The sequence below is a fragment of the Blastococcus sp. SYSU DS0510 genome, from assembly GCF_054050835.1.
In genome coordinates, this window is the sequence record NZ_JBJHAC010000013.1 from 1 (window position 1) to 55,823 (window position 55,823).

58 protein-coding genes and 1 tRNA gene (1 of these 59 running past the window's edge) are annotated in these 55,823 nt (G+C 75.6%); 43 read left to right on the forward strand and 16 right to left on the reverse strand.

Annotated elements, in window-relative coordinates; all coding sequences use genetic code 11:
• A partial coding sequence (locus tag ACI79P_RS11955) for a hypothetical protein (RefSeq protein WP_456581271.1) occupies positions 1 to 240 on the reverse strand: 240 nt, incomplete at its 3' end.
• A 486-nt stretch (positions 241 to 726) separates the two neighbouring features.
• Between ACI79P_RS11955 and ACI79P_RS11960 the strand changes: the two genes are divergently transcribed.
• Both ACI79P_RS11960 and ACI79P_RS11965 read left to right on the forward strand, forming a co-directional pair.
• Entirely contained in the window at positions 727 to 1,809 is a 1,083-nt protein-coding gene (locus ACI79P_RS11960; protein ID WP_456581272.1) for a hypothetical protein, read from the forward strand.
• 96 nt (positions 1,810 to 1,905) lie between these two features.
• Positions 1,906 to 2,265: a single-stranded DNA-binding protein gene (locus tag ACI79P_RS11965; RefSeq protein ID WP_456581273.1), complete on the forward strand. Its 360-nt coding sequence runs from the start codon at positions 1,906 to 1,908 to the stop codon at positions 2,263 to 2,265.
• A 16-nt stretch (positions 2,266 to 2,281) separates the two neighbouring features.
• Here the strand turns inward: ACI79P_RS11965 and ACI79P_RS11970 are convergent, their stop codons facing one another.
• The gene (locus ACI79P_RS11970) at positions 2,282 to 3,589 is read right to left on the reverse strand and encodes a DUF1015 domain-containing protein (protein WP_456581274.1); all 1,308 of its coding nucleotides are present in this window, start codon (positions 3,587 to 3,589) and stop codon (positions 2,282 to 2,284) included.
• A gap of 99 nt (positions 3,590 to 3,688) precedes the next feature.
• Between ACI79P_RS11970 and ACI79P_RS11975 the strand changes: the two genes are divergently transcribed.
• Positions 3,689 to 4,114 (forward strand): tetratricopeptide repeat protein, encoded by a 426-nt coding sequence (locus tag ACI79P_RS11975; RefSeq protein ID WP_456581275.1) that lies wholly within the window; start codon positions 3,689 to 3,691, stop codon positions 4,112 to 4,114.
• The gene (locus ACI79P_RS11980) at positions 4,111 to 5,220 is read left to right on the forward strand and encodes an HAD-IIA family hydrolase (RefSeq protein WP_456581276.1); all 1,110 of its coding nucleotides are present in this window, start codon (positions 4,111 to 4,113) and stop codon (positions 5,218 to 5,220) included. The genes ACI79P_RS11975 and ACI79P_RS11980 overlap by 4 nt, the downstream gene beginning before the upstream one ends.
• 11 nt (positions 5,221 to 5,231) lie before the next feature.
• Here ACI79P_RS11980 and ACI79P_RS11985 read toward each other — a convergent pair whose 3' ends face one another.
• Positions 5,232 to 5,549 carry a sterol-binding protein gene (locus ACI79P_RS11985; RefSeq protein WP_456581277.1) on the reverse strand — a complete coding sequence of 106 codons (318 nt, stop codon included), beginning with the start codon at positions 5,547 to 5,549 and terminating at the stop codon, positions 5,232 to 5,234.
• Positions 5,550 to 5,740: 191 nt separating this feature from the next.
• Between ACI79P_RS11985 and ACI79P_RS11990 the strand changes: the two genes are divergently transcribed.
• The 5 genes from ACI79P_RS11990 (at position 5,741) to ACI79P_RS12010 (ending at position 10,456) form a co-directional block, all read left to right on the forward strand.
• Complete coding sequence (locus tag ACI79P_RS11990; protein ID WP_456581278.1) at positions 5,741 to 6,022, forward strand: hypothetical protein; 282 nt, start codon at positions 5,741 to 5,743, stop codon at positions 6,020 to 6,022.
• Complete coding sequence (locus tag ACI79P_RS11995; protein WP_456581279.1) at positions 6,022 to 6,819, forward strand: TlyA family RNA methyltransferase; 798 nt, start codon at positions 6,022 to 6,024, stop codon at positions 6,817 to 6,819. The genes ACI79P_RS11990 and ACI79P_RS11995 overlap by 1 nt, the downstream gene beginning before the upstream one ends.
• Positions 6,816 to 7,868, forward strand: coding sequence for an NAD kinase (locus ACI79P_RS12000; protein ID WP_456581280.1), 1,053 nt, complete (start codon positions 6,816 to 6,818; stop codon positions 7,866 to 7,868). The genes ACI79P_RS11995 and ACI79P_RS12000 overlap by 4 nt, the downstream gene beginning before the upstream one ends.
• Positions 7,843 to 9,672, forward strand: a complete 1,830-nt coding sequence (gene recN, locus ACI79P_RS12005) for a DNA repair protein RecN (protein ID WP_456581281.1) — start codon at positions 7,843 to 7,845, stop codon at positions 9,670 to 9,672. Before ACI79P_RS12000 ends, recN begins: the two co-directional genes overlap by 26 nt.
• Positions 9,673 to 9,736: 64 nt before the next feature.
• Positions 9,737 to 10,456 (forward strand): methylase, encoded by a 720-nt coding sequence (locus ACI79P_RS12010; protein WP_456581282.1) that lies wholly within the window; start codon positions 9,737 to 9,739, stop codon positions 10,454 to 10,456.
• Between the two features lie 105 nt (positions 10,457 to 10,561).
• On the opposite strand, the gene ACI79P_RS12015 is transcribed toward ACI79P_RS12010, so the two are convergent.
• Entirely contained in the window at positions 10,562 to 11,392 is an 831-nt protein-coding gene (locus ACI79P_RS12015; protein WP_456581283.1) for a TetR/AcrR family transcriptional regulator, read from the reverse strand.
• Between the two features lie 165 nt (positions 11,393 to 11,557).
• Here ACI79P_RS12015 and steA point away from each other — a divergent pair, with 165 nt between their 5' ends.
• From steA to ACI79P_RS12055, 8 genes are read left to right on the forward strand one after another with little or no spacing between them, the layout of a single operon-like run.
• Positions 11,558 to 12,745, forward strand: coding sequence for a putative cytokinetic ring protein SteA (gene steA / locus ACI79P_RS12020; protein ID WP_456581284.1), 1,188 nt, complete (start codon positions 11,558 to 11,560; stop codon positions 12,743 to 12,745).
• The gene (locus ACI79P_RS12025; protein WP_456581285.1) at positions 12,742 to 13,689 is read left to right on the forward strand and encodes a copper transporter; all 948 of its coding nucleotides are present in this window, start codon (positions 12,742 to 12,744) and stop codon (positions 13,687 to 13,689) included. The genes steA and ACI79P_RS12025 overlap by 4 nt, the downstream gene beginning before the upstream one ends.
• Positions 13,686 to 14,525, forward strand: coding sequence for a hypothetical protein (locus ACI79P_RS12030; RefSeq protein WP_456581286.1), 840 nt, complete (start codon positions 13,686 to 13,688; stop codon positions 14,523 to 14,525). Before ACI79P_RS12025 ends, ACI79P_RS12030 begins: the two co-directional genes overlap by 4 nt.
• A complete protein-coding gene (murJ, locus tag ACI79P_RS12035; RefSeq protein WP_456581287.1) occupies positions 14,522 to 16,147 on the forward strand; it encodes a murein biosynthesis integral membrane protein MurJ in 1,626 nt (541 codons plus the stop codon). The genes ACI79P_RS12030 and murJ overlap by 4 nt, the downstream gene beginning before the upstream one ends.
• On the forward strand, positions 16,140 to 17,288 hold the full coding sequence (locus tag ACI79P_RS12040; RefSeq protein ID WP_456581288.1) for a glycosyltransferase family 4 protein: 1,149 nt from the start codon (positions 16,140 to 16,142) through the stop codon (positions 17,286 to 17,288). The genes murJ and ACI79P_RS12040 overlap by 8 nt, the downstream gene beginning before the upstream one ends.
• A complete protein-coding gene (locus tag ACI79P_RS12045; RefSeq protein ID WP_456581289.1) occupies positions 17,285 to 19,693 on the forward strand; it encodes a hypothetical protein in 2,409 nt (802 codons plus the stop codon). The genes ACI79P_RS12040 and ACI79P_RS12045 overlap by 4 nt, the downstream gene beginning before the upstream one ends.
• Positions 19,668 to 21,404: a CTP synthase gene (locus ACI79P_RS12050; RefSeq protein WP_456581290.1), complete on the forward strand. Its 1,737-nt coding sequence runs from the start codon at positions 19,668 to 19,670 to the stop codon at positions 21,402 to 21,404. Before ACI79P_RS12045 ends, ACI79P_RS12050 begins: the two co-directional genes overlap by 26 nt.
• Complete coding sequence (locus ACI79P_RS12055) at positions 21,404 to 22,006, forward strand: NUDIX domain-containing protein (RefSeq protein WP_456581291.1); 603 nt, start codon at positions 21,404 to 21,406, stop codon at positions 22,004 to 22,006. Before ACI79P_RS12050 ends, ACI79P_RS12055 begins: the two co-directional genes overlap by 1 nt.
• Positions 22,007 to 22,041: 35 nt before the next feature.
• Here the strand turns inward: ACI79P_RS12055 and ACI79P_RS12060 are convergent, their stop codons facing one another.
• Positions 22,042 to 22,683 (reverse strand): hypothetical protein, encoded by a 642-nt coding sequence (locus ACI79P_RS12060; RefSeq protein ID WP_456581292.1) that lies wholly within the window; start codon positions 22,681 to 22,683, stop codon positions 22,042 to 22,044.
• A gap of 240 nt (positions 22,684 to 22,923) precedes the next feature.
• Here ACI79P_RS12060 and ald point away from each other — a divergent pair, with 240 nt between their 5' ends.
• From ald to scpB, 6 genes are all read left to right on the forward strand, one after another.
• Positions 22,924 to 24,039, forward strand: coding sequence for an alanine dehydrogenase (gene ald / locus ACI79P_RS12065; protein ID WP_456581293.1), 1,116 nt, complete (start codon positions 22,924 to 22,926; stop codon positions 24,037 to 24,039).
• A gap of 77 nt (positions 24,040 to 24,116) precedes the next feature.
• Positions 24,117 to 25,070, forward strand: coding sequence for a site-specific tyrosine recombinase XerD (locus ACI79P_RS12070; protein WP_456581294.1), 954 nt, complete (start codon positions 24,117 to 24,119; stop codon positions 25,068 to 25,070).
• A 210-nt stretch (positions 25,071 to 25,280) separates the two neighbouring features.
• Positions 25,281 to 26,186, forward strand: coding sequence for a ParA family protein (locus ACI79P_RS12075; RefSeq protein ID WP_456581295.1), 906 nt, complete (start codon positions 25,281 to 25,283; stop codon positions 26,184 to 26,186).
• Positions 26,183 to 26,695: a hypothetical protein gene (locus ACI79P_RS12080; RefSeq protein WP_456581296.1), complete on the forward strand. Its 513-nt coding sequence runs from the start codon at positions 26,183 to 26,185 to the stop codon at positions 26,693 to 26,695. The genes ACI79P_RS12075 and ACI79P_RS12080 overlap by 4 nt, the downstream gene beginning before the upstream one ends.
• Positions 26,696 to 26,768: 73 nt before the next feature.
• Positions 26,769 to 27,611 (forward strand): segregation and condensation protein A, encoded by an 843-nt coding sequence (locus tag ACI79P_RS12085; RefSeq protein ID WP_456581297.1) that lies wholly within the window; start codon positions 26,769 to 26,771, stop codon positions 27,609 to 27,611.
• Entirely contained in the window at positions 27,608 to 28,426 is an 819-nt protein-coding gene (gene scpB, locus ACI79P_RS12090) for an SMC-Scp complex subunit ScpB (protein WP_456581298.1), read from the forward strand. The genes ACI79P_RS12085 and scpB overlap by 4 nt, the downstream gene beginning before the upstream one ends.
• 26 nt (positions 28,427 to 28,452) lie before the next feature.
• Here scpB and ACI79P_RS12095 read toward each other — a convergent pair whose 3' ends face one another.
• Positions 28,453 to 28,851, reverse strand: coding sequence for a hypothetical protein (locus ACI79P_RS12095; RefSeq protein ID WP_456581299.1), 399 nt, complete (start codon positions 28,849 to 28,851; stop codon positions 28,453 to 28,455).
• A 102-nt stretch (positions 28,852 to 28,953) separates the two neighbouring features.
• Between ACI79P_RS12095 and ACI79P_RS12100 the strand changes: the two genes are divergently transcribed.
• Positions 28,954 to 29,799, forward strand: a complete 846-nt coding sequence (locus ACI79P_RS12100; protein WP_456581300.1) for a pseudouridine synthase — start codon at positions 28,954 to 28,956, stop codon at positions 29,797 to 29,799.
• 12 nt (positions 29,800 to 29,811) lie between these two features.
• On the opposite strand, the gene ACI79P_RS12105 is transcribed toward ACI79P_RS12100, so the two are convergent.
• Positions 29,812 to 30,429 (reverse strand): LysE/ArgO family amino acid transporter, encoded by a 618-nt coding sequence (locus ACI79P_RS12105; RefSeq protein WP_456581301.1) that lies wholly within the window; start codon positions 30,427 to 30,429, stop codon positions 29,812 to 29,814.
• Positions 30,430 to 30,502: 73 nt separating this feature from the next.
• Here ACI79P_RS12105 and ACI79P_RS12110 point away from each other — a divergent pair, with 73 nt between their 5' ends.
• The 6 genes from ACI79P_RS12110 (at position 30,503) to ACI79P_RS12135 (ending at position 35,347) form a co-directional block, all read left to right on the forward strand.
• Positions 30,503 to 31,393 (forward strand): LysR family transcriptional regulator ArgP, encoded by an 891-nt coding sequence (locus tag ACI79P_RS12110; protein WP_456581302.1) that lies wholly within the window; start codon positions 30,503 to 30,505, stop codon positions 31,391 to 31,393.
• Between the two features lie 131 nt (positions 31,394 to 31,524).
• Positions 31,525 to 31,887, forward strand: coding sequence for a chorismate mutase (gene aroH, locus ACI79P_RS12115; protein ID WP_456581303.1), 363 nt, complete (start codon positions 31,525 to 31,527; stop codon positions 31,885 to 31,887).
• A gap of 111 nt (positions 31,888 to 31,998) precedes the next feature.
• The gene (cmk, locus tag ACI79P_RS12120) at positions 31,999 to 32,703 is read left to right on the forward strand and encodes a (d)CMP kinase (RefSeq protein ID WP_456581304.1); all 705 of its coding nucleotides are present in this window, start codon (positions 31,999 to 32,001) and stop codon (positions 32,701 to 32,703) included.
• Positions 32,700 to 34,046 carry a ribosome biogenesis GTPase Der gene (gene der / locus ACI79P_RS12125; RefSeq protein WP_456581305.1) on the forward strand — a complete coding sequence of 449 codons (1,347 nt, stop codon included), beginning with the start codon at positions 32,700 to 32,702 and terminating at the stop codon, positions 34,044 to 34,046. Before cmk ends, der begins: the two co-directional genes overlap by 4 nt.
• An 86-nt stretch (positions 34,047 to 34,132) precedes the next feature.
• Positions 34,133 to 34,206 (forward strand) — tRNA-Pro (locus tag ACI79P_RS12130).
• A gap of 442 nt (positions 34,207 to 34,648) precedes the next feature.
• Positions 34,649 to 35,347, forward strand: a complete 699-nt coding sequence (locus tag ACI79P_RS12135) for an MBL fold metallo-hydrolase (RefSeq protein WP_456581306.1) — start codon at positions 34,649 to 34,651, stop codon at positions 35,345 to 35,347.
• Between the two features lie 75 nt (positions 35,348 to 35,422).
• On the opposite strand, the gene ACI79P_RS12140 is transcribed toward ACI79P_RS12135, so the two are convergent.
• From ACI79P_RS12140 to paaA, 7 genes are all read right to left on the reverse strand, one after another.
• On the reverse strand, positions 35,423 to 36,328 hold the full coding sequence (locus tag ACI79P_RS12140; protein ID WP_456581307.1) for an alpha/beta fold hydrolase: 906 nt from the start codon (positions 36,326 to 36,328) through the stop codon (positions 35,423 to 35,425).
• Between the two features lie 217 nt (positions 36,329 to 36,545).
• Positions 36,546 to 37,571, reverse strand: a complete 1,026-nt coding sequence (locus ACI79P_RS12145) for an FUSC family protein (protein WP_456581308.1) — start codon at positions 37,569 to 37,571, stop codon at positions 36,546 to 36,548.
• A 436-nt stretch (positions 37,572 to 38,007) separates the two neighbouring features.
• A complete protein-coding gene (gene paaE, locus ACI79P_RS12150) occupies positions 38,008 to 39,084 on the reverse strand; it encodes a 1,2-phenylacetyl-CoA epoxidase subunit PaaE (RefSeq protein ID WP_456581309.1) in 1,077 nt (358 codons plus the stop codon).
• Positions 39,085 to 39,164: 80 nt separating this feature from the next.
• Positions 39,165 to 39,668, reverse strand: coding sequence for a 1,2-phenylacetyl-CoA epoxidase subunit PaaD (gene paaD, locus ACI79P_RS12155; RefSeq protein ID WP_456581310.1), 504 nt, complete (start codon positions 39,666 to 39,668; stop codon positions 39,165 to 39,167).
• A complete protein-coding gene (gene paaC / locus ACI79P_RS12160; protein ID WP_456581311.1) occupies positions 39,665 to 40,576 on the reverse strand; it encodes a 1,2-phenylacetyl-CoA epoxidase subunit PaaC in 912 nt (303 codons plus the stop codon). Before paaC ends, paaD begins: the two co-directional genes overlap by 4 nt.
• Positions 40,577 to 40,672: 96 nt before the next feature.
• Positions 40,673 to 41,038: a 1,2-phenylacetyl-CoA epoxidase subunit PaaB gene (gene paaB, locus ACI79P_RS12165; RefSeq protein WP_456581312.1), complete on the reverse strand. Its 366-nt coding sequence runs from the start codon at positions 41,036 to 41,038 to the stop codon at positions 40,673 to 40,675.
• On the reverse strand, positions 41,035 to 42,009 hold the full coding sequence (gene paaA, locus ACI79P_RS12170) for a 1,2-phenylacetyl-CoA epoxidase subunit PaaA (RefSeq protein ID WP_456581313.1): 975 nt from the start codon (positions 42,007 to 42,009) through the stop codon (positions 41,035 to 41,037). The genes paaB and paaA overlap by 4 nt, the downstream gene beginning before the upstream one ends.
• 115 nt (positions 42,010 to 42,124) lie before the next feature.
• Here paaA and paaK point away from each other — a divergent pair, with 115 nt between their 5' ends.
• Entirely contained in the window at positions 42,125 to 43,468 is a 1,344-nt protein-coding gene (gene paaK, locus ACI79P_RS12175) for a phenylacetate--CoA ligase PaaK (RefSeq protein ID WP_456581314.1), read from the forward strand.
• A complete protein-coding gene (locus ACI79P_RS12180) occupies positions 43,465 to 44,085 on the forward strand; it encodes a TetR/AcrR family transcriptional regulator (RefSeq protein WP_456581315.1) in 621 nt (206 codons plus the stop codon). Before paaK ends, ACI79P_RS12180 begins: the two co-directional genes overlap by 4 nt.
• 7 nt (positions 44,086 to 44,092) lie before the next feature.
• Here the strand turns inward: ACI79P_RS12180 and paaI are convergent, their stop codons facing one another.
• Entirely contained in the window at positions 44,093 to 44,524 is a 432-nt protein-coding gene (paaI, locus tag ACI79P_RS12185; protein WP_456581316.1) for a hydroxyphenylacetyl-CoA thioesterase PaaI, read from the reverse strand.
• Entirely contained in the window at positions 44,524 to 44,724 is a 201-nt protein-coding gene (locus tag ACI79P_RS12190; RefSeq protein WP_456581317.1) for a hypothetical protein, read from the reverse strand. Before ACI79P_RS12190 ends, paaI begins: the two co-directional genes overlap by 1 nt.
• Positions 44,725 to 44,893: 169 nt before the next feature.
• Here ACI79P_RS12190 and ACI79P_RS12195 point away from each other — a divergent pair, with 169 nt between their 5' ends.
• The 11 genes from ACI79P_RS12195 to gcvP all read left to right on the forward strand — a co-directional run.
• A complete protein-coding gene (locus tag ACI79P_RS12195; RefSeq protein ID WP_456581318.1) occupies positions 44,894 to 46,975 on the forward strand; it encodes an elongation factor G-like protein EF-G2 in 2,082 nt (693 codons plus the stop codon).
• A 177-nt stretch (positions 46,976 to 47,152) separates the two neighbouring features.
• On the forward strand, positions 47,153 to 47,821 hold the full coding sequence (locus ACI79P_RS12200; protein WP_456581319.1) for a CDP-alcohol phosphatidyltransferase family protein: 669 nt from the start codon (positions 47,153 to 47,155) through the stop codon (positions 47,819 to 47,821).
• The gene (locus ACI79P_RS12205; RefSeq protein ID WP_456581320.1) at positions 47,818 to 48,717 is read left to right on the forward strand and encodes a DUF881 domain-containing protein; all 900 of its coding nucleotides are present in this window, start codon (positions 47,818 to 47,820) and stop codon (positions 48,715 to 48,717) included. The genes ACI79P_RS12200 and ACI79P_RS12205 overlap by 4 nt, the downstream gene beginning before the upstream one ends.
• A gap of 4 nt (positions 48,718 to 48,721) precedes the next feature.
• Positions 48,722 to 49,054 carry a small basic family protein gene (locus ACI79P_RS12210; protein WP_456581321.1) on the forward strand — a complete coding sequence of 111 codons (333 nt, stop codon included), beginning with the start codon at positions 48,722 to 48,724 and terminating at the stop codon, positions 49,052 to 49,054.
• Positions 49,051 to 49,824: a DUF881 domain-containing protein gene (locus tag ACI79P_RS12215; RefSeq protein ID WP_456581322.1), complete on the forward strand. Its 774-nt coding sequence runs from the start codon at positions 49,051 to 49,053 to the stop codon at positions 49,822 to 49,824. Before ACI79P_RS12210 ends, ACI79P_RS12215 begins: the two co-directional genes overlap by 4 nt.
• Positions 49,825 to 49,912: 88 nt before the next feature.
• Positions 49,913 to 50,317 carry a glycine cleavage system protein GcvH gene (gene gcvH / locus ACI79P_RS12220; RefSeq protein WP_456581323.1) on the forward strand — a complete coding sequence of 135 codons (405 nt, stop codon included), beginning with the start codon at positions 49,913 to 49,915 and terminating at the stop codon, positions 50,315 to 50,317.
• Between the two features lie 262 nt (positions 50,318 to 50,579).
• On the forward strand, positions 50,580 to 51,095 hold the full coding sequence (gene odhI / locus ACI79P_RS12225) for an oxoglutarate dehydrogenase inhibitor Odhl (RefSeq protein WP_456581324.1): 516 nt from the start codon (positions 50,580 to 50,582) through the stop codon (positions 51,093 to 51,095).
• Between the two features lie 72 nt (positions 51,096 to 51,167).
• A complete protein-coding gene (gene ftsR, locus ACI79P_RS12230; RefSeq protein WP_456581325.1) occupies positions 51,168 to 51,902 on the forward strand; it encodes a transcriptional regulator FtsR in 735 nt (244 codons plus the stop codon).
• A 113-nt stretch (positions 51,903 to 52,015) separates the two neighbouring features.
• Positions 52,016 to 52,507: a bifunctional nuclease family protein gene (locus tag ACI79P_RS12235; protein ID WP_305999992.1), complete on the forward strand. Its 492-nt coding sequence runs from the start codon at positions 52,016 to 52,018 to the stop codon at positions 52,505 to 52,507.
• Between the two features lie 202 nt (positions 52,508 to 52,709).
• Entirely contained in the window at positions 52,710 to 53,285 is a 576-nt protein-coding gene (locus ACI79P_RS12240; protein WP_456581326.1) for a MerR family transcriptional regulator, read from the forward strand.
• A gap of 53 nt (positions 53,286 to 53,338) precedes the next feature.
• Positions 53,339 to 55,823 carry the 5' portion of an aminomethyl-transferring glycine dehydrogenase gene (gene gcvP / locus ACI79P_RS12245; protein ID WP_456581327.1) on the forward strand. 548 nt of this gene lie beyond the right edge of the window, so the window shows 2,485 of its 3,033 coding nt (coding positions 1–2,485); the start codon lies at positions 53,339 to 53,341; its stop codon lies off the right edge, out of view.

The window sequence follows — 55,823 nt, forward strand, 5'->3', positions numbered from 1 at the left end:
CGGCCGCAGGGTGATCGTCCCCGTGGTGATTGGCAGGACCGGCGCCCGCAGGGTGACCGTCCGCAGCGGCCGCAGGGTGATCGTCCCCGTGGTGATTGGCAGGACCGGCGCCCGCAGGGTGACCGTCCGCAGCGGCCGCAGGGTGATCGTCCCCGTGGTGATTGGCAGGACAGGCGCCCGCAGGGTGACCGTCCGCAGCGTTCGGACCGTCCCTACGGCGACCGTCCCCAGCGGCCTCAAGGTGACCGTCCGCAGCGTTCGAGCCGCCCCCAGGGGGACTGGCAGGACCGCCGTCCCCAGGGTGACCGGCCTCAGCCGACCCAGAAGGATCGTCCCCGTGGTGACTGGCAGGACCGGCGCCCGCAGGCTGACCGTCCCCAGTGGTCGCAGGGCGATCAACCCCGCAATGACTGGCAGGACCGGCGCCCGCAGGGCGATCGTCCCCAGCGTTCGGACCGTCCCTACGGGGACCGTCCCCAGCGGCCTCAAGGTGACCGTCCGCAGCGTTCGAGCCGCCCCCAGGGGGACTGGCAGGACCGCCGTCCCCAGGGTGACCGGCCTCAGCCGACCCAGAAGGATCGTCCCCGTGGTGATTGGCAGGACCGGCGCCCGCAGGGTGACCGTCCTCAGCGGACCCAGGGCAACTGGCGTGAGCGCCGTCCGGAGGGCAGCCGGTCAGCTGCGGGCACGCAGGACCGGCGACCGCCGGTGCCTGCCGGTCCCGAGGTGCCCGAGTGGGCTGACCCGCGGGAGCTCGACCCCGCCATCCGCGCTGCACTCCGAGGCCTCGACCCGCGGAACTCGGCCAAGGTGGCCGGCCACCTCGTCGTGGCGGGGACGCTGGTCGACGAGGACCCGGAGACCGCCCTCGCCCATGCCCGAGCTGCGCGTGATCGGGCTTCCCGCCTGGCGGTCGTCCGCGAAGCCGTCGGGGTCGCGGCCTACCACGCCGGCGACTACGCCGAGGCTGCCCGGGAGATCCGCGCCTACCGCCGCATGAGCGGTGACCAGGGCTACCGGGCCGTGCTCGCCGACTGCGAGCGAGCGCTCGGGCGCCCCGAGGTGGCGATCCGCCTGGTCAACGAGGCGCTCGGTGAGTCCGTCGACGAGGAGGAGACCGTGGAGCTGCGCCTGGTCGAGGCCGGCGCGCGCCAGGATCTCGGCGAGGGCGCGGCGGCCCGGCTCGTCCTCGAACGGGCGCTCGGCGGGCGCCCGGATCCCTCCTCGCTGGAGGCGGGCGACCCCGGGCAGCTGCGGCTCGCGGCGGCCTACGCCGAACTGCTGCGCTCGCAGGGCGACGAGGAGCGGGCCGACCAGTGGCTCGAGGCCGTCGCGGCGATCGATCCCGAGCTGGCCGGTGAGGACCTGGGCGTCGAGTTCAGCGAGATCGACGCGCCTGGCGAGGAGCTCACCGACGAGGTCCCCGCCCGCGAGGTCCAGGTGGAGGACGTCTCCGGTGACGAGGTGTCCGTCGACGAGGTGCCCGTCGACGAGGTGTCCGGCGACGAGGTGTCCGGGGACGAGGTGTCCGGGGACGAGGTGTCCGAGGTCGAGCCCTCCGAGCACGTGCTGTCCGTCGACGAGATCTCCGAGGACGCGTTCCCCGTCGTCAAGTTCAGTGACGAGGAGCTCGCCGAGGACGACGTCCTGGGCAGCGCGCTGGTCAACGATGCCGGGGAGAGCACCCGGTCGATGACTTTCGCCGAGGAGGTCGAGGCCGAGGTCGCCGAGCTGCTGGGCGAGACCGGTGACGACGACGCGTCCGCTGCCGAGGGGAGCGACGCGGCGGGGGACGAGCCGCAGGGCTGACCGGCAGGAGCGTGCCGCTCGTCCACACCGGGGCGGCGCATCCACAGATGGGCTCAGCAGGGCGCCGTGGGCGCCTCCGCCGAGCAGGCTGCGGTCATGACCGTGGCTGTGATCGATCGCAATGACGTGGTCCTGCGGGGGCGGCTGTCCGCCCCCGCAGAACTGCGCACCCTGCCGAGCGGTGACGCGCTGGTGAGCTTCCGACTGGTGGTGCGCAGGCCGGGCCCGAGCGTGCGTGGCCGGACCGTGGACGTCCTCACCTGCATCACCTACGACCGGGGGCTGCAGCGTCGCGTCGCGGCCTGGCGACCGGGTGACGTGGTGGAGGTCGAGGGTGCGCTCCAGCGTCGCTTCTGGCGCACCGGCTCGGGCACCGCCTCGGTCTGCGAGGTCAACTGCCGGCGCGGACGCAAGATCCCGCGATCGGCGGTGCGGGCAGCCGAGGAGACGGCGTGACGCTGCAGTCCGCCGCTCAGCCCGCGAGTGGGCGCAGCACCAGGCCCGTGCGCGGCTTCGGTACGAAGAGCGTGGACTTGCGCGGCATGCGGGCGCCGGCGCGTGCGACCGCGGCGACGTCGGTGGGGGAGGGCGCGCGCAGCAGCACGGCCACCCCCGCCCGTTCCACCGCGGCGGACAGGGCCTCTTCCAGGCTGTGGGCGATCACGACGGCGCTCACCGTGTCCGGTCGTGCCCACAGCGCCTGCAGCAGCCCGTGGTGCGCCAGCACCACGTCCAGGTCGCGCCACGCCGGAGGCGCCTCGGCCGGGACGGCGGCACGGACCTCGGGTGCGGCAGCGGTGAGCCGCACCAGGCGGCTGCCGTCGCTGAGCAGCAGGCCCCGCTCGGCCGGATCGCCCAGCCACGCCCGCGCGGCCGCGATGACCGCCTCGGTGCCCGTTCCGTCGACCGGCACCTCCGCTGTGACGAAACCGTGGGCAGCGCCCTCGACCGCCTCGTCGAAGGCCAAGCCGGGGACCACGCGGTGGATCGGGTCGACCCGCAGACCACCGGGGCCCATCGGCGTGACCAGCGCGAGGATCGCGTCAGATCCGGCGGCGCCACCGTGGGTGGCCGCATGGGCGCGTGCCGCCGCGAAACGGTGGTGCCCGTCGGCGATGACCGCCCGGGTGCGGGAGAGCGCCTGCGTGGCTGCCTCGAGGGTCACCGGGTCGGTCACCCGCCACAGCCGGTGCAGCACCCCGTCGCCGTCGCGCAGCGCCAGGGTGGGGGCCGTCCGCCGCACCGTCCCGGTCACGAGGGCCACGTCCGGCTCCGGGTCGTGGGCGAGCACGATCGGCTCCAGGTCGGTCCGGGTCGCCGCGAGCAAGGCCCGCCGTCCCTCCACCGCCACGGGATAGGTGTCCTCGTGGGGCAGCACCGCGGCGGAGCCGGCGGCCGGAAGGGCCACCGCACCGAGCCAGCCCACCGTGGCCGGCCCGCCGTCGGCAGGCTGCATCTCGTAGAGCCACAGGGCAGCGACCTCGTCGCGCACGAGCACGCCCTCGTCCACCCACGACGACAACGTGGCGGCGGCGAGGTCGGCGGAGGCGCCACCGGACCGCTCGTCGACCTGGGGGAGGATCAGGCGCACGATGTTGTACGGGTCGGCATCGGCCAGCCGAGCCCGTCCGGCCGGCGTCACCAGGTCGTAGGCTGGCGAGCTGACGCGGGCCAGGTGCCCGGGATCCCGGTCCCGGTAGGTCAGCGCCCGGAACGGCCGGACCTCCAGGCCCGGGCCCGACCTGGGTGGCGTTCGGGGTCCCTCCGACGACGAGTGCACGACGAGGATCGTAGGAGCGCCACCGGCGGTCGTCGTCGGTCGCTCCTCCCGGACCGGCGCACCGGTGGGGTCCGGCAGCGGTCGAGGAAGGGGGCGGCGGTGTCAGCAGCAGGCGCACCGGACGAGCGCGGGGGAGCCCGCGAGGCGCCTGCCGGCGGTGTGTACGACTGGTACCACCGCGGGCTGGAGCTCCTCGCCGACGGGCATCCCGACGCCGCGGCGACGCTCCTCGCCCGGGCGGCGGAGGCGGAGCCGGGATCGCGCAGCGTCCGCGAGGCGCTGGCGCGGGCCCAGTACGACGCCCACCGCTACCCCGAGGCGATCGAGAGCTTCACCCATCTCATCGCCTCCGACCCCGCCGACGACTACGCCCGGTTCGGCCTCGGTCTGGCCGCCAGCCGCGCCGGCGACCTTCCCCTGGCCGCCGAGCAGTTGGCACTCGCCGTCGCCATGCGGCCCGACCTCACCCACTACGCCCGGGCGCTCCGCGAGGTCCGGGCGCGCCGGAGGAGGGGGTCGGCGTGAACGACCGCACTACGCTCCCGGAGCTGGCCGTCGGCTGCCCCGAGCCGCCGGCCCGGCGGTACGACGTGGCGTTGCTCGATCTGGACGGGGTCGTCTACATCGGGCCCGACGCCGTCCCCGGTGTGCCGGCCGCGCTCGCCGGTGCGCGCGCGGAGGGCATGCGGCTGGGCTTCGTCACCAACAACGCCGCCCGCACGCCCGAGCAGGTGGCCGACCACCTGACCGAGCTGGCGGTGCCGGCCAGTCCGGACGACGTCATCACCAGCTCCCAGGCGGCCGCGACCGTCGTCGCGGAGCTGCTCGGCGCAGGTGCGCGCGTACTGCCGGTCGGTGGCCCCGGCGTCGCCGCTGCGCTGGAGGCGGCCGGGCTCAGGGTGGTCGCCGGTGCGGACGACGAACCGGAGGCGGTCGTCCAGGGCTACGGCCGTGAGGTCGGCTGGGCGCAGCTCGCCGAGGCCGTGGTCGCCGTCCGCAACGGCGCCCGGCACGTGGCGACCAACGCCGACGCCACGATCCCCTCGCCGCGGGGCCCGCTGCCCGGCAACGGGGCGATGGTCGCCGTGGTCCGGCAGGTCACCGGGCGCGAGCCGCTGGTCACCGGGAAGCCGGACCCGGCGATGCACGCCGAGTGCGTCCGCCGCACCGGTGCGGTGCGACCGCTCGTCGTGGGCGACCGGCTCGACACCGACATCGAGGGAGCCCGGCGCGCCGGCGCGGCCAGCCTGCTGGTGTTCTCCGGGGTCACCGACCCGGCCACGCTGCTCGCCGCCGGCCCGGAGCACCGGCCCGACCTGCTCGCCGCCGACGCCTCCGGCCTCCTCCAGGGGCACCCGCCGGTGACGGCGGAGCACCGGACGTGGCGGTGCGGCGGCTGGACGGTCCGGCAGGCCGAGGGAGCGGATGCCCTGGAGCTGCGTGGACCCGACGATGTCCCGGAGGGCGCAGCCGGGGCCGGCTCCGACGGGCTGGACGGGTTGCGCGCCCTCTGCGTGGCGCACTGGGCCGGTCATCCCCGGGAGGGTGCGCCGGTGCGCGTGCTGGCCCACGGGCCGGCGGCGAGCACGGCTGCACGGGCCTGGGGCCTGGCAGCGGAGGCCCCGCGCTGACCCGCCCGCCCTCAGATCAGCTTGCGCAGCCTCAGGAGGTCCCGCAGCCCCGCCTCGAGCTTCACCCGTCCGCCGGCCCACGCCGGGCCGAAGGAGAGCCGGCCGTCGGTGAGGGCCACCAGGTCCTCGCTGCTCATGGTCAGCCGGATGTCGGCCTTGGGCACGGCAGGGCCGTCGGGGACCGCGTGCAGGTCCCGCACCGACCCCGAGCTCAGCCGGCCGAGGACCACCTGGTCGAGATCGGTCAGCCGGCAGGAGAGGCTGCGGTCGAGCCCCGCCGCCGCAGGGTTCGCGGCGAGGTCGCCGAGGATCCCCGACAGGGCGGTCATGCACTGGTCCATCGTGGCCACGCGGAGGGATCTCCCCTGGGATCGGCGGTGGGTGCGGTCGCCCGACGCTATCGCGCTGCTCCGTCGGCCCCGTCGGCGTCGTCCCCGGCCGGTAACCTCCGCTGCAGACGGCGGCGCGCCCGCGAGCGCCCGTCCCGGCCCGCCCGCCCCCTTCCCCCGAGAGGTGCTCCGTGACCGAGCCGACCGCACCGCGACCGGTGCCCGGGCCCCACCGCCCTGGGCCCGCGCCGGTCGCCGTCCCCGGGGCAGCGTCCGCGGCGGGCCCGCGGCCGGAGCCGGCTGCCGCGGAGGAGGCGACGGCGACGCCGGCGGCGGACGAGGCCGCGCGCACGGACCGCGGCGGCCGCCGGCTGGACGGTCTCGACGAGCTGCCGGTGTCCGAGCACGTCGCCGTCTTCGAGGCCGAGCACGCGCGCCTGCAGCGCGAGCTCGGCACGATCGACCCGCGCTGATGGCCCGTCGCAGCCGGCTCGACGCCGAGCTCGTGCGCCGCGGCCTGGCCCGGTCGCGCGAGCACGCGGTGACCCTCATCGCGGAGGGGCGGGTCGCCGTCGCGGGTCAGGCGGCCACCAAGCCGGCCACCGGCGTCGAGGCGGGGACCCCCGTCGTGGTGCGGACCGACCCCGACGAACCGTCGTGGGTGTCCCGCGGCGCGCACAAGCTACTGGGCGCCCTGGAGGCCTTCCCCGTCCCGGTCGAGCAGCGGCGGGCGCTGGACGCCGGCGCCTCCACCGGGGGCTTCACCGAGGTCCTCCTGCGGCGCGGGGCGGCCGAGGTCGTCGCCGTCGACGTCGGGTACGGGGAGCTCGCCTGGCCGCTGCGCACAGACGACCGGGTGCAGGTGCACGAACGCACCAACGTGCGCACGCTGACCCCCGAGGCGATCGGCGGTCCGGTGGACCTCGTCGTCGCCGACCTGTCCTTCATCTCGCTCCGCCTGGTGCTGCCGGCGCTCACCGCCTGCGCCCGTCCGGACGCCGACCTCCTGCCGATGGTGAAGCCCCAGTTCGAGGTGGGCAGGGAGCGGCTCGGCGCCGGAGGCGTCGTCCGCGAGCCCGAACACCGGGTGCAGGCCGTCCTGGAGGTCGGGCGGGCGGCGCAGGCGCTGGGCTGGGGCACCGCCGGCGTGGTGGCCAGCCCGTTGCCGGGGCCGGCCGGCAACGTGGAGTTCTTCCTCTGGCTGCGGTCCGACGCCGGGCCGGTCGAGGAGGACGCCGTCCGTCGAGCAGTCCAGGAGGGACCGCAGTGACCCAGCCCAGCACGGCAGCGACCGACGAGCGGACGACCCGGCGGGTCCTCCTCACCGTGCACACCGGGCGGGGGGACATCGTCGAGCTGGCCCGCACGTCGGCGGCGCGGCTCCTCCGCGGCGGCATCGGGGTCAAGGTGCTGGAGGACGAGGCGCCCGACCTGGAGATCCCCGGCGCGGAGGTGGTGCCCTGCGACGAGAACGCGGCCAAGGACGCCGAGATCATCATGGTCTTCGGCGGCGACGGCACCTTCCTGCGCGCCGCCGAGCTCGCCCGGTACACCGACGCTGCGCTCATGGGCGTCAACCTCGGCCGGGTCGGTTTCCTCGCCGAGACCGAGCCCGAGGCGGTCGAGGAGACCCTGACCGCCATCGAGGACTGCGAGTACTCGGTGGAGGAGCGGCTCGCCATCCAGGTCGACGTGGTCGACGCCGGTGGCACGGTCGTCGGTGGGACGTGGGCGCTCAACGAGGTCTCGGTGGAGAAGGCCGAGCGCTCCCGGGTGCTCGACGTCGTCATCGCGATCGACGGGCGGCCGCTGACCAGCTTCGGCTGCGACGGCGTGCTCTGCGCGACCCCCACCGGCTCCACCGCCTACGCGTTCTCCGCGGGTGGTCCCGTGGTCTGGCCCGACGTGGAGGCGCTGCTGCTCGTCCCGAGCAATGCCCACGCCCTCTTCGCGCGGCCACTCGTGACCTCGCCGAACTCGGTGGTCACCGTGGCGGTGCCCGCCGACGGCAACCAGGCGCGGGTGTCCGCGGACGGTCGGCGCACCCTCGACGTCCCCGACGGCGGCCGCGTCGAGGTCCGCCGCGCGAGCCGGCCGGTGCGCATCGCCCGCGTGCACGCCTCGTCCTTCGGCGACCGGCTGGTGGCGAAGTTCGGCCTGCCCGTCCGCGGCTTCCGCGACGCCCGCCACGCCGGCCCCGGCCACGAGCTGTTCACCAGCCGCAACGTGCTCACCCGCGACGTCGTCGTCCCGGACGGCGCGGAGGCCTCGACAGCGGCCCGGGAGGTGAGCGGTGGCGGCACGGACGACGACGTCTGACGAAGGGCCCTCCTGCCCCCCGCACCTCGCTGGCGCTCGGCGCGGGCCCCTGCGGGAGGGCCGTTCCAGCAGGGCGACCGGACGGCTCTCGGAGCTGCGCATCCGCGGCCTGGGCGCGATCGACGACGTCACCCTGGAACTCGGCCGCGGCCTGACGGTCGTGACGGGCGAGACCGGCGCCGGCAAGACGATGGTGGTGACCGGGCTGACCCTGCTCTTCGGCGGGCGGGCGGACCCCGGGCGGGTCCGGGCCAGCGGCCGTGCCGGGGTGGAGGGACGGCTCGAGCTGCCGCCGGAGTCGCCCGCCTGGGCGCGGGCGGCCGACGCCGGCGCCGATCCCGACGACGACGGCAGCCTCATCCTGGCCCGCACGGTCAGCGCCGAGGGCCGGTCGCGCGCCTACCTGGGCGGCCGGAGCGTCCCGGTCGGCGTGGTCGCCGAGCTCGCAGAGAGCCTGCTCGCGGTGCACGGCCAGACCGACCAGCTGCGGCTGTCGCGCCCGGCCGAGCAGCGCCGGGCGCTGGACCGGTACGCCGGCGCCGATCACCTGGCCCTCCTCGACCGCTACCGCGAGGCCCACCGGCGCTGGCGGGAGCTCGCCGCGGACCTCGACCGCCGGCGCGGCCAGGCCCGCGAGCTGGCACAGGCCGCCGACGTGCTCCGCCACGGTCTGGAGGAGATCGCCGCCGTCGCCCCCGAGCCCGGTGAGGACGAGGCGCTGGACACCCAGGCCAAACGGCTCAGCGACGCGGACGCGCTGCGGGCCGCGGCGGACGAGGCCCGCACGGCGCTCGTCGGCGACGTCACCGGTGACCTGGGCGCCGGCGAGGTGCCCCAGGACGCCACCGCGGCGCTGGCGATCGCCGAGCGCGCCCTGGCCGGCTCCGACGACCCGACGCTGGTGATCCTGGCCCAGGACCTCGCGGACGCCGTCGCCGTGGTCTCCGACGTCGCCGGGCAGCTCTCCGGCTACGTGGCCGACCTCGACGCCGACCCCGCCCGGCTGGCCGAGGTGCTCGACCGCCGGGCCGCCCTCACCGCGCTCGTCCGCAAGTACGCCGACCCCGGCGCCGGGGTCGCCGGCGTGCTGGCGTGGGCCGAGGACGCCGCCGGGCGGCTGGCCGAGCTCGACGTCTCCGACGAGGCGCTCGAGGCGCTGGCCGCCGAGCGGGACGCCGCCCGGGCGGAGGTCGACCGGCTGGGCGCCGAGATCTCGGCGGGCCGGCGGGCCGCCGCCGAGGGGTTCGCCACCGAGGTGGGTGGCGAGCTGGCCGGGCTGGCGATGAAGAGCGCCCAGGTCTCCTTCAGCATCGACAGCCACCCCGACGACCCCGGCCCCGAAGGCATCGACGAGGTCGCGCTGCTGCTGGCCGCACACCCCGGGGCCCCGCCCCGTCCGGTGCACAAGGGCGCCTCCGGCGGTGAGCTCTCCCGCGTCATGCTCGCCATCGAGGTCGTCTTCGCCGGCGCCGACCCCGTCCCGGTCATGGTCTTCGACGAGGTCGACGCCGGTGTGGGTGGCCAGGCGGCGGGGGAGATCGGGCGGCGGCTGGCCCGGCTCGCCCGCGACCACCAGGTCGTCGTCGTCACCCACCTCGCGCAGGTCGCGGCGTTCGCCGACACCCACCTCGTCGTCGACAAGTCACCCGACACCGGCGCGGGGGTGACCGCCACCGACATCCGGTCGGTCGACGGTGAGGACCGGGTGCGGGAGCTCGCCCGCATGCTCTCCGGCCTCGCCGACAGCGACACCGGCCAGGCGCACGCGCGCGAGCTCCTCGCCGTGGCGGCCGCCGCCCGCTGACCGGCGTTCCCCGGTGCGGGTGACCGGGGGAGTGCGCGGCGGACGGCCGGGGTAGGGGCTGTCGGTGACGTGCTTCTCCTCGACCGACGAGTCCGCGCACTACGGCTTCTCGGTGTGCATGCTGCTCAGCCAGTACCGCGACCAGCTCGGTTGGGTCGAGGAGGCGGTGGACGAGCTGGGGACCGGTGACGCCACCGCCATCTCCGATGTCATCCGGTCCCTGCCCGGCCTCCGGGTGCGGAGTTACGACATCAGCGCCCCGTCGGTGGAGCAGGCCCGCGCCAACATCGCCGCCCGCGGCGTCGCCGACCGGTACACCGTCGAGCTCGGCGACTTCTTCGACCAGGCCGACTCCGCGGGTGGGCGCCCGGCCCGGACGGTGATCTCCAACCCGCCGTACATCCCCGCCCCCGACCGGGACATCCTGATGCCCGAGCTGTGGGGCGGCGTCCGCGGTAACGACCTGGTGCTGCAGCTGCTCAAGGTCGGCTACACCGACGTGATCACCGCCGTCGCCAGCTACTCCGATCCCGAGACCACCGTGCGCACCGCCGAGGAGCTCGGCTACCGGGTCGTCAACTTCCTCGCCATGGGGCTGGACTTCGGGCCCTACAGCAGCGAGCCCAAGGTGCGCGACCACATCCGCCGGCTCTGCGCCGAGGGCCACGGCTGGGCCGGCGAGGACGGCTACATGGTCGCCGTCGCCCTCTTCACCCGTGACCCCGAGCTGCCCGGCGACCGCGGCGACCAGCTGCTGGGGTCACTGCAGATCAATCCGTCCTGACGAGCGGGGCTCGGAGGGTCCCCCGGGGAACGCTGGGAAACGGCTCAGCGCGACGGGCGGGGGTACGGCACCTGGCCGCGGTCGTCGTCCGGAGGACGACAAGGGCTAGCGTCGCTTGGCGTAACCGGCGAGGCCGAACTGCAGCAGCGCCAGGCCGCGGCGGCCCTGGCGGCGGAGCTCGGCGGCGAGCTCCGGGCCGCTCACCCCGGCCAGCACGCGGTCGCGCGCCAGCTCCAGCAGCGCGGCGTACAGACCCAGCACGGCGTGCGCGGCCAGCCACGGCTCCACCTGCCCCGGCCGCGCGTCGGTCTCCTCGGCGATCAGCTCCGCCAACGAGGTCGTGAGCTCGCCGAGGATCTCCCGCTCGCGCACCTGCAGCGTGCGGCTGCCCCGGATCACCCGCGCCATCCGGGCCACCCCGTCGGCGGCCTCGGGGGTGCCCAGCAGGCTGACCGCGGCCACGACGAAGCTCCCCGCGGCCGCGGCCACCGACTCGCCGGCCGGCCGGCGGCGCACCGCCGCCAGCAGAGCGGCCCGCATCGGCGGGTCGGCGTCGAAGACCAGCCCCTCCTTCACGGGGAAGTGGTTGAAGACGGTCTTCTCCACCACGCCAGCGCGCTGGGCGATCTCCACGACGCTCACCGCGTCGAAGCCCCGCTCCTCGAACAGCTCCGTGGCGGCGTCGACGATGCGCTCCCGCGTCTGCTGCCGCCGGTGCTCCCGGATCCCCTGCCCCCGCCGCTTGCGCGGGCCGCGCACCCGCTCCGCCTCGTCCGCCTCCGGCGGCGCCGGCGGGGCAGGGGGCGCGGCGGGGGCCGCGACCGGGTCCGGGGTGGGAACAGCCCTGATCACCGCGGTGCCGGCGGGCACCGGGGCGGCCTCCTCGACCTGCGGGAGGGACGCGTCGGTCGTCAGGGCTGCGGCAACACCAGTCACACGGGCAACGCTAGTCACGACTCGGTAACGGTTCCGCGAAGGCGGCCGACACGGCGAGCCCGGCGTGTCGGCCGAAGGTGGTGTCGGACACGCTGCGTGACCGGGGCGTCGCCGAGGCGCGTCGGAGGATCGGCCCGGCCGCCGAGCGTGGCAGCATGCAACGTCATGCGCATCGGCACCGTTCGCCGCGGCCGGGCTCACGAGGCGGGGCCCGGTACCGCCGGCACCGTCCGCCTGGACCGGCGCACCAAGAACCTGACGAAGCGGCTGCGCCCCGGCGACATCGCCGTCATCGACCACGTCGACATCGACCGCGTGAGCGCCGACGCGCTGGTGGGCTGCAAGGTCGCCGCCGTCGTCAACGCCGCGCCCAGCATCTCCGGCCGCTACCCGAACCTGGGCCCCGAGATCCTGATCAACGCCGGCATCCCGCTCCTGGACGACGTCGGCAAGGACGTCTTCGCGAAGGTCAAGGAGGGCACCGAGGTCCGCCTCGACGGCGGCCGCCTGGTCGACGCCGAGGGCACGGTCCTCGCCGAGGGCACCGAGCACGACGCCGGGACGGTGGCCGCCGCGATGGCCGAGGCGAAGGCCGGCCTCTCGGTGCAGCTGGAGGCGTTCGCCGCCAACACCATGGAGTACATGAAGCGGGAGCGCGCGCTCCTGCTCGACGGCGTCGGCGTCCCGGACGTGACCACGAAGATCGAGGGCCGGCACGTGCTCGTGGTCGTCCGCGGCTACGACTACAAGGAGGACCTGCACGCCCTCCGCTCCTACATCCGCGACTACCGCCCGGTCCTCATCGGCGTGGACGGCGGCGCGGACGCGCTGGTCGAGGCGGGCTACTCGCCGGACATGATCATCGGCGACATGGACTCCGTCAGCGACGACGTCCTGCGCTCGGGCGCCGAGGTGGTCGTGCACGCCTACGCGGACGGCCGCGCACCCGGCCTGGCCCGCGTGCAGGACCTCGGCGTCGAGGCCATCACCTTCCCGGCGGCCGCCACCAGCGAGGACATCGCGATGCTCCTCGCCGACGAGAAGGGCGCGACGCTCATCGTCGCCGTCGGCACGCACGCCACGCTCGTCGAGTTCCTGGACAAGGGACGCGGGGGCATGGCCTCGACCTTCCTCACCCGCCTGCGCCTCGGCGGCAAGCTCGTCGACGCGAAGGGCGTCAGCCGGCTGTACCGCAGCCGCATCTCGACGACCGCGCTCGTGGTCCTGGTGATCGCCGCCTTCGTCGCCATCGGCTCGGCCCTCGCCCTGTCCGCGGCCGGGCGGGTCTACCTGGACCTGCTGCTCGACCAATGGAACAGCTTCATGTTCTGGCTGGAGAACCTCTTCACGTGATCGACTTCCGTTACCACCTGGTTTCGCTGATCGCGGTGTTCCTCGCGGTGGCGCTGGGCATCGTCATCGGGACGACGGCGCTCAACGAGCCGATCCTCGCCGACATCGAGAACCAGGTGGCCCAGCTCGAGCAGGACAAGCGGGACCTCGAGGACCAGACGCGGGACCTGCAGGCACGTCTGGACACCTCGCAGGAGTTCGAGGAGGCCGTCGCCGGGCCCCTGGTCGACGGGACGCTCACCGACCGCTCCGTGCTGCTCGTCCCGACCAACGAGAGCGTCACCCCCGAGACGGTCGAGGCGGTCACCGAGCTGATCGAGGAGGCCGGCGGTTCGGTCAGCGGCGTGGTGCGGCTCCAGCCCGAGTACAGCGACCCGGCGACCGCCTCCGCCCTGCAGAGCTTCGTGACCGGCGCCGGGCTGCCCGCCGGCGTCCAGCTGCCCGAGAGCGGCGACGCCGGTGTCCTCGTGGCCGGCCTGCTGTCGCAGGTGCTGATGATCCCGCCGGACGGCCCGGCGCCCGACACCGCCGCCGTCTCCTCCGTGCTGGCCGGCCTGAGCTCGCTGGACGTCCTCGTCCCCGAGAGCACGTCGGTCTCGCCCGCCGACCACGCGGTGCTGCTCACCGGCAGCGGGTTCACCGGCGACGACGCCGACACCCGCAACGCCGCCCTGGTCGAGCTGGCCGCCGCCCTCGACGCGCAGGGCCGGGGAGCCGTGGTGGCCGGCGACGCGCCGTCGGCCCGCCCGAACGGGCTCATCGGCGCCGTGCGCGCGGACCCGGCGCTCGCCGACGCGATCTCCACGGTGGACAACGTCGCGGCCGTCGTCGGGCGGATCAGCACGGTGCTGGCGCTGGGCCAGGAGTCACAGGGCACCTCGGGCATGTACGGGACCGGCGAGGACGCCCAGCCGGTGCCGCCGCTGCCCACCGGCGCGCAGTGAGCGCCCGGCGCACCGCGCTCCCCGCCCTCGCCGGGGCCGGGGCGGCCCGGGTCGCCCTGGCGGTCGCCGCCCGGCTCGCGGACCGTCCCGCCGGCGGCCCCTGGCGGCGCACGAACTACGCCGGCCGGCCGGTCAGCCTGCTCGGCGGCCCCGCGCTGGCGCTGTCGGCGACGGCGACCGCGGCGCTGGGCGCCCCGCCCGGCACCCGGGCCGCCGCGGCGGTGGTCGGCGCCGTCTCCGGCCTCGTCGGCGGGTACGACGACCTCGCGGGCGCCCGGCCGGAGCAGGCCCGCGACAAGGGGCTCGCCGGCCACCTGCGGGCCCTGCGTGAGGGCCGCGTCTCGGCGGGCGCGGTCAAGGTCGCCGGCATCGGCGCCGCGGCCGCCGTCGCCGCGCTGCTCACCCGTGGTCCGGGGCGGGGCCCCGGCGCGCTCGTCGACGCCGTGCTCACCACCGGGCTCGTCGCCGGCACCGCCAACCTGCTCAACCTGCTCGACCTGCGGCCGGGGCGCGCGGCCAAAGCCGGCGCCGTCGCGGCGGCCACCGGCCTCGGCGGCCCCTCCGGCGCCCTGGTGGCGGGGCCCCTGGGCGCGACCCTGGCCGTCCTGCCCGACGACCTCGGCGAGCGGGTCATGCTCGGGGACAGCGGGGCCAACGCCCTCGGTGCGCTGCTGGGCCTGCGGCTGGCCGCCATGCCCTCCCGCCGGGCACGCGCCGGCTCGCTCGCCGTCGTCACCGGGCTCACCCTCGCCAGCGAGCGGATCAGCTTCACCCGGGTCATCGAGGCCACGCCGGGCCTGCGGGAACTGGACCGCCTCGGTCGCCGATCCTCGTGACCACGCGGCAGGTGGCCCGCGGGGTGGCCGGGGCCGCGGTGCTGATCGCGGCGCTCACCGTCCTGGCCCGGCTGGCCGGGTTCGGGCGGACGCTGGTCTTCACCAACACGGTCGGCCCCGACAGCACCGGTGACACCTACCTCGCGGCCAACAACGTCCCGAACATCGTCTTCGAGGTCGTCGCCGGTGGGGCGCTGGCCAGCCTCGTCGTCCCCATGCTCGCCGGTGGCATCGCCGCCGGGGACCGCGAGCAGGTGCGGCGCACGGCCTCGGCCCTGCTGGGCTGGACGCTGCTGCTGCTCGTCCCGCTCGCGGTCCTGCTCGCGCTGCTGGCCGAGCCGATCGCCCGGCTGCTCCTCGGTGCCGAGGACCCGGAGCAGGTCGCGCTGGCCGCCCGCTTCCTGCTGGTCTTCGCCCCGCAGGTCGTCCTCTACGGCATCGGCATCGTCCTGACCGGCGTGCTCCAGGCGCACCGGCGCTTCGCCGGCCCGGCGCTGGCGCCGCTGCTGTCGAGCGTCGTCGTGGCGGGGGCCTACCTCACCTTCGCGGCCATGGGCGGCGGCCAGGAGGTGGCCGGGCTCTCGACCCCGGCCGAGCTGGTGCTGGGCGTGGGGACGACGCTCGGCGTGGTGGCGCTGAGCCTGAGCCTGCTGGTGCCGCTGCGGGGGCTGCGGCTGGGCCTTCGGCCGGCCCTCCGCTTCCCGGTCGGCGCCGCCCCGCGGGTCCGCCGCCTCGCTCTGGCCGGCGTCCTCACCCTGGCCGGTCAGCAGCTGGTGGCCGTGGTCGCCATCCGGCTGGCCAACAGCGGGGCGCCCGACGGCACCCAGGTCGTCTACGTCGCCGGTCTGACGGTCTTCCTGCTGCCCTGGGCGGCGCTCGCCGTGCCGCTGGCGACCTCGGCCTACCCGGGGCTGGCCGAGCGCGCCGAGAGCGGCGACGAGACCGGCTACCGCCGCGCCCTGGCCCCCGTCGTCGTGCTCACCGTCGCGGCGTCCGCCGTCGCCACCGCGGTCCTGGTCGCCGCCGCGGGCCCCGTGGCGCGGGTCTTCCTCGTCTCCGGGACCGACCGCGAGGTCGCGGCGCTGCGCGACACGATCGTCGCCTTCGCACCCGGCCTGCTCGGCTACGGCCTGGTCGCCGTCCTCACCCGCGCGCTCTACGCCCGGGGGCTGTGGAAGGCGCCGACGGCGTGGGTGCTGGGCGGCTGGCTGCTGGCGGCCGGTGCCGACGTCGTGCTGGCCCGCGCGCTCCCCGCCGCCGACCGGGCCGCCGCGCTGGCCCTCGGCCACACCCTCGGGGTCACCGTCGCCGGCGCGGGGCTGCTGGTGGCCGTCGTGCGGGCGGCGGGCCGGCCGGCGCTGCACGGCCTGTCGCGCAGCGGCCCCGCCGCGGTGCTCGCCGCGGGCCTGGGCGGCGCGGCCGGGCTGTGGGTCGCCCGTGCGCTGGGCGCCGACCGCGTGCCCGATGCGGGGCTGCTCCTCGCGCTCGCCGCCGGGCTCCTCGCCGGGGGCGTCGTGCTGGTCGTCGCGCTGGCGGTCATGATGGGGACGGCCCGTGCGCAGCTCGTGGGGGCGCTCCGGGAGTTGCGGACGACGGACCGGCAGGAGGTGCGCGGTGGCTGAGGCGCCCCTGCGGGAACGCCGCGTCACCGAGGTGCTGGCCACCAGCACCGGCGGGGTGGGCACCCACGTCCGCTCGCTGGTGCCGCCGCTGCTCGCGGCCGGCGCCGACGTCGGGGTCTGCGGGCCGGCGGCCACGGACGCGCTGTTCGGCTTCTCCGGCCGGGGCGCCCGCTTCACCCCCGTGGAGATCTCCGCGGGCCTGGCCCCGGCCGCGGACCTACGGGCGGTGCGGGCGCTCCGCCGCGCGCTCGCCGGCACCGACCTCGTGCACGCCCACGGACTGCGGGCCGGGCTGGTCGCCGCGGCCGCCCGCCGGCTGGCCGGCGGGACCGTCCCCCTGGTGCTCACCCTGCACAACGCCCTGCCCGACGGCGGCGGGCTGCGGCGCCGGGTCCTGCAGCGCGCCGAGCAGGCCACCGTGCGCGCCGCGGACGTGGTCCTCGCCGCCTCGGCCGACCTCGCGGAGAACGCCCGGCGGCTGGGGGCGGGCGACGTGCGGGTCGCCCCGGTGTCCGCACCGCCGCTGCCCCCGGCCACCCGCCCCCCGGCGCAGGTCCGCGCCGAGCTCGGCCTCGAGGACGACCGCGCGCTCGTCGTCGCCGTGGGGCGCCTCCACCCGCAGAAGGGCTACGACGTCCTGCTGGACGCGGTGGCCCGCTGGTCGGCCGACCAGCGGGTGCGCCCGGCGCCGTCGGTGGTGATCGCCGGGGACGGGCCGCTGCACGACGAGCTGGCCCGGCGGATCCGCGCCGAGGCGCTCCCGGTCGCGCTGCTCGGCCGCCGGGACGACGTCGCCGACCTGCTCGGCGCCGCCGACCTCTGCGTGCTGCCCTCGCGCTGGGAGGCGCGCTCGCTGACCGCGCAGGAGGCCCTCCGCGCCGGGGTGCCGCTGGTCGCCACCCGCACCGGCGGGCTGCCGGAGCTGCTCGGGGACGCCGCCGAGCTCGTGCCGGTGGGCGACCCGGTGGCGCTGGCCGAGGCCGTGGTGCGGGTGCTCTGCGACAGCGCGCACGCCGCGGACCTCGTGGCGGCCGGGTCCCGGCAGGCGGCCGGCTGGCCCGACGAGGAGGCCACGGCCGCGGAGCTGGTCGCGATCTACGGCGAGCTGCTCGGGACGCCACCGGCCCGGCCCACGGCATGACCGGGGCGGCGGTGCGGGTGGCACGCCGCGCGGCGGCGCTCGTCGTGCTGGTGCTGCTCCTGGTCGCCCTGCCGGCCGGCGCCGCGGCGGTGACCGGCGACGAGGGCCACGGCGCCGACCGGGTGGTCGTGGTCGGGATCCCGGGGCTCACCTGGTCCGACGTGGACGCCGTCTCGACGCCGCACCTGTGGTCGCTGGCGGAGGGGGCGGCGATCGGGTCGACGTCGGTGCGCGCGGCCCGCTCCACCAGCTGCGTGCTGGACGGCTGGGCGACCCTCGGCGCCGGGAACCGGGCGCGCTTCCCGGGCACCGACGAGGGGCTCCCGCCGGTCCCGCTGCCCACCCTGCCCGACCCGGAGGCGCCCGAGGGCGACGCCGACGAGGAGGTGCCCGGGGACGGCGAGGCCGCCGAGGAGCCCCGGCTGGACACCTCGCTGACCCGCTGCGGGCTCCAGGAGCGGGTGGCCGCGGTGGCCCTGGGCGACCCGCAGGCCACCGTCGCCCGGATCGCCGAGGACGAGGGCACCGTCCGCTTCGGCGCCGAGCCCGGCGCGCTGGGGGAGGCGGTCGGCTGCGCCGCGGTGTCCGGCCGCGCCGCCGCGCTGGCCGCCGCCGCGGAGGGGGTGCCGCTCACCACGGTGCCCACCCTGCCGGCCGACCCGGGGGAGCTGGTCGAGCTGCTGACCGCCTGCCCGCTGAGCCTGGTCTCCCTCGACCAGCTCGCCGACGCCGGCGCCCCCGGTGCCGAGCCGACCGACGACGGCACCCGGCCCGAGCCGCGGGCCTCCGCGCTGACCCGGATCGACGACGCGCTGGGCCGGCTGCGGGCCGCCGTCGACGCGCTGCCGGGGGAGACGCTGCTGCTGCTGGCCGGCATCTCGGAGGTCAACGACGGCCGCCCGCAGCTGCACGTCGGCATGGCGCAGGGCCCCGGGTTCGAGGCGGGCTGGCTGACCTCGTCGAGCACCGGGCGGGTGCCGTTCGTCCAGCTCATCGACGTCGCCCCCACCGCCCTGCGCGCGCTCGGCCTGGACCCGCCGTCGTCGATGAACGGCCAGCCGTGGCGCAGCACGGGGGAGCGGCCTCCGCTGGCCGAGGCGGTCGCCGAGCTGGAGCGGGTCAACACCGCGGCGATCACCCACCACCGCAACACCGGCGTCTTCTTCTGGACCTTCGTGCTCGTCGGCGCGGCCGTCGTCGGGCTGGGCGTGCTGGTGGTGGGCAGCCGGCGGCGGGGTGCCCGTCCCGGGACCTGGCCGCCGGCCCGCCGGGCGCTGCGACTGCTCTGCCTGGCCGCCGCCGGGCTGCCGGTGGCCACCTACCTCGCGGGGCTGGCGCCGTGGGAGCGGGCGCCCGCGCCGCTGGCGGCCCTGGTGGCGTCGGTGGTCGTCGCCGACCTGCTGGTGCTCGCGGCGGCGGTGCTGGGGCCCTGGCGCCGGCACCGGCTGGGCCCGGCGCTGGCCGTCCTGGTGCTGACCCTGGTCACCCTCGTCGGCGACGTCCTCACCGGCTCGAGGCTCGAGCACAACGGGCCGCTGGGGTACGACGCGATCGTCGCCGGGCGGTTCACCGGCTACGGCAACCTCACCTTCGGTCTGCTGTCGGTGAGCGCCCTGGCCGTCACCGCGGCGCTGGCCGCCGCGGTCGGGCGCCGGTCGGCCCCAGAGCGACGGCGCCGCCGCACGGGCGCCGTGGTGGTGGGCGCCGGGTTGCTGGCCGTCGTCGTCATCGGGGCCCCACCGCTGGGTCGGGACTTCGGCGGCGTCCTGGCGGCGCTGCCGGGCTTCCTGCTGCTGGCGATGCTGCTCGCCCGGGTGCGGGTGACGGTCGTCCGGATGGCGGGGGTCCTCGCGGCCGCGGTGGTGGCCGTGAGCACGGTGGCGGTGCTCGACTGGCTGCGGCCGCCCGCGGAGCGCACCCACCTGGGCCGGTTCGTCGAGCAGGTGCTCAGCGGCGAGGCGCTGACGGTGGTGAGCCGGAAGGCGCAGGCCAACCTCGGCATCCTGCTCGGCAGCCCGCTCGCCTGGATGCTGCCGGTCGCGCTGGTCGCCGCCGTCTGGCTGCTCCGCCCCGGCGGGCCGCTGCGCAGCGTCGCGGCCGGGCCGGGGCGGCCGCCGAGCGGGCCCGCCGGGCTGCCGCCCGCCGACGCCGCCGTGCTGCGCGCGGTGCTGGTGTCGATCGCGCTGAGCCTCACCATCGGGGCGGCGGTCAACGACTCCGGCGTCGCCCTGCCCGCGACCGCGGCCGCCCTGCTGGTGCCCCTGCTCGTGTGGCTGGCCGCCGGCCGCGAGGACGACCTCCCCGGCACACGGGAGGCCGCGGGCGGCGCGCCCCGCTCCGGTCCGGCCGACGGCGCGGATCGTGTTACGGTCGTCTCCCGTGGATCGACCGTCGGGAACACGTGATCACTCGGGTGGCAGCCTCCTGCTCCACAACAACCAGCCGACGAAGTTCGTCTTCGTCACCGGCGGGGTCGTCTCCTCGCTCGGCAAGGGCCTGACCGCCAGTTCGCTCGGCACGCTGCTGGCCAGCCGTGGCCTCCGCGTCACGATGCAGAAGCTCGACCCCTACCTCAACGTGGACCCGGGGACGATGAACCCGTTCCAGCACGGTGAGGTGTTCGTCACCGAGGACGGCGCGGAGACCGACCTGGACATCGGTCACTACGAGCGCTTCCTCGACACCGACCTCTCCGGCCGGGCGAACGTCACGACCGGGCAGGTCTACTCCGACGTGATCGCCAAGGAGCGGCGCGGCGAGTACCTCGGCGACACCGTCCAGGTCATCCCGCACATCACCAACGAGATCAAGGCCCGCATCCTCGCCGGCGCGGACTCGGCGGAGCGGGTCGACGTGGTGATCACCGAGATCGGCGGCACGGTCGGCGACATCGAGTCGCTGCCCTTCCTCGAGGCCGCCCGCCAGGTGCGCCACGAGATCGGCCGGGACAACTGCTTCTTCCTGCACATCTCGCTCATCCCCTACATCGCGCCGTCGGGCGAGCTGAAGACCAAGCCGACGCAGCACTCGGTCGCCGCCCTGCGCAGCATCGGCATCCAGCCCGACGCGCTGGTCTGCCGGTCGGACCGGGAGATCAACGAGGGCCTCAAGCGCAAGATCAGCCTGATGTGCGACACCGACCCCGAGGGGGTCATCTCCTGCCCCGACGCGCCGTCGATCTACGACATCCCGAAGGTGCTGCACCGGGAGGGCCTGGACGCCTACGTCGTCCGCCGGCTGGGGCTGCCGTTCCGCGACGTCGACTGGACGGTGTGGGGCGACCTGCTCGACCGCGTCCACGCGCCGAAGCAGACGGTGACGATCGCGCTCGTCGGCAAGTACATCGACCTGCCCGACGCCTACCTGTCCGTGACCGAGGCGCTGCGCGCCGGCGGCTTCGCGCGCCGCAGCAAGGTGCAGATCCGCTGGGTGCCCTCCGACGACTGCGAGACCCCCGAGGGCGCGGAGAAGGCGCTGGCCGGCGTCGACGGGGTCTGCATCCCCGGTGGCTTCGGCGTGCGGGGCATCGAGGGCAAGCTCGGCGCCATCCGGTACACCCGCACCAACGGCATCCCGACGCTGGGGCTGTGCCTGGGCCTGCAGTGCATGGTCATCGAGTACGCCCGCACCGTCGCCGGCCTGGAGAAGGCCAACTCCGCGGAGTTCGACCCCGAGACCCCCGACCCGGTCATCTCCACCATGGCCACCCAGCTCGACGTCGTCGCGGGCCGGGGCGACATGGGCGGGACCATGCGGCTGGGCAGCTACCCGGCGAGCCTGCAGCACGGCTCGGTGGTGGCCGCCGCGTACGGCTCCACCGAGATCACCGAGCGGCACCGGCACCGCTACGAGGTGGCCAACGCCTACCGCGACCGGCTCGGCGAGGCCGGGCTGGTCTTCTCCGGCACCTCGCCCGACGGCCTGCTGGTGGAGTTCGCCGAGCTGCCCCGCGAGACGCACCCCTTCTTCGTCGGCACCCAGGCCCACCCGGAGCTCAAGAGCCGCCCGACCCGGCCGCACCCGCTGTTCGCGGCGTTCGTGCGGGCCGCCGTCGAGTACCAGGAGTCCGCGCGGCTGCCGGTGCCGGTCGACGAGGCCGAGAAGGTCGGCATCTGATGGGCCAGGGGGAGCCGGACGCGCACGAGTACCGCGTCCTGGCCACCGAGCCGGTGTACGAGGGCCGGGTCATCAGCCTGGTCAAGGACACCGTGGCGATGCCGGGCGGCGGGGACAGCGTCCGCGAGGTGGTGCACCACCCGGGGGCGGTGGCGGTCGTGGCGCTGACCGACGCCGACGAGGTGGTGCTCCTCCGCCAGTACCGGCACCCGGTCGGTGGGTACCTCTGGGAGCTGCCGGCCGGGCTGCGGGACGCCGACGGCGAGCCGCCGCTGGAGACGGCGAAGCGCGAGCTTGCCGAGGAGGTGCGGCTCTCGGCGGCCCGCTGGTCGCTGCTGACCACCCACTACAGCTCGCCGGGCTTCTGCGACGAGCAGGTGCTGGTCTACCTCGCGGAGGGGCTCACCGACGTCGACCGACCCGAGGGCTTCACCGTGGAGCACGAGGAGCTGGACATGACCGTCGAGCGGGTGCCCCTCGCCGACGCCGTCCAGCAGGTCTTCGACGGCGGCATCCGCAACGTCGCGGCCGTCGTCGGGCTGCTCGCGGCCGCCCAGGTGCGGGCGGCCGGTCCGCGGCTGCGCCCGGTCGACGCGGGGTAGGCGAAGGACCCCCTTTCCCCTCGCGCCCGGCAGGGTCAGCGCGGGCCCCCGGAGGGTGGCCGTTCCAGTGCCTCCCCTGGCGGGGGCAGGCCCAGCCGGCGCAGCTCCAGCTCCGCCAGCTCGCGGGTGGCCGCGGCGTCGCCGGCCCACCAGGCCGCCCCCGTGCCGGGCGGCAGCCCGGCCAGCCGGTCCAGCGGAGCCGTCGCGGCGGCCCGGACGGCGAGCACGTCCAGGCCGGCGCCGCTGCCGGCGAGGCGGGTCGCGGCGCCGGCGTCCCGGGCGTACCGCAGCCGCCAGGGCAGCCAGCGCAGCAGCATCCAGCCCACCGGCAGCAGCACGAGGACGACGGCGAGGATGGTCGCCAGCTCGCCCACCGCGTCCTGGGCGGACTGCCCCGCGCCGCCCACAGAGCCGCTCGCGCCCGAGAGCGCGTCGAAGGGCTCGGCCAGCTCGTCCCCGACGAGCGGCACGCCTCGGGCGGCCGACGCCGCCGAGCTCATCGACCCGGCGATCGACCGGCCGAGGTCCTCGACCGCCCGGCCCGGTCCGGCCAGCAGGAGGACGGCGCCGTGCGCGGCCCGTGCCACGAGCACCCAGGCCACCGTCCACGCCAGGAAGCCGACGTCGGCGGCGAGCTGGCGGGCCCGCAGGGCGGGGTGCTGGGCGTAGAAGCGCATGCGGTGGCGTCCTCCGGGAGGGGCGGGTGGGCCCCTCATCGTCGGCCAGGTGGGCGGCCGCGGCAGCCCGGCGCGGACGCTGCGACCGGGCGGCACGGTCACGAAACGGCTTCCGGCCCGGGACGGAGCTGGTCGGCGTGCCTAGACTCCGGCGAGGCCCGCCCCGACCGGGCGGCCCACGACGTGGTGGGCTGGCCCGTCACCCTCGGGAGCGGCCCGCCGGGACCAGGAGAGCCAGCGATGCGGGTCGGAGTTCCCCGAGAGGTCAAGAACCGGGAGTACCGGGTGGCGCTCACGCCTGCCGGCGTGACGGAGCTGACGCGGGCCGGGCACGAGGTGCTCGTGGAGCAGGGGGCGGGGGAGGGCTCCTCCATCCCCGACCGGGACTTCACCGCCGCCGGCGCGCGCATCGTCGCCGAGGCCGACGACGTGTGGGCCGACGCCGACCTGCTGCTGAAGGTCAAGGAGCCGATCGCCGAGGAGTACGGCCGCCTGCGCGCCGACCAGACGCTCTTCACCTACCTCCACCTGGCGGCGTCGAAGGAGTGCACCGACGCGCTGGTGGCCTCCGGGACGACCGCGATCGCCTACGAGACCGTGCAGAAGGCCGACGGGACGCTGCCGCTGCTCGCCCCCATGTCCGAGGTGGCCGGGCGGATGGCGCCCCAGGTGGGCGCGCACTGCCTCGAGCGGGCGCACGGCGGTCGCGGCGTGCTGCTCGGCGGCGTCTCCGGGGTCTACGCCGCCAAGGTGGTGGTGATCGGCGCCGGCGTCTCGGGCATGAACGCGGCGGCGATCGCTCTCGGCATGCAGGCCGAGGTCGTCGTCATGGACCGCGACATCGACAAGCTGCGCGCCGCGGACCGGATCTACCAGGGGCACCTGCAGACCGTCGCCTCGAACGCCTACGAGGTCGAGCGGGCGGTGCTCGACGCCGACCTGGTGATCGGCGCGGTGCTGGTGGCCGGGGCGAAGGCGCCCGTGCTCGTCAGCAACGAGCTGGTGTCGAGGATGAAGCCGGGGTCGGTGCTGGTGGACATCGCCGTCGACCAGGGCGGCTGCTTCGAGGACACCCGGCCGACCACGCACGACGACCCGACCTTCCGCGTGCACGACTCGGTCTTCTACTGCGTGGCCAACATGCCGGGCGCCGTGCCGAACACCTCCACGCACGCGCTGACCAACGTCACGCTGCCCTACGTCATGGCGCTGGCCGCCGAGGGCACGGCCGCGGCCGTCGACCGCGACCCGGCCCTCGCCCACGGGGTGAACGTCGTCGGCGGGAGCGTGGTGCTGCCCGAGGTCGCCGAGGCCCACGGCATGGCCGCCGCCCCGCTCCAGGAGGTCCTGTCCTGACGACAGCGACGGGAGCATCGCAGCGAGGGACGAGCGAGGAGCGGACCGGCGCGCGGGGCCGGGACCGGGGCGACGGTGTGACCAGCGCGCTCTCCGCAGGCCCCGACGTCGACCGGGTCGTCACCGGCTACCTGGACCACCTGACCGTGGAGCGGGGCCTGGCGGCCAACACCATCGCCTCCTACCGCCGCGACCTCCGCCGCTACACCGGGTACCTCGCGGCGGCGGGGGTGCGCGGGCTGGGGGAGGTGGCGGAGTCCGACGTGGCCGGCTTCCTCGCCGCGCTGCGCCGGGGCGACGAGGACCATCCCCCGCTGTCGGCCACCTCGGCCGCCCGCGCGGTGGTGGCGGTGCGGGGGCTGCACCGGTTCGCGCTGCTCGACGGCCTGGTGCCCGACGACGTCGCCCACGAGGTGCGGCCGCCCACGCCGGCGCGCCGCCTGCCCAAGGCGGTGCCCGTCGAGTCCGTCGTCGCGCTGATCGAGGCCGCCGGCTCCCTCGAGGGGCCGCGCGGGCTCCGCGACCGGGCGTTGCTGGAGCTGCTGTACGGCACCGGGGCCCGCATCTCCGAGGCGGTCGGCCTGGCCGTCGACGACGTCGACCGCGGGCAGAACACCGTCCGGCTGGCCGGCAAGGGCGGCAAGGAGCGCGTCGTCCCCGTGGGCAGCTACGCCCTGCGGGCCGTCGAGGACTACCTCGTGCGCGCGCGGCCCGCGCTGGCCGCGAACGGCCGGTCGGGGGTGCGCGGCGGGGCGCTGTTCCTCAACGTGCGCGGTGGCCCGCTGTCCCGCCAGAGCGCCTGGTCGATCCTCCGGACGGCGGCCGAGCGCGCCGGGCTGACAGGGGAGATCTCCCCGCACACCCTGCGGCACTGCTTCGCGACCCACCTGCTGGACGGCGGCGCCGACGTCCGCGTGGTGCAGGAACTGCTCGGCCACGCCTCGGTGACGACGACGCAGGTCTACACGCTGGTGACCGTGGACCGCCTCCGCGAGGTCTACGCGACGAGCCACCCCCGCGCGCTGACCTGACAGCCCACGCCGACGAGCTCTGGCACTATGTGCGGTCGATTCGGCTTGAGCAGTCACAGTGGTTGGCATTCGTCGCCATGTCGACACGTCGACGGCGTGCCGCCTTGGGAACCATCCCCCATCTCCCTAGCGTCTGCATCACCCGAGCGGACAGGACGGCTGGCCGCACCCGGAACGTCCGGACGGGCACCGAGCTGGAGGCGACAACCCATGGCGATCCGAGCGGACGCGGCCTCTGCCGTCGCGCGCCCGCACGACACCGACCCCGAGATGGGGGCGGCCGCGCTGCGACAGGACCCGGCCCGGGCGCGCCAGCGGCGCCTCCCGGACCCCAAGCCCCTGACCGAGCACGGGCCCGCCCGCGTCATCGCGATGTGCAACCAGAAGGGGGGCGTCGGCAAGACGACGTCCACCATCAACCTCGGTGCCGCGCTGGTGGAGTTCGGCCGCAAGGTGCTGCTCATCGACCTCGACCCGCAGGGCGCGCTGTCGGTGGGGCTGGGCGTCCCGGCGCAGAACCTGGACCGGACGATCTACAACGCCCTCATGGAGCGGCGGACCAGCCTGCGCGACGTGCGGGTGCCCACCGACATCCCGGGCCTGGACCTGGTCCCGAGCAACATCGACCTCTCCGCGGCCGAGGTGCAGCTGGTGAGCGAGGTGGCCCGGGAGCAGACCCTGCTGCGCGTGCTGGCCGACGTCGTCGACGAGTACGACTACGTCCTCATCGACTGCCAGCCCTCGCTCGGGCTGCTGACGGTCAACGCCCTCACCGCCGCCCAGGGCGTGGTGATCCCGCTCGAGTGCGAGTTCTTCTCCCTGCGCGGGGTGGCGCTGCTGGTCGACACGATCGACAAGGTCAAGGAGCGGCTCAACCCGTCGCTGGAGATCAACGGCATCCTCGCCACCATGTACGACTCCCGGACCGTGCACTGCCGGGAGGTGTTCAGCCGGGTCGTCGAGGCCTTCGGCGACACCGTGTTCCAGACCGTCATCCAGCGCACCGTGCGGTTCCCGGAGACCACGGTCGCCGGCCAGCCGATCACCACCTGGGCGCCCACCTCGTCGGGCGCCGCGGCGTACCGCGACCTCGCCAAGGAGGTGCTCGCGCTGTGACGCGGCGTCCCGTCCTGCCCGGAGCCTCCGAGCTCTTCCGCCGCACCGACACCGCCTCGGTCACCGAGGTCACCGAGCTGCCCAGCCTGCCCACCCCGGCGAGCTCGCCGGCGCTGCGGAGCGCCGCCCGCCGGGTCGGGGAGTCCGCCGCCGAGGCGGCCGCGTCGCTGACCCTCGTGCCGGGCGGCGCCCAGCCCGCGGACGACGACCTGGCCTCGTTCCGGGCGGCCCCGGCCGAGCCCGCGCCGGCCCCGGTGCTGCAGCCCCGGGTCGCCACCCGCGGCCGGCCGGTCCGCCGCACGGACCGGACCAAGCACGACGAGAAGATCACCGTCTACATCTCGGCGGACGAGCTGCTCGCCCTCGAGTCCGCGCGGCTCACGCTGCGCGCCCACCACGGCCTGGCCGCCGACCGCGGCCGGATCGTCCGCGAGGCGGTCTCGGTGCTGCTGGCCGACCTGGCCGAGCGTGGCGAGGACGCGGTCCTCGTGCGCCGGCTCAAGGCATAAGGACCCTCCTGCTCCCCGCCACTCGCAGGCTCGCGGCGGGTCCCTGCAGGAGGGCCGCCTACGGTGGGTGCTCGTGAGCGGGGGCACCGGAGCGGTTCCGCCGGCCGACCAGGCCGGTGGGGCCGCTCCGACTCGCTTCACCGTGCGGCTGACCAACTTCGAGGGCCCGTTCGACCTCCTGCTGCAGCTGATCGGCAAGCACAAGCTCGACGTCACCGAGATCGCGCTCTCGCGGGTCACCGACGAGTTCATCGCCCACCTGCGCGCGCTCGGCGACGAGCTCGACCTGGACCAGGCGAGCGAGTTCCTCGTCGTCGCCTCCACGCTGCTCGACCTCAAGGCCGCCCGGCTGCTGCCCGCGGCCGAGGTGGACGACGAGGAGGACCTGGAGCTGCTCGAGGCGCGTGACCTGCTGTTCGCGCGGCTGCTGCAGTACAAGGCCTACAAGCAGGCCGCGGCGTTCCTGCGCGAGCGCGAGGCGGACGCCGTCCGCCGGTTCCCGCGGGAGGCTGCGCTGGAGCCGCGGTTCGCCGAGCTCGTCCCCGAGGTGCTGCTGGACATCACGCCGGAGCAGTTCGCCGCCCTCGCCGCCCGCGCGCTGGCGCCCAAGGCGCCGGAGACGGTCAGCGTCGCCCACCTGCACGCGCCTCCGGTCAGCGTCTCCGAGCAGCTGCTGCTGGTGCGCAACCAGCTGGTGCGCTCGGGCACGGCGAGCTTCCGGGCGCTCACCGCCGACTGCGGTCACACGCTGGAGGTGGTGGCCCGGTTCCTCGCGCTGCTGGAGCTCTACCGGCAGCAGCGGGTGGTCTTCGAGCAGCTGACGCCGCTCGGCGAGCTGCACGTGCGCTGGACCGGCGAGACCGTCCCCGACCCGGCCGACGCCCCGGCCCCCGACGCCGACGAGGAGTACCGGTGACCGACGACCGTGCCCGCCAGGACCCCGCCCCGATCTCGTGGGAGGCGCTCGCCGCCGAGCTGGCCGCCACCCGCGAGCAGGCGGCCGAGCGGGGGGAGGCCGACCCCGGTGCCTGGGACGCCGTCGCGGCGGAGCTCGCCGCGCGCGTCTCGGAGCGGCCCGTCGAGGAGCAGCCGGTGCCGGCGGTGCCCGCCGAGGACGTCCTCGCCGCCGTCCCCGAGCCGGAGGCCGAGCCGGAGCCCGCACCCGAGCCGGCGGTGCTCCTGGACCCGGTGCAGCTGCGCGGCGGCCTGGAGGCGCTGCTGTTCGTCGTCGACGACCCCGTCGACGAGGAGACGCTCGCCGCCGCGCTGCGCTGCCCGCCCGAGCAGGTGCGGCAGGGGCTGGCGGAGCTGGCCGCGGGGTACGACGAGCGGTCGGCCGGCATCACGCTGCGCCGGGTGGGGCACGGGTGGCGGCTCTACACCCGCGAGGACCACGCCGCCGTCGTCGAGCGGTACCTCGGCGAGGGGCAGCGCAGCCGGCTCACGCAGGCGGCGCTGGAGACCCTCGCGGTCATCGCCTACCGGCAGCCGGTCACCCGGGCCCGGGTGTCGGCGATCCGGGGGGTCGGTGTCGACGGCGTCATGCGGACCCTCCTCGGGCGCGGCCTGGTGCACGAGGTGGGCAGCGACCCCGACAGCGGCGGCGGGCTCTACGCGACGACCCCGCTCTTCCTGGAGCGGCTCGGGCTCTCCGACCTCAGCGAGCTGCCCGAGCTCGCGCCCCTGCTGCCGGAGACCGCGGCCTTCCTCGAGGAGCACCCCGACGCCTGACCGACGCCCCTGGACGGCGCGGCGGGTCAGCCGCGGCGCGGCGGGAGGAAGCAGGCCGCTGCAGCGAGGAACGTGACGATCCCCGCGCCGAGCACGGCGAGCACCACGCTGCCCGCCGCGCGGTCCGAGACGCTGCCGCTGGTCACCCAGAACACGGCCAGGAGCCCGAGCGAAACCACGGCGAGAGGCGCGCCGACGCGGGCGTCGCGGCCTCTCGGGCCGGCGGCCGGGGCGGGGGAGCCCAGGGAGACCAGCAACAGGATCAGCGACGCCGTCGACAGCCCGAAGGCGAGCAACGCCGCGAGCCCCGCGCCGATGTTGGCGCCGTCGGCCGGGTCACCGGTGACGAGGGCGAGGAGGAACAGGCCCCACAGGGCCGCGGCGACCGCTGCCAGCCAGAGCCCGGTGGTCCGCGTCCGCCCCATGGGTGCATCCTGCGGCACCGGGCCGTGGCGGAGCCCACCCTCTCCAGCGCTCCCACCCTCAGGCGGGAGGGTTCCGGGGCCCGGGGTGGGAGACTGGGCGCGATGAGCACCGCGATCCCGAACGATGAGAGCACGACCGCGGCCGGCGAGGGCTGGTCCGAGGACATGGAGCTGGCCCCCGCCCACCCCGGTGACCGGCCGGAGCCGGACGACCAGGGCGACCGGCAGGGGGAGCGGCTGCAGAAGGTCCTGGCCCGTGCCGGCGTCGCCTCGCGCCGGGTCGTCGAGGAGATGATCGACGCCGGGCGGATCAGCGTGAACGGCGCGCAGGTGCGCGTGCAGGGCATGCGGGTCGACCCCCTCCACGACAAGATCGCGGTGGACGGCGCCCGCCTGGAGATCCGGGACGACCGCGTCACCTACGCGATCAACAAGCCGACCGGCGTCATCACCGCGATGAGCGACGACCGCAACCGCCCGACGATCGGCGACATGGTCGGCGACCTGGCCCCGGGGCTGGTGCACGTCGGCCGGCTGGACCAGGACACCGAGGGCCTGCTGCTGGTGACCAACGACGGCGAGCTGGCCCACCGCCTTGCGCACCCCTCCTACGGCGTGCGCAAGACCTACCTGGCGCAGGTCTCGGGCTCGGTGCCGCGCGACATGTTCCGCCGGCTGCGGGCCGGGGTGGAGCTGGAGGACGGGCCGGTCCAGGTCGACTCGTTCAAGGTCGTCGACACCCACGCCGGCCAGTCGGTCGTCGAGGTGGTGCTCCACGAGGGGCGCAAGCACATCGTCCGCCGGCTGCTCGCGCACGTCGGGCTGCCCGTCTCGCGGCTGACCCGCACCGCCGTCGGTCCGGTGCAGCTGCAGCGCATGCGCAGCGGCTCGATCCGCAAGCTCTCCCGCCAGGAGGTCGGCGCGCTCGAGGAGCTCGTCGGGCTCTGACCCCGGGGCCCCTCAGAACGCCGAGGAGAGCAGCCCGAGGCCGAGGGCGGCCATGACGACGGCGATCCCGGCGTCCAGGACCCGCCAGGCGGTCGGCCGGGCGAAGAGCGGGCGCAGCAGCCGCGCGCCGTACCCGAGCGCGCTGAACCAGAGGAAGCTCCCGACGACGGCGCCGCCGGCGAACCACCACCGCCGGTCGCCGTGGCTGTCGGCGACCGAGCCGAGCAGCAGCACGGTGTCCAGGTACACGTGCGGGTTCAGCCAGGTCAGCGCCAGGCAGGTGGCGACGGTGGCGGCCAGCCCCGTCCGCCGGCCCGCGGTGTCGACGGCGATCGAGGACGGCCGCAGCGCGCGGCGGGCGGCGAGGGCGGCGTAGCCCAGCAGGAACGCGGCGCCCGCGAGCCGGATGACGGTGATGGCGTCGGGGAGGCGCCCGCTCAGCCACGAGTTGCCCGCGACGCCGGCCAGGATGAGCACCGCGTCGGAGACCGCGCACACCGCCACGACCACCGGCACGTGCTCCACGCGCAGCCCCTGCCGGAGCACGAAGGCGTTCTGCGCGCCGATGGCCACGATCAGCGAGAGGCCGAGCCCCAGCCCGGCCGCCGCGGCCAGCAGTCCTGTCGTCACGTCCGGCGACGCTAGGCAGACCGCGGTGTGCAGTCAAGCTCATCTTTCTTACGCCGCATTAGCATCGCTGTCGATGGACGTGGACCTGGCACAGCTGCGCACCCTGCTGGCGGTGGTCGAGGAGGGCACCCTGGAGGCGGCGGCGCGACGGCTGCACGTCACGCCGTCGGCGGTCTCCCAGCGGTTGCGCGCGCTCGAGGAGGCCACCGGCCGGGTCCTCGTCCGGCGCGGCCGGCCGGCCACGGTCACCGCCGCCGGGGAGCCGGTGCTCCGGCTCGCCCGGCAGATCGGGCTGCTCGTCGCCGACACCGGCCGCACCCTCGACCCGGCCGGCGCGGCGCTGCCGGTGGTCCCGCTCGCGGTGAACGCCGACTCGCTGGCCACCTGGGTGCTGCCCGCGCTCGCCCCGCTGGCCGGCGAGCTGCGCCTGGACCTGCACAGCACCGATCAGACCCACACCAGCGCGTTGCTGCGCGCGGGCACGGTCATGGGGGCGGTCACCTCCGACGCCGAGCCGGTGGCCGGCTGCCGGGTGACGCCACTGGGCACGATGCGCTACCTCCCGTGCGCGGCGCCCGGGTTCCTCGACCGCTGGTTGCCCGACGGGCCGGCGCCCGCGGCCCTGGCCCGGGCGCCGGTCGTCGTCTTCGACCGTCGGGACGACCTGCAGCACGCCTACCTGCGCCGGCACCTGGCGACGACGGCGGACGTGCCGGTCCACCACGTGCCGTCATCGGCCGACTTCCTCACCGCGGTGGCGCTGGGCTTCGGCTGGGGCATGCTGCCGGAGCTGCAGCTCGAGGCCGCGGCGCCCCCGCCGGGCGGCCCCGCCGTCCGTCCGTTCGACCCGGCGGGCGCCGTCGACGTGGAGCTGCACTGGCAGCAGTGGCGGCTGGACTCCGCACCGCTGGACCGGGTGGCCGAGGCGCTGGTCCGGTCGGCGCGCGGCCGGTTGCGGGGCTGAGCCCCCGCCCGGCGGCCCCGACGCGGGCCGTCGGGCCGGGCACGGCGCGCGCGGGGGAGAGCGGGAGGCGGTGCCCTCCCTAGACTCGTGGGGTCCCCGGGCGAACGGGGCAGCGCGAGCGAGGAGTGTGCATGGCCGTCCGAGCCATCCGGGGTGCGACGCAGGTCGACGCCGACGACCGGCAGCAGGTGCTCGAGGCCACCCGTGAGCTGGTGAGCGAGGTGCTCGAGCGCAACCGGCTGGAGCACGACGACGTCATCAGCATCCTGTTCACCGCCACGCCCGACCTGGTCTCGGAGTTCCCGGCGCTGGCCGCCCGCGAGCTCGGGATGGGCGGGGTGCCGCTGATGTGCGCCACCGAGATCGGCGTGCCCCACGCCCTGCCGCGCGTGCTGCGCCTCATGGCCCACGTCGAGACGCCGCTGTCCCGCGCGGAGATCCAGCACGTCTACCTGCGCGGCGCCGTGGCGCTGCGGCGGGACATCGCCCAGTGACGGCAGCCCGGTGACGGCGGCCCAGTGACAGCAGCCCAGTGAGAGCAGCCCAGTGAGAGCCGGACAGCCGCAGCGCCCGGTGACAGCAGCCCAGTGAACGAGCAGGAGCACATGAGCACCCCCCAGAGCCCTTTCCGCGGGTCGGTGACCCTCGACGGCCCGTCGGGGACCGGCAAGTCCAGCGTCGCCCGCGGCGTCGCCGCCCGCCTGGGTGCGGCCTACCTCGACACCGGGGCGATGTACCGGGCGGCCACCGTCGCCGTCCTCGACGCCGGCGTGGACCCCGAGGACGCCGAAGCCGTGGCCCGCACCGTCGCCGAGACCCGGCTGGTCGTGGGCACCGAGGCGGCCACCGAGCGGGTCGAGGTCGACGGCACCGACGTCGCCGCCCGCATCCGCGGCCCCGAGGTGACCCGGGCGGTCTCCGCGGTCTCCGCCGTCCCGGCGGTCCGCCGGCAGCTGGTCGACCAGCAGCGCGCCCTGGTGGCCGGTGCCGAAGCCGTGGTGGTCGAGGGCCGCGACATCGGCACCGTGGTGCTGCCCGACGCGACGCTGAAGGTCTACCTGACCGCCGCCCCCGAGGTGCGCGCTCAGCGCCGCGCCGCCCAGCTGGGCGTCACCGACGCCGCGGAGATCGCCGCGCTCGCCGCCGACCTGCGGCGCCGCGACGAGTACGACAGCAGCCGGGCCGACAGCCCGCTCCGCCCGGCGGCCGACGCCGTCGTCGTCGACAGCAGCACGCTGTCGCAGGCCCAGGTGGTCGACCGCGTCGTGGCCCTGGCCGAGTCCGCCGTCCCGGCGGGAGACCGGTCGTGACCGAGCCGCAGAGCGGGCCGCTGCCCGTCGTCGCCATCGTCGGCCGCCCCAACGTGGGCAAGTCGACGCTGGTCAACCGCATCCTCGGCCGCCGCGCGGCGGTCGTCCAGGACACCCCGGGTGTCACCCGCGACCGGATCGCCTACGAGGCGCTGTGGAACGGCAAGCGTTTCACTGTCGTCGACACCGGTGGCTGGGACCCCCGGGCCGCCGGCCTGGGCGCCTCGATCACCCGCCAGGCCGAGTACGCGATGACGACGGCCGACGTCATCGTGCTCGTCGTCGACAGCCAGGTCGGCGCCACCGAGACCGACCTGGCCGCCGCGCGGGTGCTCCGCCGCAGCGACCGGCCGGTGATCCTGGTCGCCAACAAGGTCGACGACGAGCGCAGCGAGGCCAACGCCGCCGAGCTGTGGAGCCTGGGCATGGGCGAGCCGCACGCGGTGAGCGCGCTGCACGGCCGGGCCAGCGGCGACCTGCTCGACCTGATCCTCGACTCGCTGCCCGAGGCGCCGCGGGAACAGGAGGAGGAGGGCGGCCCCCGCCGCGTGGCGCTGGTCGGCCGCCCCAACGTCGGCAAGTCCAGCCTGATCAACCGGCTGGCCAAGGAGGAGCGCTCGGTCGTCGACTCCGTCGCCGGCACGACCGTGGACCCGGTCGACTCCCTGGTCACCCTGGGCGGTGAGGAGTGGCGCTTCGTCGACACCGCCGGTCTGCGTCGCAAGGTGAACACCGCCAGCGGCATGGAGTACTACGCCAGCCTGCGCACCGAGGCCGCCATCCAGGCCGCCGAGGTCTGCGTCGTCCTGCTCGCCGCCGACGAGGTGATCAGCGAGCAGGACCAGCGGGTCATCACCCAGGTCGTCGAGGCCGGTCGCGCGCTGGTCCTGGCCTTCAACAAGTGGGACACCCTCGACGAGGACCGGCACGCCCAGCTGGAGCGGGAGATCGATCGCGACCTCGCGCACGTGAAGTGGGCGACGCGGGTCAACATCTCGGCGTCCACGGGCCGTGGCGTCGGGAAGCTGGCCGACCACCTCCGCGCCGCGATCGCCTCGTGGGAGACCCGCGTGCCGACGGCGGAGCTGAACACGTTCGTGCGGGCGCTGGTGCAGGAGACGCCGCCGCCGGCCCGCGGTGGGCGCGCGCCGAAGATCAAGTACGTCACGCAGGCCGACGTCCGGCCGCCGCGCTTCGTCGTCTTCTCCACCGGCTTCCTCGAGGCCGGCTACCGCAGGTTCCTGCAGCGCAGGTTGCGCGAGCAGTGGGGCTTCCAGGGCACGCCGATCGAGATCTCGGTGAAGGTCCGCGAGGGGCGCGAGAAGGACGGCAAACGCGGCTGACCACCGTCGTGACCGGCGAGGGGGGTGCGGTAACCTTCTCGCGCGGTCGTTCGCGGCCCGGGGAGCCCCGGGACGAAGCCGGCCCGCGGGCTGTAGCGCAGCTTGGTAGCGCACTTGACTGGGGGTCAAGGGGTCGCAGGTTCAAATCCTGTCAGCCCGACAGTGCAGGTCAGGGGCCGTTCCGGAGGGATCCGGGGCGGCCCCTGACGGCTTCTCGGGGTATGTGGTCACCACCACCACGGCCTCTCACCTGTTCCCTCGAAGCGTCAGGACCGTGACGGCCTCCCCTGCGGGACGGGCGACGCGCGCCAGGTCGAGGCGCTGTGCCGGCGGCCTCTCTGTCGGACGCCATCGGCTGCCGGCCCGGCGCCGTGGACTTCGCGGTTCCCTGCCGTCGTCGGACGCGAGAGGGTGGTGCGCCGGTGTCCGTGTCCACCATCCGGTCGCACGGACGAGCAAGGGAAGGAGCTCCCCGTGCTGATGCAGGTCGCAGACGGCGTGCTGGTCCACCGGAGCGAGCTGCTCCAGAACAACGCCGTCGTCGTGCGGGGACCGGCCGGCGTGCTGCTCGTCGACCCCGGACTGACCGGTGAGGAGATGGCGTGCCTGGCGGACGACCTCTCGGGCCTGGGTCAGCGCGTCGTGGCCGGCGCTTCGCGACGCACCCCGACTGGGACCACGTGCTCTGGCACCCCGCGCTCGGTGACGCCCCCCGGTACGGGACGGCCCGCTGCGCGGGGTCCATGCGTGACCTGCTGGCGGACCCGGACTGGCGGGCGCGCGTCGCCGAGGGGCTGCCGCCGGAGATCGCCGACGAGGTGCCGCTGGACCTCTACGGCCGCATCACCGGCCTGCCGGCCGCGACGGTCCACATCCCCTGGGGCGGCCCCCGGGTCCGGATCATCGAACACCCGGCGCACTCCCCGGGCCACGCGGCGCTGCTGGTCGAGGGCGACCGCGTCCTCGTGGCCGGCGACATGCTGTCCGACGTCTTCATCCCGATGCTCGACGACTTCACCGGTGCGAACGACCCGATCGAGGAGTACCTCACCGGGCTTCGGCTGCTGGAGGGCGTGGCGGGGGACGTCGACGTCGTCGTCCCGGGTCACGGGTCCGTCGGCGGGGCAGGTCAGGTGCGCGCCCGGATCGATCTGGACCGCGCCTACCTCCACGCCCTGCGGGACGGCCGCGAGCCCGACGACCCGCGGATCGGCCCGTCCGCGGCCCCGGGCTGGGAGTGGGTGGCCGACATCCACGCCTGGCAGGCCGAGAGCCTCGGCCGGAGAAGCGGGCGCGGCTGAGGTCCGTCGGCGCCCGAGGCCGCTCCCGGTCCCGGCGCTCCCGGTCGGACGGAGGCGAGGACGCAGAGCAGCGCATCACCCGCCAGGCCCTGCCTGCACCCGGGCGATCAGATCGAGCAGCGCCGAGTCGACCGCGTCGGGGTGGGTCAGGTTGACCATGTGCCCGCCTCCGGGCACCAGCACCCGGCGCACCGGTCCGTCGATGCGATCGGTGAGCGAACCCGCGGACCGGGCGGGGATCACCGCGTCCTGGTCGCCGGCCAGCACCAGCACGGGCACCGTGCGGAGCGGGGCCAGGGCCGCGCGGGCGTCGTACCCGGCGAGGCTCCGGAGGTAGGCCGACATCACGGCTTCCGGCGTGCGCACCCACGTGGCCTGGAAGCTGTCCGTCACCTGGCCGGACGGGTCGCCGGCGAAGAGCCGCCGGCGCAGCAGCCGCCGGCCGAGGGGGGTGCGGAACGGGTGCAGGCGCTGCACCAGCGGGGCAGCCAGCCATGCACACCACCCCCCGGCCGTGGCGACGGCGGTCCTGACCCGGAGGGTCGCCCCCTCGCTGCGCTCGCCGGCGGTCAGCGGGGCGGCCCGGGTGGAGAGGAGGGCGACCCCGGCGATGCGGTCGCCGAAGAGCTCGGGCCGGAGGGCCGCGAGGGCGAGCACGGCCATGCCACCCATCGAGTGGCCGACCACCACGACCCGCCCCGTTCCGCCGAGCCGGTCGACGATCCGACCGAGATCGCGGCCCAGACGTTCCACCGTGGCCGACCGGAAGCCCGACCAGCCGCTCGCGCCGTGGCCGCGCTGGTCGTAGCGGACGAGACGCGCGCGACCGCGCAGGGCCGTCCACTGGGGGTCGAACATCGTGGCGTCGGCGGCGAAGCCGTGGGCGAACACCACGGTCAGCGGTGCATCGGGCGGGCCGGCGGTCTCCACGTGCAGGCGCACGCCGTCGTCGGTGGGGACCGACGGGTCCTCGCCCGTCATGCGCTCGGAGAGGCGATGCGCCCGGATTAGCCGAGCGGCCGTCAGTGCGGCGACCGCTCCGGCGGCCGTCAGGGCGGTCCGGCGGTTCACCGCAGGCCCCCTGCCCTGCCGGACATCGCTGCGGGCCTGCCCGAGTCGTTGCCGGGCACGTGCGGTCCGGCGGCGGGGCGGAGGAGAGCCGGCCGCGGTCCCCGCCGGCGGATCCTCTCCACCGGCGTCATCGCGTGGCCACCTCGCGGTCGTCCCGGGGGTGCAGGGCGAGGAGCGATCGCCGGATGTTCTCCACGAGGCCGCTCGTGACGAGCAGGTCGTCCCCGGTCCTGGCGCGTGCGCGCCTGTGCTCCGCCGCGAGCGACCGGAGCGCGTCGCAGGCCCGCCTGACGGCTGCCTCGTCAGGCGTCCGGCCGCCCGTGGCCCGAAGTGCACCGGCCAGGCTGCCCAGAGCGTCGGCGACGGGGATGCGCAGCGAGGGCGGGAGCTCCGCCTCGTCGCGGCCGGGCTCCCCGGTCCTGCTCAGGAGCTGCGTGATGCTCGCGACGAGGAAGGCGAGACGCTGCAGCGCCTCCGCGCGTCGGCGCTGGTGTCGCAGGCGGGACTGGAACGTCCGGGCGAGCCGGTTGCCGCGCCGGGCGTCCTCCGCGCGGTCCACGGCCTGGCGTGCCGCGGCGACGACGTCGTCGAGGGCGTCCACGCGGGCATGCCAGTCGGTGAGGGGCAGGGTCCCCTCCTGCCGGAGCCGCTCCTCCAGCTCCTCCAGGTGATCCGCCAGGGCGGTCCGCAGCCGGTCCAGGGCCTGGTCCGCAGGCGTCACCGGCAGCGGAGGGACGGCGGCGACCACGGCCAGCCCGACGAGCGCCCCCAGCAGGGTCAGCCCGGCGAACCCGGCGACGTAGTCGAGGGGGTGCTCGTTCCCGACGATAAGCACGAACAGGGCTGAGGTGGGCAGCCACGCGGCTCCGCTGCCCAGGCGTCCCCAGCCGCCGAGCAGCACGCCGATACCGACGACCGCGGCGATGGTGACCAGGTTCTGCCCGAGCAGCGCCTTGATGCCCAGCGCCACCAAGGCGCCGAGGCCGATGGCGGCGATCGTCTGCCACGACTGGCGCGCCGATCCGGCGATCGTCGTGGAGCTCGCGATCACCGCGCCGAGGGGCGCGTAGTAGGGGTACTCCGCGGCGAACCCCGGGAGCATGTGCACCAGGCCCCAGGAGATGGAGGCGGCCGCAGCGGCTCGGATTGCCATGCCGGCCCGCGGATGCGCGTCGAGCGTCCGCAGGGCTCGCCGGAGCCGCTGTCGCGGGTCGCCTCGACGTCGGGTACCGACCGCCTCGTCGTGATCTGTCGTCATGCGGGTGGCCCCGGGCCGCCGACACACGCCGACCTGTCGCCACGCCGCGCTCACCCGCGCGGGCGGCCCGACGGGGCGGGGTTGGGGTGCGCGCAGCCGGGGGGTCTCCTCTCGTCGCCGGGACGTGGGACGTCGTCAGTCGCTCTCCGTACGGCACCTGCCCGGGGCCGGCCAACTGGATGCGGCCCGCGCCGGCATCGTCATCGAGCCGTCATGGCCGTGCACCGGGCCGACGGCCGGACCCGCGCCCGCAGCGCCCGTTATCCCCAACATCAACTCAGCCGGAGGCCGACGAGCCGGAACAGCAACAGCAGGGAAGGGGCCACCCCGGTCAGGCGTCGTAGTCGACCGTCACCTCGGCGGAGACGGGCACCGACTGGCAGGTGAGCACGTAGCCGGCCTCCACCTCGCCCGTCTCCAGGGCGTAGTTGCGGCGCATCCGCACCTCGCCGGCGGTCACCCGTGCCCGACAGGTGCCGCAGACCCCGCCCTTGCAGGCGAACGGCAGGTCGCCGCGGACCTTCTGCGCCGAGTCGAGCACGGGCACGTCCCGGGGGAGCGCGAGGGTGGTGGAGCGGCCGTCGAGGACGACGGTCACCTGGGCGCTGGGCCCCTCGACGGTCTCCTCGTCGCCCCGGACCGGCTCCGGCGGGACGTCGTCGACGTAGAACAGCTCCTGGTGCACCCGCTCGGCCGGCACGCCGAGCTCCGCGAGCAGCTCCCGGGCATCGGTGACCATGCCGTGCGGGCCGCAGAGCCACCAGTGGTCGACGTGCGGGGCGTCGACCAGGTTGCCGACGAGGGCGCGCAGCCGCTCCCTGTCGAGCCGGCCGCTGGTCAGCTCGGCGTCGCGCGGCTCGCGGGAGAGCACGTGCACCAGCTGCAGCCGGGGACCGTGGCGGTCCTTCAGGTCGGCGAGCTCGTCGGCGAACATGACGGTGTTGGTGCGCCGGTTGCCGTAGAAGACGGTCACGGTCGACTCGCCGTCGCGCAGCACCGTGCCGGCCAGCGAGAGCGCGGGCGTGATGCCGGAGCCGGCGACGACGAAGACGTGGTCGCCGGGGGTCGAGAGGTCCGCGGTGAAGGTGCCCGAGGGCGGCAGCACCTCGATCTCGTCACCGGGTCGGACCTCGTGCACCAGCCAGGAGGAGAAGAAGCCACCCGGGACCTCGCGGACCCCGACCCGCGGCGCGGCACCGACCGGGGCGCAGATCGAGTACGAGCGCCGCTCGTCCCGGTCGCCGTCGACCCGGCGCAGCGTCAGCGCCTGCCCGGGCCGGAAGGCGTACTCGGTGGCCAGCTCGGGCGGGACGTCGAAGGTGACGGCCACGGCGTCGTCGGTCAGCCGCTCGACCCGCGCCACGGTGAGCGGGTGGAACCGCGGCCGACGGCGGGTGGGTGCGCTCACTGTGCCGTCGGTGCCGCTCCGCGGTCGCTCCGCTCCTCGCTCGCTGGCGCTCGCTGCGATGCTCACTCCCTGTCGCGTCACTAGATCTCCTTGACGTGTTCGAACGGCTCCCGGCAGCTGCGGCAGCGGCGCAGCGCCTTGCACGCGGTCGATCCGAACTCCGACAGCTCCTCGGTGTCCGCGGAGCCGCAGAGCGGGCACGCGGCGCTCCGGCGGATCGGCTCGAGGGTCAGCGGGACGGGCCCGTCCGGGCGGTCCGGCGCCCTGCCCGGCGGCGCGATGCCGGCGGCGGCGAGCTTGCGGCGCCCCTCGTCGCTGATCCAGTCGCTGGTCCACGCGGGGGAGAGGACGGTGCGGACGTCGACGTGGTCGAAGCCGGCCTCGTGCAGCGCCCGCAGCAGGTCGGCGCGCATGACGCCCATCGCCGGGCAGCCGGAGTAGGTGGGCGTGATCTCGACGACGACGGCGCCGTCGCCCTCGGTGCGGACGTCCCGCAGCACGCCGAGGTCGGCCAGCGTCAGCGTCGGCAGCTCGGGGTCGGTCACCCGCTCGGCGACCGACCGCGGGTCGGGTGGGGCGCTCACCAGGTCGCCGCCGGGTGCCGGCGGGCCAGCCCCTGCAGGGTGTCCAGCAGCTCGGCCAGCTCCGGCCCGTGCCGGCCCAGGCGGCCGCGGGGCGGGGCACCGGCCGGCCACCCGGGCACGGGCAGCGTGGCCCGCTCGAGCACCTGGGTGAGCACGCCCCGGACCTCCTCGCGCACCTCGGCGGGGTCGACGGCCACCCCCGCCGCGGTCAGCCGGGTCTCGACGTCGGTGGGGGTGAACAGGTCGGCGAGCAGCGGCCACACCGCCTCGACGGCGGATCGGGCGCGCCGGTGGGACTCCTCGGTGCCGTCGCCGAGGCGCAGCACCCAGCGGGCGGCGTGGTCGCGGTGGTAGGCGACCTCGTTGACCCCCTTCGCGGCGATCGCGGCGAGCACCGGGTCGCGGGAGGCCCGGAGGCGGCTGAGCACCGCCAGGCGGACGGCGGAGGCGGCCAGCAGCCGGACGACGGCGTGCGCGAAGTCGGCGTCGGGCGCGGCGACGAGGGCGGTGCTGCGGAACTCGTCGACGTCCCGGAAGTAGGCGAGCGCGTCCTCGTCGGGGATGGACTCGGTGGCCAGCTCGCGGGAGCGGCCCAGCACGCCGACGGAGCCGGCACGGGCGAGGAGCAGGCGGGCCTGGCCGAGGAGGTCCAGGGCGATGTTGCCGATCGCGACCTCCTCCTCGAGCTCCGGCGCCCGGGTGATCCACTGGGTCAGCCGCTGGGCGAGCACGAGGGCGTCGTCGCCCAGCATCAGGCAGTAGGCGCCGAGGTCCGCGGGGTCGATCCCGTCGGGCACGGTGGTGTCCACGCCGGCGAGCGGGTCGTCGAACCCGGTCCCGAACGCCCAGTGCCCCGCCTCGCCGTCCGCGTTCGTCAACGCGTCGTACACGGTCTCCTCGTGCCCCATGCCAACGCTCCTTGCCTCGTGACGGGTGATTGGAACGGCCTGCTCTCAGGGCCCCGCCGCCGCGAGGAACGAGCGGTGGTGGGGGGAGAGGAGGTCCTAAATGTGGGGGACGTCCTCGGGGATCTCGTAGAACGTCGGGTGGCGGTAGACCTTGTCGCCGCTGGGGGCGAACAGCGGGTCCTTCTCGTCGGGGCTGGACGCGGTGATGTCGACGGCCCGCACGACCCAGATGCTCACGCCCTCGTTCCGCCGGGTGTAGAGGTCGCGCGCGGCGTCGATCGCCATCTCGTCGTCGGGGGCGTGCAGCGAACCCACGTGCACGTGGTTGAGCCCCCGCTTGCCGCGGACGAACACCTCGTAGAGCGGCCAGTCCCGCTGCACGGCGCGGCGGCGGGGCTGCACCGGCACCTCCGGACCGGTGGGGACCGCGCCGTGGCCGCCCTCGGCGGTCACCTCGCTCACGCCGCCACCCCGGCGTGCTTGCGGGCGTAGGCCGTGGCCGCCTCGACGACCCAGGCGTTGTCGTCCCGCGCCGCTCTGCGGCGGGCGATCCGCTCGGCGTTCATCGGGCCCTCGCCGGCGAGCACGCGGCGGAACTCGTCCCAGTCGATCGGGCCGGAGCGCCAGTGCCCGCTCTCGGCGTCCCAGGCGAGGTCCGGGTCGGGGAGCGTGACGCCCAGGGCCTGCGCCTGCGGCACGGTCATGTCCACGAACCGCCGGCGCAGCTCGTCGTTGGTGTGCCGCTTGATGCCCCACGCCATCGACTGCGCGGTGTTGGGGCTCTCGTCGTCGGGGGGGCCGAACATCATCAGCGAGGGCCACCACCAGCGGTCGACGGCGTCCTGCACCATGGCCCGCTGCTCGTCGGTGCCGCGCATCATCGTCATCAGCAGCTCGTAGCCCTGCCGCTGGTGGAAGGACTCCTCCTTGCAGACGCGGATCATCGCCCGCGCGTACGGGCCGTAGGAGGAGCGGCACAGCGGCACCTGGTTGCAGATGGCCGCGCCGTCGACGAGCCAGCCGATGACGCCGACGTCGGCGTAGGTGAGGGTCGGGTAATTGAAGATCGAGCTGTACTTCTGCCGGCCCTCGATCAGCTTGTCGGTGAGGTCGGCGCGGTCGGCCCCGAGGGTCTCGGCCGCCGAGTACAGGTACAGGCCGTGGCCGGCCTCGTCCTGCACCTTGGCCAGCAGCACCGCCTTCCGGCGCAGGCTGGGGGCGGCGAGCAGCCAGTCACCCTCGGGCTGCATGCCGATGATCTCGGAGTGCGCGTGCTGGGCGACCTGGCGCACCAAGGTCTTCCGGTAGCCCTCGGGCATCCAGTCGCGCGGCTCGATGCGCCGGTCGGCGGCGATGGTGGCGTCGAACTGCTGCTGCAGCGCGGCCTCGTCGGGGTTCCCGGCCGTGGATCGGTCCAGCGTGGGCGCGGACATCGGATCTCCTCGAGCTGTTTACTGACCGTCCGGTCAGGAATAGTGTGACCCACGCCGCACCCGCGCACAAGCGCCGGGCGGCCGACGCGGCAGCCGAGGGACGAGGACGGCAGGGATGACGACGACCGGACGGCGACGGCTCGGCGAGGCCCCGGACGCGGCCACTCTCGACGAGGCGGAGCGGCTGCCCCTCGAGGAGCTGCGCGCCCTGCAGCTGCGTCGGCTGCGGTGGTCGCTGCGGCACGCGTACGAGAACGTGCCCCACTACCGGCGCGCCTTCGACGCGGCCGGCGTGCACCCCGACGACTGCCGCGAGCTCACCGACCTGGCCCGCTTCCCGACGACCAGCAAGGCCGACCTGCGGGACAACTACCCGTTCGGCATGTTCGCCGTCCCGCGGGAGCAGGTCCGGCGGGTGCACGCGTCGTCCGGCACGACCGGCCGCCCCACGGTCGTCGGCTACACCCGGCGCGACCTCGGCACCTGGGCCGCCGTCATGGCGCGCTCGATCCGCGCCGCCGGTGGCCGCCCGGGGGACGTGCTGCACAACGCCTACGGCTACGGCCTCTTCACGGGGGGTCTCGGGGCCCACTACGGCGCGGAGGAGCTGGGCTGCACCGTCGTCCCCGTCTCCGGGGGCATGACACCGCGGCAGGTGCAGCTGATCACCGACTTCGGGCCGCGGGTGGTCATGGTGACGCCCTCCTACATGCTCACGATCATCGACGAGTTCGAGGCGCAGGGGCTGGACCCGCGCGCCAGCTCGCTGGAGATCGGCATCTTCGGTGCCGAGCCGTGGACCGAGGAGATGCGCCGCGAGATGGAGGAGCGCCTCGACATCCAGGCCGTCGACATCTACGGGCTCTCCGAGGTCATGGGCCCCGGCGTCGCCCAGGAGTGCGTGGAGACCAAGGACGGCCTCCACGTGTGGGAGGACCACTTCTACCCCGAGGTGATCGACCCGCTCACCGGCGAGGTGCTGCCCGAGGGGGAGCAGGGCGAGCTCGTGCTCACCTCGCTCACCAAGGAGGCGATGCCGGTCGTCCGGTACCGGACCCGCGACCTCACCCGGCTGCTCCCCGGCACCGCCCGGCCCGGCATGCGGCGGATGGAGAAGATCACCGGCCGCACCGACGACATGATCATCCTGCGCGGGGTCAACCTCTTCCCGACCCAGATCGAGGAGATCGTCCTGCGGACCCCCGGCCTCTCGCCGCACTTCGCCCTGGAGCTGACCACCCGCGGCCGGCTGGACCACCTCACCTGCCGGGTCGAGGCGCGCCCCGACTGCCCCGCGGACCGCCGGGCCACGGCCGCGGCCGAGGTGGCGCAGGCGGTCAAGGACACCATCGGCACGAGCATCGACGTCGTGGTGGTCGACCCCGAGACGCTGGCCCGCTCGGTCGGCAAGCTCAAGCGCCTCCACGACCTGCGCGACCGCCCGGGGCCCGGCGCATGACCGCCGCCGCGGCCGCGACCGGGCGGCGGGGACGCCCCGGCCACTCGCTGGACTCCCTGCTCGCGACCGCCGTCGCGCTGTTCAACGAGCGCGGCTACGACGCCACGAGCATGGACGAGCTCGCGGCGCGGCTGGGCGTGACCAAGCCGGCGATCTACCACCACGTGCCCAGCAAGGTCGAGCTGCTCCGCCTGGCGCTGGACCGGGCCCTCGACGCGCTCTTCGCCGTCACTGGGGAGCCGGGCGCCACCGAGGGGCCGGCCATCGACCGCCTCGAGCACGTCGTCCGCGGCTCGGTGCGCGTGCTCGCCGCCGAGCTGCCGTTCGTCACCCTGCTGCTGCGCGTCCGCGGCAACTCCGCGGTCGAGCAGGCGGCGCTGGAGCGGCGGCGCCGGTTCGACCGCGTCGTCACCGACCTGGTGCGCGCCGCGGAGGCGGAGGGCGACGTGCGCCCCGACGTCGACCCCGCCGTGACCAGCCGGCTGCTGTTCGGCACCGTCAACTCGCTCACCGAGTGGTACCGGCCCGAGGGCGACCTCTCCGCCGACGCGCTGGCCGACGCCCTGGTCACGACCACCTTCGCCGGGCTGCGCTCCCGGCCGGGCTGCCCGTCGTGACGCGTCCTCAGGCGCTGCCCGGCGGGAGCTGCCGGCTGTGCCCCCGCAGCTCGGCGAGCAGCCGGCCGTCCGCGTCGCGCGTGACGGCGACGTCGTAGATCCCGCCACGGCCGGCCACCGAGCGCTCGACGGCGGTGGCGGTGACGGCGTCGCCCGGCCCGGCCGGCGCGAGGTACTCGATGCTGCAGGACCGGCCCACGGCCGCCGGCCCGTGGGAGTTGCAGGCCATGGCGAAGGCGATGTCGGCGACGGCGAACAGCGCCGCGCCGTGGGCGGTGCCGTGCCCGTTCAGCATCTCGGGCCGGATGGTCATGTGCGCGGTGACCGCCCCCGGCGCGACGTGGCTCACGGTGACGCCGAGGGTCCGCGCCGCGGCGTCCCCTGCGAGGTAGCGGCGAACCGCCTCCTCGGCGACGAGCTGCGGTGAGGTCCCGGTCATCAGCCGGCCGTGAGCCGCACGCACTCGGGGCAGGGGTCGGCCGAGCCGCGACCGCGCGGGCCGTCCCACGTCCCCTGGACGACGCCGACAGACGCCCCGCAGATGCCGGCCCAGGGCGCCGGGAGGTCGGCTGTGCTGCGCAGGACGGCGTGCGCCCGGCCGGTGGCCTGGTCGCGGCCGGCGACGTGATCGCTGGTCATGCCCCCAGCATGCGTCCTCAGCGAGCGGCGGGGAGCCGCGGGAGGGCTTGTCCGACGCCCGATCGCGAGGCAGGCTGTGATCCAGGACACATCCGGCACCAGGGAGGCGTCGTGGCAGCCCACCCCGCTCATCCGGCCGCAGCGACCGGCGTCGACGGCTGAGGCCCCCATGGGCAAGGACATCCCACCGGCTCCGGCGCCCCGCCCGGCCGCCCAGGTGCGCAACGTGGCCCTGGTCGGCCGGGCGGGCGCCGGCAAGACCACGCTCGCCGAGGCCCTCCTGGCGGCCACCGGGGCGATTCCCCGAGCGGGCCGCGTCGAGGACGGCAGCACCTGCCTGGACGCCGAGGAGGTGGAGATCCGCCAGCAGCGGTCGGTCGCGCTCGGGGTGGCCGCCATCGAGCACGACGGCCACCGGATCACCGTCCTCGACACCCCCGGCTCCCCGGACTTCGTCGGCGAGCTGCGGGCGGGGCTCCGGGCCGCCGACTCGGCGCTCTTCGTCGTCTCGGCCGTCAGCGGCGTGGACGCCGCCACCGTCCAGCTGTGGGAGGAGTGCGCCGCGGTGGGGATGCCGCGCGCCGTCGTGCTCACCCAGATCGACCGGCCGCGGGCTGACGTCGACGAGGCGGTCCGCCTCTGCCAGCTGATGCTGGGGGAGGGGGTCTACCCCATGCACCTGGTCGAGCGCGGCCCCGACGGCGCCGCCCGCGGGCTGGTCTCGCTGCTGGAGCCCCACCCCGAGGCCAGGGGCATCGGCGACCGCGACGCCGACCGGCTCCGCGCCGAGCTCATCGAGGGGATCATCGGCGAGAGCGAGGACGAGACGCTGATGGAGCGCTACCTCGCCGGCGACGAGCTCTCCGTCCCCGACCTGGTCGCCGACCTCGAGACCGCGGTCGCCCGCGGCCACTTCCACCCGGTGGTCTGCGTCGCTCCGCTCACCGGGGTCGGCATCGACGAGCTGCTGCAGCTGATCGTCGCCGCGCTGCCCTCGCCGGCCGAGCACGGCTGCCCGCCGGTCACCCGGCCCGACGGGTCGCCGGCGCCGGCGCTGCGGTGCGACCCCGACGGCCCGCTCGTCGCCGAGGTGGTCCGCACCACCACCGACCCCTACGTCGGCCGGATCTCCCTGGTCCGCGTCTTCTCCGGCACGCTGCGGCCCGACATCGCGGTGCACGTCTCCGGTCACGGCATGGCCGAGCGCGGCCACCCCGACCACGACGCCGACGAGCGCATCGGCGTCCTCTCCGCACCGCTGGGTGCCGCCATGCGGCCCGTCGCGGCGTGCCCGGCCGGCGACATCTGCGCCGTCGCCCGGCTGGCGACGGCCGAGACCGGCGACACGCTCAGCTCGCCGGAGGAGCCGCGGCTGGTGCCCCCCTGGGAGCTGCCGGTCCCGCAGCTGCCGGTGGCGGTGGAGGCCGCCTCCCACGGCGACGAGGACCGGATGGCGACCGCACTGGCCCGGCTCGTCGCGGAGGACCCCACCGTCCGGCTGGAGCGGCGCGCGGACACCGGGCAGCTGCTGCTCTGGTGCGTCGGCGACGCCCACGCCGAGGTGCTGCTGGAGCGGCTCCGCAGCAGGCACGGCGTCGACGTCGCCACGGTGCCGGTCCGCGTGCCGCTGGTCGAGACGCTCCGCGGGCCGGCCCGGGTGACCGGCCGGCACGTCAAGCAGTCGGGCGGGCACGGGCAGTACGCCGTCGTCGTCGTCGAGGGGGAGCCGGGGGAGCCCGGGTCGGGGATCGTCTTCGAGCAGCGCATCGTCGGCGGCACCGTGCCCGGTCAGTTCCACGGCAGCGTCGAGAAGGGGATCCGGGCGCAGGCGGCGCGCGGGGTCACCGGGGACCGGCCGCTGGTCGACGTCCGGGTGACCCTCGTCGACGGCAAGGCGCACTCGGTCGACTCCTCGGACGCGGCGTTCCAGGCCGCCGGCGCCCTGGCGCTGCGGGAGCTCGCGGCCGCCGCCGGCACCCGGGTCCTGGAGCCCTGGTGCGAGATCGCGGTGCAGGTTCCCGCCGAGCACGTCGGTGCGGTGATGAGCGACCTGTCGTCCCGGCGGGCGCGGGTGACCGGCAGCGAGGCCGACCCGGGCCGCGACCGGGCCACGGTGCGCGCCGAGGTGCCCGAGGTGGAGTTGCTGGGCTACCCCGGTGTCCTGCGTTCGGTGACGCACGGGACCGGCAGCTTCGAGCGCCGTCCGCTCGGGTACGAGCCGGCGCCCACGGCGACGGCCGTGCCGGCCTGATGGACGCCCTCCCGGCGAAGGGGACGGGCGGCCGCCTGCAGGGACCCGCCGCGAGCGTGCGAGCGACGAGGGGGATGGGTGGCCCCCTGCAGGGACCCGCCGCGAGCATGCGAGTGATGGGGGGCAGGGGGTCCTTCTACTAGCCTCGGCCACGGTCGTGCTGGGCTTGGAGGGAACGTGACGTCGTCGAACGGGTCGTCGGCCGCCGCACCCGTCCCCCCGTCCCGGACGACGGGGGCGTCCCTGCCCGACCGCGAGAAGCTGCCGGACCGCGTCTGGACCCTGCCGAACGCGCTCTCGGTGCTGCGCCTGCTCGGCGTCCCGCTCTTCCTGTGGCTGCTCCTCGGCCCGGAGGAGGACGGCTGGGCGCTCGTCGTCCTCATGGTGTCCGGCTTCACCGACTGGCTCGACGGCAAGCTCGCCCGCTGGCTGGACCAGGGCAGCCGCCTCGGTGCGCTGCTGGACCCCGCGGCGGACCGGCTCTACATCGTCTCGGCCCTGGTCGCGCTGGCGCTGCGGGAGGTCGTGCCCCTCTGGCTGGTGGCCCTGCTGGTCGGCCGGGAGCTCCTGCTCGGCGTGCTCCTGCTCGTCCTGCGGGCCTACGGCTACCCGCCGCTGCAGGTGCACTACCTGGGCAAGGCGGCCACGCTCCTGCTGCTCTACGCCTTCCCGGTGCTGCTCGTCGCCGACGGGGACAGCGCGCTGGCGACCGTCGCCGCGCCGTTCGCCTGGGCCCTCACCATCTGGGGCACCGCGCTGTACCTGCTGGCCGCCGTCTTCTACGTGATCCAGGTCGTGGGCCTCGTGGCCGAGGAACGCTCCGCGGCCACCCGGAGCTCCCCGTGACCGGCGCGCGCCCGCCCCGCGGTGTCCGCTCCCTGGGCGCCTCGCTGCTGGACGACGTGCTGGCCGAGACCCTCGACCCGGCCTACGCGCAGGCCGCCGCCCGCAGGGCCGGGGGAGAGGCGCCACCCCGCCGGGGCCGTGGCCGGGTGCTGGTCGCGCTGACCATGGCCGGTGCGGGGCTGCTGGCCGCGGTGACCTACGACCAGGCGGCCGCCCGGGCGGAGGGCCGGCAGGAGATCCGCGAGGCCCTCGTCCGCGACATCCAGGACGAGTCCGCGCTCAGCGACGCGCTGGCCGCGGACCTCGAGGAGCTGCGCGCCGAGGTGAGCCGGACCAGCGACGAGCTGCTCGCCGCCACCGCGGTGGGGCAGCGGGCGCTCGACGCCCTCGCACGGGCGGAGCAGGCCACCGCCGCCGTCGCCGTCACCGGGCCGGGGCTGCTCGTCACGCTGGCCAACGCGGAGGCCGATGCCGACGACGACCCGCTCGGCGGCGCGGGCGGCAGCGAGGCGGTCCAGGTGGCCGACGGCGACCTGCAGCTGGTCGTCAACGCGCTCTGGGCCGCCGGGGCGGAGGCGGTCAGCATCAACGGTCAGCGGCTGGGCCCCACGAGCGCCATCCGGTTCGCCGGCGAGGCCGTGCTGGTCAACTTCCGCCCGGTCAGCAGCCCCTACCGCATCATCGCCGTCGGCGACCCCGACACGTTGTCGCAGAACTTCCTGCTCGACCCCCAGGTGCGCGACCTCGCCGAGTTCGCGGCTGCCACGGGGCTGGAATTCGTGTTCGCCAAGGAGGACGAGCTGTCCCTGCCGGCCGCCAACCCGCCGGAGCTCCGCTCCGCCGAGATCGCCATTCCCCGCCGGGCCACCGGCGCCGAGCCCGGCCCCGGAGGCTGACGTCGTGATCCCGATCTTCGGCCTCGCGGCGGGCGTCCTGCTCGGCCTCGTCTTCGACCCCACCGTCCCGCTCTGGCTCCAGCCCTACCTGCCGATCGCCGTCGTCGCCGCGCTCGACGCCGTCTTCGGCGGGTTCCGCGCCCGGCTCGACGGGATCTTCGACGCCAAGGTCTTCGTCATCTCGTTCGTGTCCAACGTGGTGGTGGCCGCGCTCATCGTCTTCCTGGGCGACCAGCTCGGCGTCGGCGCCCAGCTGTCGACGGCGGTGGTCGTCGTCCTCGGCATCCGCATCTTCGGCAACGCGGCGGCGATCCGCCGGCACGTCTTCCGCGCATGACCGGTGCGGGGCGGCCAGGGCCGCCGCACCCCGGCGAGAACCCACCCGCGGAGACGGCCGCGGGCGAAACCACCCCGGTGCGGCGGCGGGGGCGGGACCCCCTCGCGGCGGCGCTCATCGGCGTGCTCACCCTGCTGCTGGGCTTCGCGCTCGCGGTGCAGGTGCGCAACGCCGACGAGGCCCAGATGCTGGCCGGCGCCCGCGAGGAGGACCTCGTGCGCATCCTGGACGAGCTCAACAGCCGCGAGGAACGGCTGCGGGCCCAGCTCAACGACCAGCGGGCGGCGCTGCGCGAGCTCAACGGCTCCGGCAGCCGGACCGGCGCCGCGCTGGAGGAGGCCCGCCGGAGCGCCGAGGCCCTCGGCATCCTCAACGGCACCCTGCCGGCCCAGGGGCCGGGGCTCACCTTGAGCATCGCGGACCCTACGGGGGAGGTGCGGGTGCCCGACCTGCTCGACGTGGTGCAGGAGCTGCGCGCGGCCGGCGCGGAGACCATGCAGGTCGACGGCGTCCGGATCGGGCTCTCCACCGCCGTCACCGGCGCCACCGGCGACCTCCGCGTCGACGGCGAGGCGTTGCGCTCGCCGTACGAGTTCGTCGTCCTCGGCGACCCCCAGGGCATGGAGACCGCCATGAACATCCCGGGCGGGGTCGTGCAGCGCATCGAGCGCCGCGGCGGCTCCGTGGACATCGTGCAGTCGCCCGAGCTCATCGTGGACGCGTTGCGGCCGCTCGACCGCCCTCAATACGCTTCGCCCGTAACCGACTAGGGACCTCGGTGCCCCCACCTCCCGCTCCGCTCGAGGTGGGCCCCTGCGCCGAGGCCGTTGCACCACCTCACCGGGAGACGACCGCCGCATGAGCACGCCCGACGACCGCCGCTACACCGACCAGCACGAGTGGGCGATGGTGCAGGGGACCGACGGCACGTCGACCGTCGTCCGGGTCGGCATCACCGACCACGCCCAGGACGCGCTCGGGGACATCGTCTTCGTGCAGCTGCCCGAGGTGGGGGCCGAGGTCGCCCCCGGCACGCCGATCGGCGAGGTGGAGTCGACCAAGAGCGTCTCCGACGTCTACGCGCCCGTCGCCGGGGTGGTGGCCGCGGTGAACGACCGCCTGACCGACGCGCCGGAGACCATCAACGCCGACCCGTACGGCGAGGGCTGGCTGGTCGACATCGCGGTGCAGGGGGAGGGCGGCGACCCCACCGGGCAGCTGCTCGACGCCGACGCGTACCAGGCCGTGGTCGACGGCACGTGACCGGCCCGCCGGGAGGCTGACTCCGGCGATCGATCACTATGATCGCTGCGGGGCGAAGAACAGCGGGGGACCTGCGGCGAAGCCGCCCCCCGGCCCTGCACCTCCGGTTGACCCTCGGGCCGACCGGCTGGTTCCATGACCCACGGTCCGCCGCCCACCCGCGGCGGCCGACCCACGGCGGGCCGCCCGGCCCACCGTCCGCCGGCCGCCCGCGGCCCGTTCCAGGTCCGCGGCGGGCCCCTCGCACCGGAGGAGACGCAACGTGCACTGCACTCGATGTGGCCACGAGAACCCCGAGGGCAGTCGCTTCTGCGCGCAGTGCGGTGCGGCGCTCTCCCTGGAGCGCGTGGGCGAGGCCACGAGCGTGATCCCGAAGGTCGGCGGCGAGGACACCGGCGACCAGCCGGAGGCGGTGGAGGCGGCCGACGCGCACGCGGGCGCCGTCGAGTCGCTGCCCGCCGGATCGGCGCTGCTGGTGGTCAAGCGCGGCCCCAACGCCGGCAGCCGGTTCCTGCTCGACCAGGACGTCACCACCGCCGGTCGGCACCCCGACAGCGACATCTTCCTGGACGACGTCACGGTCAGCCGCCGGCACGTCGAGTTCCACCGCGAGGGCGGCGGCTTCTCGGTGCACGACGTCGGCAGCCTCAACGGCACCTACGTCAACCGCGAGCCGGTCGACGTCGCCACCCTCGCCGGTGGTGACGAGGTGCAGATCGGCAAGTTCCGCCTGGTGTACCTGACCGGCCCGCGCACCGGCGAGCCGGCCGCGCGCTAGCCGACCGGCGATTCTGCGCATGTCGGGACCGCGGACCGGGACGCCGAGACGGGGTCTCGGGGAGAGAGGGGCGTGACCGCCGTGCCCGAGCGCGAGCGTGCGCTCGGGGACGCCGGCGACCAGCACGCACCCCGCCTGACCATCGGCGAGGTGCTGGCGGTGCTGCGCGACGACTTCCCCGACGTGACGATCAGCAAGATCCGCTACCTGGAGTCCGAGGACCTGGTCCACCCGCAGCGCACGCCGTCGGGCTACCGGAAGTTCTCGCGGGCCGACGTCAGCCGGCTGCGCTACGTGCTGACCGCCCAGCGGGACCACTACCTGCCGCTGCGGGTGATCAAGGACCACCTCGACGCCCTCGACCGCGGGGAGCCGCTGCCCGGCACCACCGGCGGCTCCGCGCCGTTGCCCCCCGCCTCCACCGAGGAGGGGGCGACGGCGCCGCTGACCGCCGAGCAGTTCGCGCGGGCCGCCGGGCTGGAGCCCGGGCAGCTGGCCGACTGCGTGCAGTTCGGGCTGCTCTCCACCGACGCCGAGGGCCGGCACCCCGCCGCGGACCTCCCCATCGCGCGCGCGGCCGCCGGGCTGGCCCGGCACGGCATCGAACCGCGGCACCTGCGGGTCTACCGCAGCGCCGTGGAGCGCGAGGCGGGGCTCGTCGAGCAGCTCGTCGCCCCGGTGCTGCGGGCGCGCTCCGAGGAGGCGCGCACGCGCGCCACCGAGAAGCTGCAGGAGCTGGCCGCGCTCTCCGCGCAGCTGCACACCGCCCTGCTCGAGACGCGCCTGCGGGACCTCCTCCGCCCCTGAGCGGGCGTACCGTTGAGCTGGCGCCGTCCGGCCCACCGCCGGGTCGACGCGTCACCGGCCGCCTGACCACACCGTCCCGCCCGAACCCGGGCCGCAGCCGAGGGAGCCGCACCGTGCAGGAGCTTCGAGTCGTCGGCGTCCGCGTCGAACTGCCCGGCAACCAGCCGATCCTGCTGCTCAAGGAGACGCAGGGGGAGCGCTACCTGCCGATCTGGATCGGCGCCGTCGAGGCGGCCGCGATCGCGTTCGAGCAGCAGGGCGTGCGCCCGGCCCGCCCGATGACCCACGACCTGCTCCGCGAGGTCGTGCGCACGCTGGGCGCCGAGCTCGAGGCGGTCAACATCACCGAGATGCGCGACGGCATCTACATCGCCGAGCTGGTCTTCGGCGACGACCGCATCGTGAGCGCCCGCCCCTCGGACGCGGTGGCGCTCGCGGTGCGCACCGGGGCGCCGATCTTCGGCGCCGACGACCTCCTCGACGAGGTGGGCATCGAGATCCCCGACGAGCAGGAGGACGAGGTCGAGAAGTTCCGCGAATTTCTCGACCAGATCTCGCCGGAGGACTTCGGGGCCGGCTCCGGCTCCGGGGGCGGGCCCGCGTAGAGGGCCCATCGGGTACGTATCGGCAGGCGCGCCGCATCCGTCACCCGAAATGGGGCTGGTGTGGCGACACGCCGCACCGCTCAGTTGACCGGCCTCCGGGCCCGGCTTACCGTCGGCGAACGACAACGGTGTGACACCTGAGGTGACGGGTGCCGAACCGTCTACCGCCGCAGCCGTGGCGGGACAGAGGAGGACGCCGGACGTGAGCGACCAGGGCAACGGCTCGCAAGGTCAGCTGTTCAGCGATGCCGCCGTCGGTGCGCCCCAGTACGACGAGGTCGACACCGACCTGGTCGGCTACCGCGGTCCGACCGCCTGCGCCGCCGCCGGCATCACCTACCGCCAGCTCGACTACTGGGCGCGCACGGGCCTGGTGTCCCCGTCGGTGCGCAGCGCCACCGGCTCGGGCACCCAGCGGCTCTACTCCTTCCGCGACATCCTGGTGCTCAAGGTCGTCAAGCGGCTGCTGGACACCGGCGTCTCGCTGCAGAACATCCGCAAGGCCGTCGACCACCTCCGCCAGCGCGGGGTGAAGGAGCTGGCCAACGTCACCCTCTTCTCCGACGGCGCGACCGTGTACGAGTGCACCTCCGCCGAGGAGGTCGTCGACCTGCTCGCCGGCGGCCAGGGCGTGTTCGGCATCGCGGTCTCCGGCGCCCTGCGGGAGCTCTCCGGCGAGCTGGCCGAGCTGCCCGCGGAGCGGATCGACGGCGGTCAGGTCGTCCCGTCGGACGACGAGCTGTCGATGCGTCGCCGGCGCCGGGTGGCGACGGCTTAGGTCGTCCTCCGGGCGCCCGCTCGCCGGGAACGCTCGCTGGTACCGTCCGAGCAGTGACCGACCGCGCTGACGCGTCCACGGGTGAGGCCACCACGCCGATCGCCGGACCGCTGCCCTCGCTGAACGCCCTCGACACCGCCGGGTCCTTCGCCGGGCGGCACATCGGTCCCCGGCCGGACGACACCGCGGCGATGCTCGAGGCCGTCGGCCACCCGTCGCTGGAGTCGCTCGTCGACGCCTGCGTCCCGGAGGGCGTGCGCGACCGCGCGCCACTGGACCTGCCGCCCGCCGAGAGCGAGGCCGCCGTCCTCGCGCTGCTGCGCGAGCGCGCGGCCGCCAACGAGGTCTTCACCTCGATGATCGGCCTGGGCTACTCGGGGACGATCACCCCACCGGTCATCCAGCGCACGGTGCTGGAGAACCCGGCCTGGTACACCGCCTACACGCCCTACCAGCCCGAGATCAGCCAGGGCCGCCTGGAGGCGCTGATCAACTTCCAGACGACGGTCGCCGACCTGACCGGGCTGCCCGTGGCCGGCGCCTCGATGCTCGACGAGGCGACCGCGGCCGCCGAGGCGATGACCCTGGTCCGCCGGGCCGGCCGGGCGAAGGCGGACGCCGTCTTCGTCGTCGACCGGGACACGCTCCCGCAGACGCTGGGCGTGCTGCAGACCCGCGCCGAGCCGCTGGGCATCCGGCTGCACGTCGCCGACCTCTCCGCCGGCTGGCCCACCGACCTGCCCGAGGCCGGCGCGTTCGGCGTGCTGCTGTCCTACCCGGGCGCGAGCGGGGCCGTCCGCGACCACCGCGCGCTCGCCGCCGCCGCGCACGAGGCCGGCGCGGCCGTCGTCGTCGCCGCCGACCTGCTGGCACTCACCCTGCTGGAGGCACCGGGGGAGTGGGGCGCCGACGTCGCGTGCGGCACCTCCCAGCGCTTCGGCGTCCCCATGGGCTACGGCGGCCCGCACGCCGGCTACCTGTCGGTGCGCGAGGGGCTGGCCCGCCAGCTCCCCGGCCGCCTGGTCGGTGTCTCGGTGGACGCCGACGGCGACGTCGCCTACCGGCTGGCCCTGCAGACCCGCGAGCAGCACATCCGCCGGGAGAAGGCGACCAGCAACATCTGCACCGCGCAGGTGCTCCTTGCCGTCATGGCCGGCGCCTACGCCGTCTACCACGGCCCCGAGGGGCTCAGCGCCATCGCCGCCCGGGTGCACCGCGGCGCGACGGTGCTGGCCGGCTGGCTGCGCGCCGGCGGGCTGGAGATCGTGCACGAGCACTTCTTCGACACCCTCGAGGTGGCGGTGCCCGGGCGGGCCGCCGAGGTGGTCGCCGCGGCGGCGCAGCGGCGGATCAACCTGCGCCTGGTCGACGCCGACACGGTCGCCGTCGCCTGCGACGAGACGACGACGCCGGCCGTCCTGCGCGCCGTCGCCGAGTCCTTCGGGGTCCCCGCCGACGAGACGGCGCTCGACGACGCCGGTGCCGACGCCCTCCCGGCCGCGCTGCGCCGCCGGACGCCCTTCCTCACCCACCCGGTCTTCTCCGCGCACCGCTCGGAGACGGCGATGCTGCGCTACCTGCGCTCGCTCAGCGACAAGGACCTGGCGCTGGACCGCACGATGATCCCGCTGGGCTCCTGCACGATGAAGCTCAACGCCGCGGCCGAGATGGCGGCGATCACCTGGCCGGAGTTCGCGCACCTGCACCCGTTCGCCCCGGCCGAGCAGGCCCGCGGCTACCGGCAGCTGATCGACGAGCTCTGCGCGGGGCTGGCCGAGGTGACCGGCTACGCCGGGGTGAGCGTGCAGCCCAACGCCGGCTCGCAGGGCGAGTTCGCCGGTCTGCTGGCCATCCGCGGCTACCACCGCTCGCGGGGCGAGGACCACCGCGACGTCTGCCTGATCCCGAGCTCGGCGCACGGCACGAACGCCGCCAGCGCCGTCATGGCCGGCATGCGCGTCGTCGTCGTGGCATGCGACGAGGCCGGGAACGTCGACGTCGCCGACCTGCACGCGAAGGTCGACCAGCACGCCGACCGGCTCGCGGGACTCATGATCACCTACCCGTCGACGCACGGGGTGTTCGAGGCCGACATCCAGGAGATCTGCGCCGCCGTGCACGACGCCGGCGGCCAGGTGTACGTCGACGGTGCCAACCTCAACGCGCTCGTCGGGCTCGCCCGCCCGGGCCGGTTCGGCTCCGACGTCAGCCACCTGAACCTGCACAAGACCTTCTGCATCCCACACGGCGGCGGTGGCCCGGGGGTCGGCCCGGTCGCCGTCCGCGAGCACCTGCTGCCGTTCCTGCCCGGGCACCCGGTCGTGGACACCGGCGCCACCGGCCCGGTCGTCTCCGCGGCGCCCTGGGGGTCGGCGGGCATCCTGCCGATCAGCTGGGCCTACATGCGGCTGATGGGGCCCGACGGGCTGACCCGGGCGACCGAGCACGCCATCCTGGCGGCCAACTACGTCGCGGCCCGCCTCCGCGACCACTACCCGGTGCTCTACACCGGCGCCACGGGGCTGGTGGCGCACGAGT

Coding starts and splice junctions, on each gene's coding strand:
- ACI79P_RS12195 (WP_456581318.1), top strand. CDS start 44,894: ATGGGCAAGGACATCCCACCGGCTCCGGCGCCCCGCCCGGCCGCCCAG.
- ACI79P_RS12055 (WP_456581291.1), top strand. CDS start 21,404: ATGGGCCAGGGGGAGCCGGACGCGCACGAGTACCGCGTCCTGGCCACC.
- paaK (WP_456581314.1), top strand. CDS start 42,125: ATGACGACGACCGGACGGCGACGGCTCGGCGAGGCCCCGGACGCGGCC.
- ACI79P_RS12095 (WP_456581299.1), bottom strand. CDS start 28,851: ATGGGGCGGACGCGGACCACCGGGCTCTGGCTGGCAGCGGTCGCCGCG.
- ACI79P_RS12110 (WP_456581302.1), top strand. CDS start 30,503: ATGGACGTGGACCTGGCACAGCTGCGCACCCTGCTGGCGGTGGTCGAG.
- steA (WP_456581284.1), top strand. CDS start 11,558: ATGCGCATCGGCACCGTTCGCCGCGGCCGGGCTCACGAGGCGGGGCCC.
- aroH (WP_456581303.1), top strand. CDS start 31,525: ATGGCCGTCCGAGCCATCCGGGGTGCGACGCAGGTCGACGCCGACGAC.
- ald (WP_456581293.1), top strand. CDS start 22,924: ATGCGGGTCGGAGTTCCCCGAGAGGTCAAGAACCGGGAGTACCGGGTG.
- ACI79P_RS12215 (WP_456581322.1), top strand. CDS start 49,051: ATGACCGGTGCGGGGCGGCCAGGGCCGCCGCACCCCGGCGAGAACCCA.
- ACI79P_RS11995 (WP_456581279.1), top strand. CDS start 6,022: ATGGCCCGTCGCAGCCGGCTCGACGCCGAGCTCGTGCGCCGCGGCCTG.
- ACI79P_RS12075 (WP_456581295.1), top strand. CDS start 25,281: ATGGCGATCCGAGCGGACGCGGCCTCTGCCGTCGCGCGCCCGCACGAC.
- ACI79P_RS12060 (WP_456581292.1), bottom strand. CDS start 22,683: ATGCGCTTCTACGCCCAGCACCCCGCCCTGCGGGCCCGCCAGCTCGCC.
- ACI79P_RS11985 (WP_456581277.1), bottom strand. CDS start 5,549: ATGACCGCCCTGTCGGGGATCCTCGGCGACCTCGCCGCGAACCCTGCG.
- ACI79P_RS12140 (WP_456581307.1), bottom strand. CDS start 36,328: ATGACGGGCGAGGACCCGTCGGTCCCCACCGACGACGGCGTGCGCCTG.
- ACI79P_RS12180 (WP_456581315.1), top strand. CDS start 43,465: ATGACCGCCGCCGCGGCCGCGACCGGGCGGCGGGGACGCCCCGGCCAC.
- paaC (WP_456581311.1), bottom strand. CDS start 40,576: ATGGGGCACGAGGAGACCGTGTACGACGCGTTGACGAACGCGGACGGC.
- ACI79P_RS12100 (WP_456581300.1), top strand. CDS start 28,954: ATGAGCACCGCGATCCCGAACGATGAGAGCACGACCGCGGCCGGCGAG.
- gcvH (WP_456581323.1), top strand. CDS start 49,913: ATGAGCACGCCCGACGACCGCCGCTACACCGACCAGCACGAGTGGGCG.
- ACI79P_RS11965 (WP_456581273.1), top strand. CDS start 1,906: ATGACCGTGGCTGTGATCGATCGCAATGACGTGGTCCTGCGGGGGCGG.
- paaA (WP_456581313.1), bottom strand. CDS start 42,009: ATGTCCGCGCCCACGCTGGACCGATCCACGGCCGGGAACCCCGACGAG.
- paaI (WP_456581316.1), bottom strand. CDS start 44,524: ATGACCGGGACCTCACCGCAGCTCGTCGCCGAGGAGGCGGTTCGCCGC.
- cmk (WP_456581304.1), top strand. CDS start 31,999: ATGAGCACCCCCCAGAGCCCTTTCCGCGGGTCGGTGACCCTCGACGGC.
- ACI79P_RS12045 (WP_456581289.1), top strand. CDS start 17,285: ATGACCGGGGCGGCGGTGCGGGTGGCACGCCGCGCGGCGGCGCTCGTC.
- ACI79P_RS12190 (WP_456581317.1), bottom strand. CDS start 44,724: ATGACCAGCGATCACGTCGCCGGCCGCGACCAGGCCACCGGCCGGGCG.
- ACI79P_RS12145 (WP_456581308.1), bottom strand. CDS start 37,571: ATGGCAATCCGAGCCGCTGCGGCCGCCTCCATCTCCTGGGGCCTGGTG.